This window comes from Variovorax sp. FW305-3-2-15-B-LB1 (assembly GCF_058787635.1).
Window position 1 is genome coordinate 1 of the sequence record NZ_JBYSZY010000054.1, and the last position, 42,723, is coordinate 42,723.

A 42,723-nucleotide genomic window follows, 5' to 3' on the forward strand; every position below is an offset into this window, starting at 1 on the left:
CGGGTAGGGCGTGCCGGCCTTGGCGTTCTCGTAGGGCGAGAAGGTCTGGATGAACTCCCACTCGTCGGGCAGTTCCGGGTCGCCGTACTCCGCGATCCACGAGGCGCCGGCCGACAGCTGCGTGTAGCGCTTCATGTCGAGCAGCGCCACCTCGCTCACGATGGCGCCGTACAGCTGCGGGTACAGCGTGAGCATGTTGCCCATGAGCAGGCCGCCGTTGCTGCCGCCCATGGCGCCCAGGTGCGCGGGCGAGGTGATGCCGCGCGCGAACAGGTCCTGCGACACGGCCGCGAAGTCTTCGCAGGTGCGCAGCCGGTTCTCCTGCAGCGCGGCCTGGTGCCAGCGCGGGCCGTACTCGCCGCCGCCGCGGATGTTCGCCACCACGTACACGCCGCCGCGTTCGAGCCAGGCACGGCCGATGCCGCCGCTGTAGCTCGGCTCCAGCGAGATCTCGAAGCCGCCGTAGGCGTACTGCAGCGTGGGGTTCGTGCCGTCGGCCACCAGGTCTTTCGCAGCGATCTCGAAGTAGGGCACGCGCGTGCCGTCCGCCGAGGTCGCGAAATGCTGGCTCACGCGAAAGCGCGAGGCGTCGAAGAAGCCGGGGCTGTGCTTCAGCGGCTGCGGCTCGCCCTGGCCGAGGGTGCCGATGTACAGCGTGGTCGGCTGCAGGAAGCCGCTCACGGTCAGGAAGTAGTCGTCGCTCTCGGTCTCGTCGATGCCGCCGGCCGCCACGCACGAGAGCGCGGGCGCGCCGCCCAGGCTGTCGCGCGCCCAGTCGCCCAGGCCGTCCGCGGGCGGCGTGAGCACCTCCAGCCGGTTCACCACGTCGTGCATCACGTTGAGGATGAGGTGGTGGCGCGTCCACGAGTAGTCGTCGAGCGCGGTGGTGTCGTCGGGCTCGAACAGCAGCGTGAGCTCGCGCGCGCCGGCCATGTAGTCGTCGAAGCGCGCCGCCAGCAGCGAGCCGGCGGTGTAGGTGCGGCCGGCCACGCTCCAGTCTTCGCGCGGCTCGATCAGCAGCCACTCGCGCGTGACGCCGGTGTTGGCGTCGTCGGGCACGTCGATCTTGGCGAGCGTGCCGTCGGGCGCGCGCAGCCAGGTCTCGCTGTCGTAGAAGTCGATCTGGCGCGAGACGAAGTCGCGCTCGAAGCCGGGCGTGTGGTCGCTCCAGGCGCTCACCGACATGTCTTCGTGCGCGCCTTCGTACACGGTGACGGCCTCGGCCAGCGGCGTGCCGCGTTGCCACTCTTTCACCAGGCGCGGGTAGCTCGAGCTGGTCATGGAGCCGGGGCCGAAATCGGTGCCCACGTACAGGTGGTCGATGTCTTTCCAGGTGACGTGGTTCTTCGCCTCGGGCAGCGCGAAGCCGCCTTCGACGAACGACATGCTCACGAGGTCGAACTCGCGCACCACGTCGGCATCGGCGCCGCCGCGCGACAGCGAGATGAGGCAGCGCTCGTACGCGGGCTCGAGGCAGTCGGCGCCGTGCCAGACCCAGTTCTCGCCGTCCTGCGCGGCCAGAGCGTCGAGGTCGAGCACGGTCTCCCACGCGGGCTCGGGCGTGCGGTATTCATCGAGCGTGGTGCGGCGCCACAGGCCCTTGGGGTGCGCCTTGTCGCGCCAGAAGTTGTAGTACAGCGTACCGATCTTGCTGACCATCGGAATGCGTGCGTCCGAGTCGAGCACCTCGAGCAGGCCCTGCTCGATCGCCTCGAAGGCCGGCGACTGCGCATAGGTGTGAACGGCGCGTGCATTCTGCTGGCGAGCCCAGTCCAGAGCGGCTTCGCCGTCGATGTCTTCGAGCCAGAGATGGGGGTCGTCGTTGTGCGCAGAGGTCATGCGGCACAGTGTACGAAGCCCCCGTGAATGCGGCGGCCTGTGAGCAGTTGTTGCTGCATTCGAGGCGCGTCGATTTTTTCATTACATGTGGATGCGCGCCCCGGCCATCCTTGGGGCAAACCCCTGTCCCGGGCGTGCCTTCCCCCGGTGGAAACACTGAAGAAGCGAAGGCCCACGAACGCGATGCCCACGGTATCCTGCCGGACGGCGCATGCCCCAACGAGGAGAACCACACATGAAACACCTGAGCGGTCTTGATGCCACCTTCCTGCACCTGGAAACCCCCGAGATGCCGATGCACGTGGGTTCGCTCAACGTGCTGGACCTGCCCAAGGGCTACAAGGGCGACTTCTACGAAGACGCCAAGGCCTTCATGGCCAGCCGCATCCACCTGGCCGACGTGTTCACGCGCAAGCTCGCGCTGATGCCCTTCGACATGACCAATCCGGTGTGGGTCGAGGACGACGACATCGACCTCGACTACCACGTGCGCCACATCACGCTGCCCAAGCCCGGCACCAACCGCCAGCTGCAGCAGTACGTGGCACGGCTGCATTCCACGCTGATGGACCGCAGCCGGCCGATGTGGGAGTTCTTCATCATCGACGGCCTCAAGAGCGGCCAGGTGGCGCTGTACACCAAGGTGCACCACGCGGGCATCGACGGGCAGGCCGGCGTCGAGCTGGGCAAGGCCATCTTCGACCTCGAGGCCACGGGCCGCGTGATCAAGCCGCCGCGTGCGCGCCCGCGCAGCAACGGCTACCAGCTGGGCATGGCCGAGCTCGCCACGGCGGCGCTGCGCAACACGGCGCAGCAGTACGTGAAGCTCTTCAAGATGGCACCGGCCATCGCGCGTGCCATCGGCGGCCTGGCCCAGCCCGACGGGAAGGCGGCCGACAAGGCGGCCGCCACCGCGCCGAAGAAGTTCAATCTCTTCGCGCCGCGCACCTCGCTGAACGTGTCGATCACCAACCAGCGCACCTTCGCCGGGCGCACCATCTCGCTGGCCGAGACCAAGTACATCGCCAAGCACTTCGGCGTGTCGCTCAACGACGTGGTGCTGGCCACCGTGGCCGGCGCGCTGCGCCACTACCTGGCCGACAACAACGAGCTGCCGGCCAAGCCGCTGGTGGCCGGCGTGCCCGTGAGCCTGCGCGAGGCGGGCGACCAGACGGCCAACAACCAGGCCAGCATGATCCTCGTGAGCCTGGCCACCGACATCACCGATCCGCTGCAGCGGCTGAAGGCGATCAACGCCTCGTCGAATTCCTCGAAGTCGACGATGAACCGCTTCAAGGCCGTGATCCTGGACGACTTCCCGACCTTCGCCGCGCCCTGGCTGGTGTCGGGCATCGCGTCGATGGTGGGGCGCTCGGGCATCGTCAACCTGCTGCCGCCGGCGGCCAACGTGGCGGTCTCGAACGTGGCGGGCGCACCGTTCCCGATGTACTTCGCGGGGGCGCTGGTCACCTGCTACTACCCGGTGTCGATCGCCAGCCACGGCACCGCGCTCAACGTCACCGTGCAAAGCTACAACGGCCGCATGGACTACGGCCTGATCGCCTGCCGCCGCGCCGTGCCCGACATCACCGAGATCGGCGATTACCTGCTGGCCGAGCACAAGCTGCTGATGGAGCTGACGCAGAAGCACCCGGCCGTCTCCGGCGCGCCGGCCACACCGCCCAAGCCCGTGGCCGCCCCCGCGCCGGAAGCCGACGAAGAGGCCCGGGCCGCTGCGCCGGCCCGCAAGCCGGCCGCGCGCAAGAAGGCGCCGGTGAAGGCCGTCGCCGCCAAGAAGACGGCGCAGAAGGCCCCGGCCAAGGCCACGCCGGTCAAGGCGGCAGCGAAGAAAGCCCCTGCGAAGAAGGTTGCGGCGAAGAAGGCCGCACCCCGGCCCGCGGCCCGCAAGGCCGCCGCATCGCCCCGCGCCGCTGCGGCATGATCGACAGGGCCGGCCCGGCCTGGACAAAAAATTGGGGCAGTTGGACTAGTTTTCCAACCGTTCTAGTTTTCCAGGCCTAGGCCCTGCGGAAGATGATTGGCCCATCGCGATTCCCCGCGAGCCAATCAACTTCAAGGAAATCTCACATGTCCACGCAAACCAACATCGCTTCCGCCGCCATCCACGTCGTCGGCCAGTACAACGACGCCGGCAAGACCCTGGTCGGTGCCTACCGCACCGGCGTGCAACGCCTGCTGGGCGGTGCCGCTTCGCGCTACAGCGAGTTCCTGGGCAACCGCCAGATCCCGCTGGTGAGCGAGCAGATCAAGGCCAACCTGATCGGCGCGCAAGAGAAGGTGCATGGCTTCCTGGCCAACCGCCTGGACATCGACACCAGCCGCATCGTGAACGTGATGGACCGCGTCGCTGCCGGCACCACCAGCGGCATCGAAACCGTCGCCAACCGCGTCGCCCAGATCGAATCGCCCGCCGCCACTACCGTGCTGAACGCCCTGTCGGCCGTGAACCAGCCCTTCGCCACCGTGTCGGTGCAGATCGCCGACCGCATCGTCGCCGGCACCAAGCAGATCGAAGCCCGTGTGAGCGGCACCGAAGAAGCCGCCCCCGTGCGCACCGTGAAGGCCAAGGTCGCTGCGGCCAAGAAGCCGGTTCGCCGCGCTGCCCGCAAGGCGGCCTGATCCCGGGGCGCTGACCGCGCCCTTTTCATTCCTTACGCCCCTGGAGCACCCACCGCATGGCGACCCGTCCCGATGACACTGCAAAGTTGAAGAAGAGGGCGGCGCCTGCGAAGAAGGCTCCGGCGGTCAAGAAGAAAGCCGCGCCCCGCAAGGCGGCGCCGGCTGCGAAAGCACCGCCCGCAGACACTGCTGCGGCCGGCACCAACAAGGCCGAAGCGCTGCTGCGCGCCGGCCTCAAGGCGCTGGACAACGTGCGCAACGACGTCGCCAAGCGCCAGGCCAACGTGATCGAAGGCCTGCTCGGCATCGGGCACGGCAAGGCCGACGCGGCCGGTGCCAAGGCGGCGCTGACGCGCGGCTTCCCCAGCCTGGACACCTTCGGCATCCGCAAGTTCGAGGACGTGTTCGACCAGCGTGTCGCCACCGCCCTGCAACGCCTGGGCATGCCCAGCGCCGACGAGGTGCAGGCCCTGCGCGACGAGGTGGCGCAGTTGCGCGAACGCCTCGCGACACTCGAGAAACCGTCCGGCCCACGCGCCAGTTCAGGCGGCTCCGGCGGCAAGCGCTGAGCGGCACACAACGCACGCAACACGCCGCTTGTGGCCAGCTCCAACACCACGCGCGATCGCATCCTGCAGACCAGCCTTGCGCTGTTCAACGCGGAAGGTCTTCCGGCCGTGTCCACGCACAAGATCGCGGCCGAGCTCGGCATGAGCCCGGGCAACCTGCACTACCACTTCAAGGCCAAGCAGCTGATCGTCGAATGGCTGTTCCGGCGCTTCGAGCAGCGGCTCGAGGTGCTCAACGGCTCGTCGGCGTCCATTGCCGCCATCGACGACCTGTGGCTGGCGCTGCACCTGCGCTTCGAGGCCATCGACGAGTACCGCTTCATCTACCGCGACATGGCCTTCCTGGCCAGCGAGTACCCGGCCCTGGGGCAACGCGCTCAGGCCATGACCGCGCAGAACCTGCTGGCGGCCCAGACGCTGTGCGAAGGGCTGGTGGCCTCGGGCGTGATCGAGACCAGCGCCGAGCAGGCGCGCATCCTCGCGCTGCAGATGGTCTTCACCACCACCTGCTGGCTCTCGTTCGAACGGCTGGTGCCGGGGCGTGACGCGCTGGCGCAGGCCGACCCCGGTTTGGCGGCTTTCTACACACTCACGCTGGTTTCTCCGTATGTTTCCAGCGAATCGAGGGCTTATCTTGATTACCTGAGGGGCAAATACCTCGGATAAATGAAGTCGTCGTCCGACGGGGCATGCAACTTCGCACCCCCATCGTCGTCCTACAGAAGAAAGAACAGAAAGGAAGCCGCCATCATGACCACCGCCACCCACGAACCCATCGCTCCGCCGTCGCGCCTGCTCTTGCTGGCCGAAGCGCGCGCCCTCTGGGAAACCGGCGCCGGCCTCGCCATGTGGCCGCTGCTGCAGCTCGCGCCGCGCGGCGACGGGCACCCCGTGCTCGTGCTGCCGGGCCTGGTGGCCAGCGACATGTCCACGCTGCTGCTGCGCCGCTACCTGTGCAGCCGCGGCTACGACGCGCACGGCTGGGGCCAGGGCCGCAACCTGGGCCCGCGCGCCGGCGTCGAGGACGGCATGGTCGACCTGCTCAAGACCCTGGCCGACAAGAGCGGCCAGAAGGTCAGCGTGATCGGCTGGAGCCTGGGCGGCGTCTATGCGCGGCTCTTGGCCTCGGCGCAGAAGGACCTCATCCGCAACGTCATCACGCTCGGCAGCCCGTTCTCGGGCAGCCCGCGCGCCACCAATGCCTGGCGCGTGTACGAAGGCGTGAGCGGCCAGAGCTCGCACGACCCGCGCCGCATGAAGTTCGTCGAACCCACGCCGCCCGTGCCCACGACCTCGATCTTCAGCCGCACCGACGGTGTCGTGGCATGGCGCTGCAGCCTCGAGAAGACCGGCCCGCAGTCCGAGAACATCGAGGTGGTGGCGAGCCACCTGGGGCTCGGCGCGCACCCGGCCGTGCTCTATGCGGTGGCCGACCGGCTGGCGCAGCCCGAGGGCGAGTGGAAGCCGTTCAACCGCGGCATGCTCGGGCCGCTGGTGTACCCGGACCCGGACCGCAACGTCTGACCTGAGGCGAACGCTCCCCAATAAAAAAGACCGGCGAATGCCGGTCTTCTTCTTTGGGGCTCCAGATTTGGTTCTTCAGGCCCCGGCCCACACGTCGAGCACATAGCGCTGCTCGGCAATCATCTTGTCCATCCACGCTGCGCTGTCCTGTCCGTGCTCGCGCGCGAGGTCGCTGAGCGTGCGCCGCACGTCGGGCTCCATGCGCGAGCCGTCGCCGCACACGTACACCACGGCGCCCGCTTCGAGCAGCTTCCACACGGTCGCGCCCTGTTCGCGGATCAGGTCCTGCACGTAGACCTTGCGGTCGCCGGCGCGCGAGAAGGCCGTGTGCAGTTTCATCAGGCCGCGGTGCGACCAGGCCTGCAGCTCTTCGGCGTAGATGAAGTCCTGCTCGGGGTGGCGGCAGCCGAAGAACAGCATCGCCTCGCCCAGCGCGTCGCCGCGTTCGACCTGCGCCGCGCGCGCCTGCAGGAAGCCGCGAAACGGCGCCAGGCCGGTGCCCGGGCCGATCATGATGAGCGGCCGGTTTGCGTCCTCCGGCAGGCGGAAGCCCTCGGCCGTGGTCTCGCGGATCACGCCGTGCACCGTGTCACCGGCCTCGGCGCGCGCCAGGAAGTTGGAGCACACGCCCTCGAAGGTGCCGTTGCCCGACATCGCGGGCGCGCTCACCACGCCCACCGTCACGCTGCAGCGCCCCGGCGTCATCGTCGGCGACGAGGAGATCGAGTAGTAGCGCGGCGACAGCGGCGACAGCATTTCCAGGAACACCGAGAACGGCACCTGGCAGGCGCGGTGCTCTTCGAGCAGTTCGAGCAGCGACTTGCGCTTGTGCAGCACCTCGGCCTTGTACGCGGCCTGCGAGGCCTCGTCGCTGCCCGACAGCGCCTGCAGCTTCGGCTTGGTGAAGGGGCACTCGGTGTGCGCCGCCAGCGTGGCGATCTGCTTGCGCGTGGCCACGTCCTGCAGCTCGACGTAGTCGCCCAGCAGCCGATCGACCGCGATGACCTGGTCGACCGGCAGCGCCGCCTTGCGCCCCGGCACCGCCGACAGCCGCACATGCGCCGAGCGGTCGAAGCCGAAGCGCGCCATCGCGCGCTCGACCTGCGCGGGGCTGTTGCGCGGCACCACGCTCAGGTGGTCGCCGGGCACGTAGTTCACGCCTTCGGGCAGCATCAATTCGACGTGGCGCGTCGAGCGTCCGGCCTCGCCGTTGGCGCCGGCGCTTTGCAGTTCGCGGTTCTCGATCACGCGCAGCGGCACGGCGCCCAGCGCATCGACCAGCGCGTTCTTCTGCGGCGGCGGCAGCTCTTCGAGCGTGTACAGCGGCTCGGCTTCGGCCGGCGTGTCGGCGCCGTTCTTGATGTCGAAGGTCTTCACCAGCGCGGGCCACAGCGCGTCGCTCCAGTCCTGGAAGGCGCCGTCCATGTCTTCGCGCGCATCGCCTTCGCCGCGCTCGTGCACGCGGTCGGCGCCCAAGGCTTCGAGCCGCTCGTCGATGCGGCGCGGCACCGCCTGGTAGGTGGCGGCCCAGTCGGTGTTGCCGCAGCCGAAGACGCTGAAGCGCACGCCGTTGAGCGAATCGTCGGCCTTGTCGAGCCAGCGGTGGAACTCGGCCGCGTTGTCGGGCGCCACGCCGTTGTACGAGGCGCAGACGATCGCCACCGCGCCGCTGGCCGGCAGCCGCTCGGCGTAGTCGTCGAGCGAGGCCAGCTGGGTCGAGAAGCCGCGCAGCTCGCCGGCCTCGGCCAGCTGGCGCGCCAGGTCTTCGGCCGTGCCGAGGTTGGAGCCCTGCAGCACCAGCAGCGAGGTGCCGTGGCGCGCCGCCTGCGGCTTGCGCGCGGCGGGCTTCGTCGGCGTGGCGGGCGCGGCCGCCGCCTCTGCGTTGCCGCGCGGGCGCGAGGCCGGGTCGCGCAGCAGCGCCTTGATCTTGAAGTTCTCAGGCTTGATCGTCAGCGCTTCCTTGATCTTGAGCTTGTAGCCCGTGTGATCGACGAGGTTGAAGCGCTGCAGGATCATGCCCAGCGTGAGCACCGCCTCCTGCAGGGCGAACTGCCGCCCGATGCAGGCGCGCTGGCCGTTGCCGAAGGGCTTGAAGGCGTTCACGGGCCGCTCGCGCTCGGCCTCGCGGCTGAAGTGGTCGGGGTTGAACTGGTCGGCGTCCTCGCCCCAGATGCCCTTGTCACGGTGCAGCGCGAGCGCATGCATGATGACCATGTTGTTCTTCTTGATCGTGTACTGGCCGCCGATCTTCGTGTCTTCCTTGGCGCGCATCGAGATCGCGGGCGCGGTCGGGTACAGGCGCAGCGATTCCTTCAGCACCTGCATCACGTACTGCAGCCGGTTGACCTGCGCGTAGGTGGGCTTTTGCGTGGTGTCGCCGCCGAACACGCTGTCGACCTCGGCCTGCGCCTTGGCCATCGCCTCGGGGTTGTTCAGCAGGAAGTAGATGGCGAACGACAGCAGGCCGCTGGTGGTCTCGTGGCCCGCGATGAGGAATTCGATGCACTCGTCGCGGATCATCTTGTCGGTGAGCTTCTCGCCGCTCTTCTTGTCCACGCCCGCGATCATGTAGCTCAGCAGGTCGGGCTTGGTGGCGATGTCGGCACCGCTGGCGCGCCGCTCCTCGATGATGTCTTCCACCATCTTGTGCATGTAGCGGATGTCCTTGCGCTGCTGTGCCAGCTCCTTCTTGAGCATCAGCTCCTCGAGCGGAATGCCGCGCCGGTTCTGCACTGTCTCCAGCGTGCGCACCATCGCATCGACGAAAGGATGGAAGCCCTCGCGGTAGAACGAGTTGAAGCGGTAGCCGAAGCCGCACAGGCCGATGGTGTCGAGCGTGAGCGCGGTCATGTCGCGCACCACGTCCACCTCTTCATCGAAATTGAGGCGCTCCCACTTGGTGACCAGTTGCCCCGCGATGTCCAGCATCATCGGGTGGTAGGCCTGCATCGCGCGCTGGCTGAAGTTGGCCAGCAGGATGTTGTGCGGCTTGGACCACGTCTCCTCGTGCGTGTCGGAGGTGAACAGGCCGTGCGACGCGGCGCGCAACCGGCGCAGCGCGCCGCGCGTGCTCTTGTCGAAGCGCGGCTCTTCGCACAGCTCGTCGACCAGCGCGGGCGACGACACCACGATCACCGGCATGCCCGGCATGTCGAGCCAGTAGATGCCGCCGAGGTCCTGCGCGATCTTCCACATGTCGAGCACCGGCGAGTCGGAGCCGATGGACAGCAGATTGCCGACGAAGGGTTTCTTCGCCGGATGGGGGATCGGATGGAGCGAGTTCTTTCCTGCCATGGTGTACCTTGTTGTGCCTTCGGTATGGACCCGCTTCGGATGTCCGGGATGCGAATCCGGAGTATCCCGATGGCACAGGGGGTGGGCAGGACGGGGTTTCCCTTAGGAGGCGCGGGGGCCTTTCACAGAGTCAGTTCAGGGCGCAATCACGCCGATGGGGCACCTTGCTCCGCGAATGTCCTCCGCCCTTCGGGCTCCCCCTTGATTTCGCTGCGCAAGGCACCCCATCAGCGTGATCGTCATTCACAGTGCGCGTTGATCGGTGAGCACCAGCCGCGTGTCCTCGTGCACAGGGCACTGGGTGCTCCCCGCAGCGAAATCAAGGAGGAGGGGCGAAGCCCCGGGGGACATTCGCGGAGGGGAGTACCCGGTGTCCTGGGTACGTACCCCGAAAGCACTCAGGGCCGGACCATCTTGCAGTCGGTGCCCTGCGCCAGCTCGTTCCCGGTATAGACCGCATCGGTGCGGAAGCCGTAGTTGGTGCCTTCCCAGCCCGTCTTCACCGCCTTGCCGTCCACCGGCGCGATGGTGTTCACCACCTGCGGCAGCAGCAGCTGGTGGTCTTCGCCGCGCATGCGCACCGGGCCCACCACCGAGTCGAAGCTCAGGTCTTCGAGGGCGCGCGCCACCTTCACCGTGTCGGCGCTGCCGGCCTTGGCGATGGCGGCGGCCAGCAGGCGCGGCGTCAGGTCGATGCGCGGCGCGAGGAAGTCCTTGCCGGTCTTGGCCTTGTAGGCCTTGGCCAGTGCGTCGACCTTCGGCGTGTCGGCCTGGCCCGGGTGCCATTCGGCCACCCAGGTGAGCTGCCCCGTCTTCGCCTGCGACACGGCCGTGACGGTGCCCGGCACCGAGCCTGCGCTGTGGTTGAAGTAGCGCAGGTTGTAGCCCGCGTCGCCCGCGGCCTTCTGCAGCAGCGTCATGTCCTGGCCCCAGTTGCCGGTGATGACCGAGTCGGCGCCGCTTTGCTTGATGTTGGCGATGTAGGGCGCGAAGTCCTTCACGCGGCCGATCGGGTGCAACGTCTCGCCGACGAACTGGATGTCGGGGCGCGCCAGGCCCACCAGCTGGCGGCCGTAGCTGGCCCACTGCTTGCCGTGGGCATAGTCCTGGTTCAGCAGGTAGACCTTCTTCACGTCCGGCGTCTTCTTGATGTAGTTGGCCAGCGCCTTCATCTTCATCGCCGTGTTGGCCTCGGTCTGGAAGTGCCAGAAGCTGCAGCCCTTGCCGGTCATCTCGGGGTCGATCGAGGAGTGGTTCAGCACGATCAGCTCCTTGCCCGGGTTGCGCTGGTTCCAGCGCGCCACGGCCAGCACCAGCGCCGTCACCACCGACGAGCCCGAGCCGCCCGTGACGATCGCCTTGGCGCCCTGGTCGATGGCCGCCTGCAGCGCGCTCTGGCTTTCCTGCGCCGAGAGCTTGCTGTCGAACTGCAGCAGCTGCAGCTTCATGCCGCCGAGCACGCCGCCCTTGGCGTTGATGTCCTCGATGGCGTACTGCGTGTGCATCAGCATCAGTTCGCCCACGTTGGCGAACGGCCCCGACAGCGGATCGATGTAGGCGATCTTGTAGGTCGGCTGCTGGGCCTGCGCTGCCGTGCCGGCGATGGCAAACAAAGAGGCAAGGGCGATCCGCGCCAAAGGCGCATGCGTGAGCTTCATGAAGTGTCTCCGGAGGGTGTGTGAAAGACGGAATCAGTGCTTCGCGCGCAGCCCGATCACGCGGCTGGCCAGTTTCGTGAGCTGTGCCACCACCTCGTCGGGCGAGAGGCGCCCGTTGGGGCGGTACCAGCTGTAGAGAAAGCCCGGCAGGCTGCAGGCTGCGAGCGCGGTGATCTTGGTCTCGTCGAAGTCGAGGTCGCCGTCGCGCCGGGCTTCTTCGAGCAGCGGGCACAGCAGGTCGTAGAAGTGGTGCGCGAGCTTCTTCTGCGCTTCGAGGTATTCGGGGCGGTACACCTGCGGCTCGCGGTACGCGAAGAAGGCCACCGGGTGGTGCGCGATGGTGGCGCGGATCAGCCCCTCGATGCCTTCCATCACCTTCTCGCTCGCGCGGCGCGGGTCGGCGGCGGCGAAGTCGAGCGCGGTGAAGCAGTCGACCGCGGGGCGCCACGACAGCGTCTCGAAGATCTCCTGCTTGTCGCGGAAGTAGTAGTACACGAAGGGCTTGGTCACGCCCAGCTCGCGCACGATCTGCGCCATGGTCGTGTTGGCGTAGCCCTGCGCGGCAAACAGCTGCGCCGCCGCCTGCAGGATGCGCTCGCGCTGCAGGTCGGTGCCCTGCGTGGCCGCGCGCTGGCGGCCCGTGCCCTGCGGCAGGTGCGGCTGCGCGGCCAGCGCCGTGTGCGTGGCAGAGGGTTTGTTCGGTGTCGCGGAAGTTATACCCATGGGTAGGATTGTTCGTGCACCATGCCGCATTGGCAAGCGCCGGCCATGCGCAGGCGGCTATCGATAACCCTGAGAAAGTGACGCCATGGAGACAACGCCCGCCACCCCCACACCTGCCGCTGAACGCTTGAAGGAACTGCCGCCGCGCGTGCAGCAGCCCCTGCACGCCTACCTGCGCGACCACGCACGCACGCGCGGCGACGCCACCGCCTGCCTCTGGTACGGCCAGGCCCTGAGCTGGGCCGAGCTCGACCGCGCGAGCGACGCCTTCGCCGCACGCCTGCAGGCCCTGGGCGTGGCCAAGGGCGAACCCGTGGTGCTGTTCCTCAACAACTGTCCGCAGTACCTGGTGGCGCACTTCGGCATCCAGAAGATCGGCGCCATCGTCTGCCCGAGCGGCCCGCTCAACAAGGAGCACGAGCTGGCCTACCAGGTCAACGACCTGAAGGCGCGCGTGATCGTCGCGGCCGCGCCGCTCGTGCCGGTGGTGCGCAAGGTGCAGGCCGAGAGCGCGCTCGCGCATGTGTTCGTGGTGCACTACGCCGACCTGCTGCCCGCCGAGCCCACGCTCGACCTGCCGGCCGAACTGGCCGCCGAGCGCACCGCCGAACGCAGCGTGCCCGAAGGCTGCGAAGACTTCCTCGCCGTGATGCGCAGCGGCGCCACGCCGCAGCCCGTCGCCATCGACATGGACGACATCGCGCTCATGACCTACACCTCGGGCACCACCGGCCTGCCCAAGGGCGCGATGCTCAGCTACGGCAACGCGCTCTTCAAGACGCGCGCCGCGGCCGACTGCAACGGCGTGGGGCCGGACGACGTGCTGCTTTCGATCGCGCCGCTGTATCACATCGCCGGCATGCTCATGGGCGTCAACGTGCCCGTGCTCAGCGGCGCGGCCTCGGTGCTGATGCACCGCTTCGACCCGCGCGCCGTGCTGCAGGCCATTGCCGCCTACAAGGTGAGCTGGTGGTACAGCATCGCGCCGATGAACGTGGCCTGCATGCAGGTGCCCGACATCGCCCGCTTCGACCTGTCGAGCCTGAAGATGAACCCGGTCACCAGCTTCGGCATCGCCTTCACCGAACCGCTGGCCGCGCAGTGGCGCTCGCACGCCAACAACTGCAGCTCGTTCGAGGCCGCCTACGGCCTGAGCGAAACCCACACCTGCGACACCTACACGCCGCACGTGGCGCCGCGCTGGGGCACGCAGGGCGTGCCGGTGCCGGGCGTGACCATCCGCATCATCGACACCGAGACCCAGGCCGACATGCCCACGGGCGAGGTCGGCGAGATCGTGCTCACCAGCGCCGGCTCGTTCAAGGGCTACTGGAACAAGCCCGAGGCCACGGCCGCCACCTTGCGCAACGGCTGGGTGCACACGGGCGACATGGGCAAGCTCGACGCCGACGGCTACCTCACCTTCATCGGCCGCTTCAAGGAAATGATCAAGGTCTCGGGCTACAGCGTGTTCCCCGAAGAGGTCGAGACCATCCTCATCAAGCACCCGGCGGTGGCGCAGGCGGCGGTCATCGCGCAGCCCGACCCCGAGAAGGGCGAGGTCGTGAAGGCCTTCATCGTGCGCAAGCCCGGCGCCGCGCTCGAGGCCGACGCGCTCGTGGCCTGGGCGCGCGAGAACATGGCGAGCTACAAGGCGCCGCGCGCCGTGAGCTTCATCGATGCATTGCCGACCACCGGCGCGGGCAAGGTGCTGCGCCGCCTGCTCAAAGACAAGACCTGAAAGGCTTCTTCGCGTGTTTTCCAAAGTTCTGATTGCCAACCGCGGCGAGATCGCCGTGCGCCTGGTGCGCGCGCTGCGCGACCTGGGCATTGCCAGCGTGGCGGTGCATGCGCGCGACGATGCCGCCGCGCTGCATGTGCAGCTGGCCGACGTGGCGGTGGCGCTCGACGCGACCGGCCCTTCGGCCTACCTCGACGTGGCCGCGTTGATCGCGGTGGCGAAGGCGCAAGGCTGCGATGCGGTGCATCCCGGCTACGGCTTCCTCAGCGAGCGTGCCGACTTCGCACAGGCCTGCGCCGACGCGGGCCTGGTCTTCATCGGCCCCACGCCGGAGCAGCTGGGCCTGTTCGGCGACAAGGCCCGTGCGCGCGAACTGGCCGCGCAGTGCGACGTGCCCGTGATGCCCGGCAGCGCGGGCGCGGTGACGCTCGCGCAGGCGCAGGCCTTCTTCGCCGAGCAGCATGCGCAGGGCGCGGGCGTGATGGTCAAGGCCATCGGCGGCGGCGGCGGACGCGGCATGCGCGCCGTGCTCACGGCCGACGAGCTGCCCGAGGCGCATGCGCGCTGCATGTCCGAGGCCAAGGCGGCGTTCGGCATCGAGGGCGTGTACGTCGAGCGCCTGATGCGCAACGCGCGGCACATCGAGGTGCAGGTGCTCGGCGACGGCAGCGCAGTGGCCAGCCTCGGCGAGCGCGAGTGCACGCTGCAGCGCCGCTTCCAGAAGCTGGTCGAAATCGCGCCCAGCCCCTCGCTGCCCGAGCCGCTGCGCGCGCAGGTCACGCAGGCCGCGCTGCGCATGGCCAAGGCCGTGGGCTATCGCGGTCTCGGCACCTTCGAATTCCTGGTCGATGCCGCGTCGACCACCTTGCCTTTCGTCTTCATCGAAGCGAACCCGCGCCTGCAGGTCGAGCACACGGTGACCGAAGCCGTGACGGGGCTGGACCTCGTGCAGCTGCAGATCGCCGTCGCTTCGGGCGACACGCTGGACGCGCTCGGCGTGGAGGTCGGCCGCACGGCGCCGCAGCGCGGCTTCGCGGTGCAGTGGCGCATCAACGCCGAGACGCTCGACGCGCAGGGCAACGCGCGCCCCGCGGGCGGCACGCTCGCGCGCTTCGACCTGCCCGCCGGTCCCGGCGTGCGCGTCGACACGCACGGCTACACGGGCCTCGCGCCCTCGCCGCACTACGACACGCTCTTGGCCAAGCTCATCGTGCATTCGCCGTCGCCGCGTTTCGCGGACGCGCTGCGCCGCTCGCTGCGCGCGCTCGACGAATGCCATATCGACGGCATCGCCACCAACCTGCCGCTGCTGTGCGCCATTGCCGCGCGGCCCGAGTTCGCGACGCAGGCAGTGCACACGCGCTTCGTGGAAGCGCACCTGGGCGATCTGCTCGCCGACGCGAAGGCGTTCGAGAAGCACACGAAGAAGGTCACCGCGCCCGCCGCCGCGAGCGCGCCGGCGCAGGACGAGGAAGACGACGACGGCCTCACCGTCAAGGCGCCGATGCCCGCGAAGCTGGTGCAGTTCGAGGTCGCGGTGGGCGACGTGCTGCCCGCCGGCGCGCAACTCGGCGTGCTCGAGGCCATGAAGATGGAGCACCTGTTGCACGCGCCCGTGGCCGGCCGCGTGCTGGCGCTGCTGGCCGCGCCCGGCGACTACCTCGTCGAAGGCCAGTCGCTGGTGCGGCTGGAGGCCGTCGATGCGCAGGGTGTGCAGGCGCAGGCGCGCGTCGCGCACGACCTCGACGCGATCCGTCCCGACCTGCAGAAGGTCATCGACCGCCATGCGCCCACGCTCGACGCGAACCGCAAGACGGCGGTCGACAAGCGGCATGCGCAGGGCGGTCGCACCGCGCGCGAGAACATCGCCGACCTGTGCGAGATGGCCGGCGACCCCGGCAACTTCATCGAGTACGGCGCGCTCGCCATCGCTGCGCAGACGCGCCGCCGCACGCTCGAAGACCTCATCGCCAACACGCCGGCCGACGGCATGGTGACGGGGCTGGGCAGCGTCAACGCGAAGCAGTTCGGCCCCGAGAAATCGCGCTGCGCTGTGCTGGCCTACGACTACACCGTGCTGGCCGGCACGCAGGGCATGCGCAACCACCACAAGACCGACCGGCTGCTCGCGGTGGCGCACCAGCTCAAGCTGCCGGTGGTGCTGTTCGCCGAGGGCGGGGGCGGGCGACCGGGCGACACCGACATGCCGATCGTCGCGGGCCTGAACAACCACACCTTCAGCCAGTTCGCGGCGCTGTCGGGCAAGGTGCCGGTGGTCGGCATCGTGCACGGGCGCTGCTTCGCGGGCAACGCGGCGCTGCTGGGCTGCGCCGACGTGATCATTGCCACCAAGGGCAGCAACATCGGCATGAGCGGCCCCGCGATGATCGAAGGCGGCGGCCTGGGCACCTTCGCGCCCGAGCAGATCGGGCCGAGCAGCGTGCAGTCGCGCAACGGCGTGATCGACATCCTGGTGGAAGACGAAGCTGCGGCCGTGGCGGCTGCGAAGCAGTACCTGTCGTACTTCCAGGGCCCGGTGAGCGACTGGCAGTGCGCCGATCCGCGCACGCTGCGCCACGTGGTGCCCGAGAACCGCCTGCGCGTGTACGACGTGCGCGCCGCCATGCGCGGCGTGGTCGACACCGGCTCGCTGCTCGAATTGCGCGCGGGTTTCGGCGCGGGCATCGTCACGGCGCTGGCGCGCATCGAGGGCAAGCCGGTCGGCCTGATGGCGAACAACCCGCACCACCTGGGCGGCGCGATCGACGTGGAGGCGGCCGACAAATCCGCACGCTTCATGCAACTGTGCAATGCCCACGGGTTACCGATCGTGTCGTTGTGCGACACGCCCGGCTTCATGGTCGGGCCCGAGGTCGAGGCGCAGGCGCAGGTGCGCCACGTGTGCCGCATGTTCATGGTGGCCTCGCATCTGCGCGTGCCTTTCTTCGCGGTGGTGCTGCGCAAGGGCTACGGCCTGGGTGCGCAGGCCATGACCGCCGGCGGCTTCGATGCGCCCGTGTTCACCGTGGCCTGGCCCACCGGCGAGTTCGGTGCGATGGGCCTCGAAGGCGCGGTGCGACTGGGCTTTCGCAAGGAACTCGCGGCCGTGCCCGAGGGCGCCGAGCGCGACGCACTGTTCAAGCAGCTGGTGGCGCAGCAGTACGCGAACGGCGAAGCGATCCACATGGCGCAGACGCTGGAGATCGACGCGGTGATCGACCCGGCCGACACGCGCACCTGGCTGGTGCGCGGCCTGGCGTCGGCGACGCGGCCGGCCGAGGCGGTCTCGGCGTACGTCGACACTTGGTAACGCAGGCTTAGACCTCGTCACCTGCGCGGGCAAGGCGGCTCCGTACACTGGGCCGCTTTTGCACGCATGAAGCTTCCTGCCCGCTGGCGCGTCCGTCTGCGCGACGTCGCCTTTTCCCCTGCACACTGGATGGCCGTTCTCGGCCTTGCGGTGTTGCTCGTGGGCGTGCAGGCGGTGTGGGCGGAGAAGGTCGAGCAGGCGGCACGCCAGCCGGCCGAAGCGCGCTGGGTGGCGAGCTGGGCCGTGGCGGTGCTCGACTTCGCCGAACTGGATGCGAACCCCGCCACGGCCGCCATCGGCGGGCCGGGCGACCATGTGTTCCGCGGCCAGACCTTGCGCCAGATGATGCGCCCGACGATCGACGGCGAGCGCATCCGCGTGCGGGTGTCGAACCGCTTCGGCAAGACGCCGCTGCGCATCGCCGCCGCCACCGTGGCACTGGGCACGGGCGGCGACGCCATCTCGCCGGCCTCGTTGCGCACGCTGCGTTTCGGCGGCCGCGCCACCGTCACCGTGGCGCCGGGCGCGGAAGCATGGAGCGACGGCGTGGCGCTGAACGTTGCGGCGGGCCAGGCCGTGGCCGTGAGTCTTTTTCTCGACCGCGCGACCCCCTTCGCCACGATGTACCTGCTGTCCAGCGACACGGGCTGGCTGGCGCAAGGCAACGCCGTCTCGGCGCCCCGGCTGTCGAAGGCGGTGGCGCTGCCGATGAGCCACATCGTGACCGGGCTCGACGTGCTCACCACCCGACCCGTGCGCACCGTCGTCGCGTTCGGCGATTCGATCACCGCGGGCGGTGGCGAGTCGGGCGACGGTTCGTACCCTGACATGCTCGCCACGCGGTTGCGTGACAGCCCGCAGGCCGCGCACGCGGTGTCGGTGATCAACGCCGGCATCGGCGGCAACCGGCTGCTGGTGAACGGCATCGGCCCTGACGGCCTGTCGCGCTTTGCGCGCGACGCGCTGGGCCAGAGCGGCGTGACGCACGTCATCGTGCTGCTGGGCACCAACGACATCGGCCGCGCCATCTTCGCGGGCATCCCCGGCCTCAAGGTGCCGCCGCACGACGTGCCCACGGCCGAGCGCGTCACCGAGGGCCTGGGGCAACTCGTCAAGCAGGCGCGCGCCAAGGGCGTGAAGGTGCTGCTGGGCACCGTGCCGCCCTTCGGCAACACGATCTACGGCACCGACGCCAACGAGGCCATGCGCGAGGCCGTGAACCGCTGGGTGCGCAGCCGCCAGGACGTGGACGGCGTGATCGACTTCGATGCGGTGCTGCGCGACCCAGCCGCGCCGCGTCAGCTGAATCCGACATTCGACAGCGGCGATCACCTGCATCCCAACCGCGCCGGCCACGCGGCCATGGCCGCGGCCATCGACCTGCGCGAATTGCAGGAATAAAGCGCGTCTGCGGCAGCGAAACAGCTCTACACAAGATTTCGCGCAGCGCTTACAGGCGCTTCACACGGTCCCGGCAGCATGAAGGCTCCTCCAACAACCATGGGGCTTTCTCATGAAAACACTCGCAGTCGCTCTTTCCATCGGTGCCGCTTCGCTGCTGTCGGTGGGCGCCCTGGCCGTTCCCACGGCCGCGCAGGCGCAGGCGGTGATCACCATCCAGGGGCCGCCGCCCCCGCCGCGCTACGAGCGCATGCCGCCGCCGCGTCGCGGCTATGTGTGGTCGCCGGGCCACTATGAGTGGCGTGGCGGTCGCCATGTGTGGGTGCGGGGCATGTACGTGCGTGCCCGCCCGGGCTATGCCTACCGTGCGCCGGAATGGCGCGAGAACAATGGCCGTTGGGAATACAACCGCGGCCGCTGGGACCGCGACGGCGACGGCGTGCCGAACCGCCAGGACCGGCGCCCGGACAACCCGTACCGCAATTGATCGATAGAGCGCGCGCGGCGCGCGCCCGGGGCTAGCGGATGCTCACCAGCTCGAGCACTTCGCTGACCTGGAACGCGCCGCCGCTCGCACCGCCGCGCGTCTGCACTTCGAAGCGGACGACGCGGCCCAGCTCCGGCGAGAACCACACGCTGGCGCGGTAGGTCCCGTACTGGTTGCCACTCCAGGCGCCCGCGTTCGCGAAGCGCTGGGTGTGGCCGCGGTAGTCGATCTTCACTACCTTCATCTCGCGGCCGTTGACCGGCAGCATGGCGGCGTCGTCCACCACGTGGGCGCGCAGGTCCATCTTGATGCGCGTGCCGCCCATGGTGGCGTCGTATTCCGTGGCCCAGGCGGCGTCCTGTTCCAGGGTCGGGCGGGCCCAGCCGCCCGGCGGCATGACGCTGTCGAACTCGCCGCCCACGGCCGTCGTGACGCCGATCACTTCGCCGCCCGGCTTCTCGATCCAGCCCCCGTTGTTGAAGCTGAGGCGGTCGTCACTGGTGGTGGCCGTGTCCGCGCGGTAGATCACCTTGCGGTAGGTGTTGGTGAGGCGGTCGTGCAGCTGGTACTCCACGAGGCTCGGGCGCTGCAGCGACACGCTGGCCGGCGCGGGCTGCGAGGCCAGGCGCTCGATGGCCCGCTGGCCGCGCGTCGGCAGCTCCGCGATCCACGCGGCTGGCATGGCGAGGGTCGCCGGCGCCGATCCGGCGACGAGGCCCACGAGGCGGCCTTGCGCATCGAACAGGCCGGCACCGGCCAGGCCCGCCTCGGTCGGCGTGGCCAGCTGCAGCGACTCGAGCGCGCCCGCGGCGTTGCGGCGCACGCCGCCGAGCATGGAGATGCCGAGCGTGAGTTCGCGCCCGCGCGGCGACCCGATGACGTACAGCGGCATCCCGACCTGCAACGCCCCCGCGGGCACGACGCCCAGCGTCGGCGACACGAGGTTCGCGATGCGCAACTGGCACAGGTCGCGTTCGACGTCCGGGTGCTCCAGCGCGGCGCCGTAGCTCACGTTGTCGCGGCGCAGCACCACGGCGCTGGCCTTGGCCAGCAGCTTGCAACTGGTGACGGCCGTGCCCGGGCCGGTGGCCACTGCGCTGCCGGTGGCCAGGACCTTGCCCTGGGCGTCGCTGGCCTGCACCACCCAGACGCTGGGCGAGATGCGCGCGAACAGCGCGTCGGGCGCCAGCGGGGCGCTGCCGGCGCGGGCGTCCTGGGCGAAGGTGGCGGGCGCTGCCAGAGCGGCAGCAAGGGCGAAAAGCGGAAGCTGCAGGCGCATCTGGGAGCGGCGGTGGGGTGGGTTAGCGGAACACGACCGTGCGGTGGCCGTTCAGCAGCACGCGGTGCTCGCTGTGCCACTTCACGGCGCGGGCCAGCACCTGGCTTTCGGTGTCGCGGCCGCGGGCCGTGAGGTCTTCGACCGTGTCGGTGTGGTCGGCACGGGCCACGTCCTGCTCGATGATCGGGCCTTCGTCGAGGTCGGCCGTCACGTAGTGGGCTGTGGCGCCGATCAGCTTCACGCCGCGGTCATGTGCCTGGTAGTAGGGCTTGGCGCCCTTGAAGCTGGGCAGGAACGAGTGGTGGATGTTGATCGCGCGGCCGGCCAGGCTCTTGCACAGGTCGTTGCTCAGGATCTGCATGTAGCGCGCGAGCACCACGAGTTCGGCGCCCTCGGCCTCGATGATCTCGAGCTGCTTGGCCTCGGCCTGCGCCTTGGTCGCGGCCGTCACCGGGATGTGGTGGAAGGGCACGTTGTAGCTGGCGGCCAGCTGGTAGAAGTCGCGGTGGTTCGAGATGATGGCGCGCACGTCAATCGACAGCAGGCCGCTCTTCCAGCGGAACAGCAGGTCGTTCAGGCAGTGGCCTTCCTTGCTGACCAGGATCACGGTCTTCATCGGGTCGGCGGCGGCGTGCAGCTGCAGGCTCATGCCGAAACCGGTGGCGAAGGCCTTCAGCTCCTCGCGCAGCACGGCTTCGCTGTGGTCGCCGCAGGCGAAGCGCACGCGCATGAAGAACAGGCCGGTGCCGTGGTCGTTGTATTGGGCGGCCTCTTCGATGTTGGCGCCGCGCTCGAGCAGGAAGCCCGACACGGCGTGCACGATGCCCGTCCGGTCGGGACAGGAGAGGTTCAGGATGTAGGCAGGCGTAGTGGTCGTCATCAGGGGCAGGATTGTGGCAGGGGTGCCAGAATCGCGATTTTCCCTCCCCACATAACCGCAGGAGCGAGACATGGCCTTCCAGGACTTCAACATGGACAACCAGTGGTTGCCCTTCACGCCCAACCGCCATTTCAAGAAGGACCCGCGGGTGTTCGTGGCGGCCGACGGCATGACGTTCACCACGCACGACGGCAAGAAGGTGGTCGACGGCATCTCCTCGCTGTGGTGCGTGGGCGCGGGCCACAACCGCAAGCCGATCAACGAGGCGATCAAGAAGCAGCTGGACACGCTGGACTACGCCACCGCCTTCCAGGTCAGCAACGACAAGGCTTTCAAGGCGGCCGAGATGATCGCCGCGCTGGCCCCCGGCGACCTGAACAAGGTGCTGTTCTGCAACTCGGGCTCCGAGGCCGCCGACACCTCGATGAAGGTGGCGCTGGCCTACCACCGCGCGCGCGGCGAGGGCCACCGCAACGTGTTCATCGGTCGCGAGAAGGGCTACCACGGCGTGGGCTTCGGCGGCATGTCGGTGGGCGGCATCCCGGGCAACCGCAAGGTGTTCGGCTCGGCCTTCCTGCCGCGCGTGGACCACATGCGCTTCATCCACGACCCGGTGAACCATGCCTACATCCACAACCAGGAGCCGGTGTGGGCCGAAGACCCGCTGGTCGAACTCGAAACCCGCATCCTGCCGCTGCACGACCCGAGCAACGTGGCCGCGATCATCGTGGAGCCGGTGGCCGGTTCGGCCGGCTGGTACCTGCCGCCGCAGGGCTACCTGAAGCGCCTGCGCGAGATCTGCGACAAGCACGGCATCCTCTTGATCTTCGACGAGGTCATCACCGGCTTCGGGCGCATGGGCACCAACTTCGCGTCGGACTATTTCGGCGTGGTGCCCGACATGCTGAACTTCGCCAAGTGCGTGACCAACGGCGTGATTCCGCTGGGCGGCGTGATCTGCCGCGACAAGCTCTACGACGCGATGATGAAGACCGACGCGCCCGAGCACGTGGTCGAGTTCTTCCACGGCTACACCTACTCGGGCCACCCGGTGGCCTGCGCCGCTGCCATTGCCACGCTCGACCTGTTCAAGGAAGAAAACCTGTTCGCCCGCGCCGGCGAGATGGGCAAGGTGCTGGGCGATGCCTTCCACAGCACCTTCAAGGGGCTGCCGAACGTGGTGGGCATCCGCAGCCTGGGCCTGGCGGCGGCCGTGGAGCTCGCGCCCATCGCCGGGTCGCCGGGCAAGCGCGCCTACGAGGTGTTTCTCGACTGCTTCCACAAGGGCGCGCTGGTGCGGCCCGCGGGCGACGTGCTGGTGATCGCGCCGCCCTACATCGTCGAGAAGCAGCACATCGACACGCTGGTCAACACGCTGGCGGATTCGATCAGGAAGTTCGCCTGAGCACGCCCGCGCAGTAGTCCACCGGCGGCAGCGCCGGCGTGCGCCAGGTGGCGTCGTAGGCGTCGGTGTCGTCCTCGGCCGGGCCGCCGGCCTGCAGGTGGACCGTCTTCACCGACACGTCGGTCGGCAGGTGCTGCGGCACGCCCAGCACCTTGGTGACGTGGCCCGCGCCGGCAATCAACACCACCGTCTTGCCCGGCTGCCGGGCCTTCACCAGCGCCTGCGCCATGGCGCGGTCGCGCCCGACCTGGATGCGGGTCATGGGGCCGATCTGCGATTCGGGCAGCAGCTTGCAGTGGCCCTCGCGCACGGCCTCCTGCTGCGCGGCGTAGGCCTCGCCGTTGAGCTGCACGTCGAGCGAGACGTCGGCCATCGCGTCCTTCATGCGCGCACGCGGCAGGTTGGCGCCGACCACCGGCACGCCGGCGCGCACGGCCGTCATCACCGTGGGGCCGTAGCGCGTCCAGGGCCAGGCCTTGTCGTTCCAGCCGAGGGCGGTCTGCACCTGCGCATCGGTCGCGGTGGCGGGCAGGCGGGCGCTGCTGCGGCCTTCCTCGGCCATCTCGAGCGCCAGCGCGGCGAGCTGGCCGCGTTCGGCCAGGGCCTGCACGGTCTCGCGTTCGAGGACGTGGTGTTCGGGGGCGTCGTGCTGCTCGCCGAGCAGCAGGGCGTCGGCCGGCAGCAGGGCCGCCACGCGGCGCGCGACGGGCGCTTCGGCGGACAGCGCGGCGCAGCCGGCGAGCAGGGCGGCGGCGACCAGGGGCGCGAGGAACCGGGAAGCACGGGAAGGGCGAGAAGGCATCCCGCCATACTATGCCCGGCGCCCTGCACCGGGCTGTCGTCCTTTTCCGCTGCTTTCTCTGCCCGTGTCCTTTCGTTTTCCCCTTCGCGTGCTGGCCACGCTGCTGCTGGCGCTGGCGGCCGCACTCGCCTGTGTCGCCCTGCACACCCCGCTGCCCTGGATGATCGGCCCGCTGTTCGCGGTGTCGCTGGCCTCGATCGCCGGCCAGCCGACCGCCAGCCACACGCCGCTGCGCAACCTGGGGCAGTGGGTCATCGGCACCGCGCTGGGCCTGTATTTCACGCCGCAGGTGGTGACGCTGGTGGCCGGCGTGTGGTGGGCGATCCTGCTGGCCATCGGCTGGGCGCTGCTGCTGGGCTGGGGGTTCGGCCGCTGGCTGCACCGCGTGCATGCGGCGCGCATGCCGCATGTGCCGGCGAAATCCATGAGAGCCACGACTTACTTCGCAGGCGCCATCGGTGGGGCTTCGGAGATGACGCTGCTGGCCGAATCGGCCGGCGCGCGCACCGACCTGGTGGCCGCCGCGCACAGCCTGCGACTGATGGTGGTGACCGTGACGATCCCGTTCGCGATGCAGTGGAGCGGGCTGCACGGCCTGGAGATCAACCCGCCCGGCGTGCGCGAGGTGAACCCGGCCGGGCTGGCCCTGCTGGCGCTGGCCACCGGCGCGGGCGGGCTCGCGATGCGGGCGCTGGGCCGCACCAACCCGTGGTTCATGGGGCCGCTGCTGGTGGCGATGGGCTTCACGGTCGCGGGGCAGTCGCTGTCGGCGGTGCCGACCTGGCTGTCGAACACCGCGCAGCTGGTGATTGCCGTGAGCCTGGGCGTGCGCTTCAGCCGCGAGTTCCTGCACACGGCGCCGCGCTGGCTCGGCTCGGTGGCGCTGGGCACGGTCGGCATGCTGGTGCTGTGCGCCGGCGCGGCCTGGCTGCTGGCCGGGGCGACCGGGCTGCACCCGGCCACGATGATTCTGGGCACCTCGCCCGGCGGCATCGCCGAGATGTCGATCACGGCCAAGGTGCTGCAGCTGGGCGTGCCGGTGGTCACGGCCTTCCAGGTGTGCCGGCTGGTGGCGGTGCTGCTGATCGTGGGGCCGATGTACCGCTGGACCGAGCGCCGAGGGGTCTAGGCAAAGAAAAAGCGCCCCGCGGGGCGCTTGTTTCATTCGGTGGGGCAGGACGCTCAGTGCACCAGCACCGGCGTGTGCGCCAGCTCGGCGTAGCCTTCGAGCGTGTCCTCGACCTCTTCCTGCGTGGGCGTGTTGAGCTGCCAGGCGGCGATCTGCTGCTGGAACAGTTCGGCCCAGGAGCCGTCGAGGTACACCTCCTTGCCCGATCGCTTGTCCACGATCTCGAAGCCGTGGCGTTCCAGCACGGGGCCGTTGGGCTTCGTGCTGGGCTCGTCGCCGTCGTTCGGCTGCACGTGCACGACGACGAAGGACTCGGAGTCGTAAAGCATGTTCATGGCGGGCCCTGTGAGGATGTCGATGGCGTTCATGAGGGTTAGATAGCAATCAACGCGCCAGTTTCAAGAACAGTTGTCGTCGCGCCGTTGATATGTGAGTCTTTTTGCCTCAATTGGCAGGCGCTTCGGGTAGGGGTTTGCGCAATTGGGCGTCAGCAAAGTCGCCGTTTGCCTCGGTCTGGCGGATGCGCACGGGCAGATAGCCGTAGCGCGGGGCCAGCCAGAGCTCCAGTTTCCGGTCGAAATCCTTGCGCGGCGTGCGGGTGAGCTTGCGCGTGGTGAAGTCGCCGGCCGGCAGGCTCAGCTGCTCCTCGTCGCCGACCTCGAAAACCCACACGTCGCCGTCGCGCACGCCCACGGTCTGCACCGAGATCCGGGTGCCGGGCGGGTAGCGCCCCGGGCTGGCCGCCAGCAGGCCGCCCAGCTGCATCATCACGCTCATGCGGTCCTGCGCGCCGGGCTGCAGGGGCACGGGGGGGGCGTTGTTGCTGAAGATGATCTGCCCCTGGTCGCGCGCGAAATGCGAGGCCACCTCGGCCTTGCGGCTCTCCGAATAGCGCTCGGGCTCCAGGCCCGAGGGGCCGATCTTGCCGGTGCTGTGCCAGTTCAGCAGGGTGAAGAACACCGCCTTGAGCGTGAGCCGCCCGTCGTAGCGGGTGCCGTCCTGCAGCCAGACCAGCTCGCCGAACACGCCGCGCTGCGGGGAGGCGCCTTTCTGGCCCGTGGCTTCGAAATCGAGCGTGACCGAGCCCGGAATCCGCAGCGCCTGGGTGCCGGCGATGGTGCCCGAGGCGCCGCTGCCGGCCGTGGTCGTGCCGCCCTGCGTGCCACCAGCCGTGGTGCCCGTGGCGGCGGCCGGGGCGCTGGCCGGTGCTTCGGGGGCGGTTGCTCCTGAATCTGTAGCGGCTTGCGCGGTCTGGTCGGGCGTTTCGGGAGGAGGTGTCTGTGCCGGCGCGTCCGGCACGGGGGCCGGGGCCGGCTTGGGCTTGGGCACCGACGCCTCGCGCGGACGCCGGGGCTTGGCCGGTGGCGGCGGCTTGGCCGCGACCGGCGCGGCGGCCGGTGCCGCGGGGGCTTCCGCCGCGGGCGGCGCGATCACGATCGTGCGCGTGATGAACTTGCTGGCCAGCGGCGAGGGCTCCGGCCCGATGGCCATCGGCGCCAGCCCGAGCAGCAGCAGGTGCGCCAGCGCCACCGCCAGCGTCAGCCCCGCGAGCGCGCGCCAGGACGGGCGCCCGGGCAGGCCCAGGGACAGCGGTGGGGGCGCGACGTGCGTCGACATGGGTGTGTGGAGTGGGTTGCGGCGCCGAGGTTCACGAAGTCCACTCGGTACACTGCCGCCCGTTCAACCAGTTTAGTGGGCGCGGCGCCGCGCCCTTTTTCTTGCTCACGCCCGCACCATGAAACTCGCCACCCTGAAGGACGGCTCGCGCGACGGCCAGTTGGTCGTCGTCTCGCGCGACCTCACGCTCGCCCACTACGCCACCGGCATCGCGAGCCGGCTGCAGCAGGTGCTGGACGACTGGGGCTTCATGAGCCCGCAGTTGCAGGACCTGTACGACGCCCTCAACCACGGCCGCGCGCGCCACGCCTTTCCCTTCGACCCCGCCCAGTGCATGGCGCCGCTGCCGCGCGCCTACCAGTGGGCCGACGGCTCGGCCTACCTGAACCACGTCGAGCTGGTGCGCCAGGCGCGCAACGCCGAGGTGCCCGAGAGCTTCTACACCGACCCCCTCATGTACCAGGGCGGCAGCGACGACTTCCTGGGCCCGGTCGACGACGTGATCGTGCCCAGCGAGGCCATGGGCATCGACTTCGAGGCCGAGATCGCCGTCGTCACCGGCGACGTGAAGATGGGGTCCACGCCCGAGCAGGCGCTGGACGGCATCCGCCTCGTGATGCTGGCCAACGACGTGAGCCTGCGCAACCTCATCCCGGCCGAGCTGGCCAAGGGCTTCGGCTTCTTCCAGAGCAAGCCCGCCACCGCCTTCAGCCCCGTGGCCGTCACGCTGGACGAACTCGGCGAGGCCTGGCAGGACGGGCGCGTGCACCTGGCGCTGCAAAGCAGCTGGAACGGCCGCAAGGTCGGCCTGTGCGACGCCGGCCCCGAGATGACCTTCCACTTCGGCCAGCTCATCGCCCACATCGCCAAGACCCGCAACGTGCGCGCCGGCAGCATCGTGGGCAGCGGCACCGTGAGCAACAAGGGCGTCGAGAAGAACGGCCGCATGGAATGGCCCAAGGGCTACTCGTGCATCGCCGAGAAGCGCTGCATCGAGACCATCCAGGACGGCGCGCCCGCCACCGACTTCATGAAGTTCGGCGACACCATCCGCATCGAGATGAAGGGGCTGGACGGGCGCTCGCTGTTCGGCGCGATCGACCAGGAGATCGTGTCGACGGCGGGGCGGCCGGTGGAGGCGCCGGTGTCGCTCACCAAGCCGCAGGCCGGAATCGACGCCGGCACCGCGCCGGAACCCGCCGCCGAAGGCTGACGCGGGCCCTGTCGGGGTTTCTCCCCGTTCGGCTGGCCGGAAGCCCCCATTCCGCAAAGCCCAACCCTGCGCGGCGGGCGCTGCCTAGGATGCAGCGATCCGTTCACTGCAAGGAGACAGGTCCATGGGCATGCCGAAGCTGGCGGGGCGCGCGCTGTGCGCATGGGTGGGGATGGGCATGGCGCTGGCCGGGCAGGCCGCCGCCCAGAAGCTCAGCGACGACAAGGTGCGCGTGGGCGTGCTGTCGGACATGTCGGGCCTGTATGCCGACACCGCGGGGCGCGGCTCGGTGGAGGCCGCGCGCATGGCCATCGAGGACTTCGGCGGCAAGGTGCTCGGACGGCCCATCGAACTGGTCTGGGGCGACCACCAGAACAAGGCCGACATCGGCGCCTCGCTGGCACGCACCTGGTACGACCGCGACGGCGTCGACGCCATCTTCGACATGAACAACTCGGCCGTCGCGCTGTCGGTGGTCAACCTGGCGCGCGAGCGGCAGAAGCTGTCGATCAACACCGGCGGCGCCTCGGTGGCGCTCACCAACGAAGCCTGCGCGCCGACCTCGGTCCACTACACCTACGACACCTACGCGCTGGCCAACGGCGCCGCGCAGGGCGTGAGCCGCCAGGGCGGCAAGACCTGGTTCCTGCTCGGGGTGGACTACGCCTTCGGCAAGGCCATGGCCGCCAACATGACCGAGTTCGTCGGCGAGCTGCAGGGCAAGGTGATCGGCAGCGTGTTCCACCCGCTCAACGCCAGCGACTTCTCGTCGTACGTGCTGCAGGCGCAGGCCTCGGGGGCCGACACCATCGCGCTGGCCAACGCCACCAGCGACACGGTCAATGCCGTCAAGGCGGCGCGGCAGTTCGGCGTGTCGCCCAAGCAGCGCGTGGTGCCGATGCTGATGTTCATCAACGACGTGCATGCGCTGGGCCTGGCGCAGGCGCAGGGCATGACCTTCGCCACCGGCTTCTACTGGGACCGCACGCCCGAGTCGCGCGCCTGGGCGCGGCGTTACTTCGAGCGCATGAAGAAGATGCCCTCGATGATCCAGGCCGGTGCCTACTCGGCGGTCACGCACTACCTGAAGGCGGTGCAGGCCGCGGGCACCGACGACGGCGCCACGGTGGCCGCGAAGATGAAGGCGATGCCGGTGAACGACTTCTTCGCGCAGGGCGGCACGATCCGCGCCGACGGCCGCATGGTGCACGACATGTACCTGGTGAGCGTGAAGAAGCCCGCCGAGTCGAAGTACCCGTGGGACTACTACACGGTGCTGTCCACGATCCCCGGCGACAAGGCCTTCCAGCCCTTGTCCAAGAGCAAGTGCCCGCTGGTTGCCGCAGCGAAGTCCTGATCGCCTGACCGAACCCAAGGAGTCCCCATGAAAGTCCGTGCCGCCGTCCTGCAGCGCCTCGGCGCCCCCGCGCCCTATGCCCAGAGCCGACCGCTCGAGATCGAGGAGGTCGAGCTGGCGCTGCCCGGCCCCGGCGAGGTGCTGGTGCGCATCGCGGCCGCGGGGCTGTGCCACTCGGACCTGTCGATCCTCAACGGCGACCGGCCGCGCCGCACGCCGATCGTGCTGGGCCACGAGGCGGCCGGCGTGGTCGAGGCGCTGGGCGAGGGCGTGACCGACCTGGCGCCGGGCGACCATGTGATCCTGGTCTTCGTGCCGAGCTGCGGCCATTGCGCGCCCTGCGCCGAGGGCCGCCCCGCGCTGTGCGAGCCGGGCGGTGCGGCCAACGTGGCGGGCACGCTGCTGGGCGGTGCGCGGCGGCTGTCGTACCGCGGCGAGCCGATGGACCACTTCGTGGGCGTGTCGGCCTTTGCCGAGTACGCGACGGTGTCGCGCCGCTCGCTGCACAAGATCGACCGCGAGCTGCCGCTGGAAATTGCGGCCATGTTCGGCTGCGCGGTGGTGACGGGCGTCGGGGCCGTGGTCAACACCTCGCAGGTGCGGCCGGGCCAGACCGTGGCCGTGGTGGGGCTCGGCGGCGTGGGGCTGGCCGCGCTCATGGGCGCGCTGGCGGCGGGCGCCGCGCGCGTGATCGCGGTCGACCTGGCGCAGGACAAGCTCGACTTCGCCCTGGCGCTGGGCGCCACCGACAGCGTGAACGCCAGCGACCCCGATGCGGCCAAGCGGCTGCGCGACATGACCGAGGGCGGCGTCGACCATGCGCTCGAGATGGTGGGTTCGGCCAAGGCGCTGGAGTTCGCCTACAAGGTCACGCGCCGCGGCGGCACCACCGTGACCGTGGGCCTGCCCGCCGCCATCCAGACGCTGAACACGCCGGTCTGGCACCTCGTGGCCGAGGAGCGCACGCTCAAGGGCAGCTACCTCGGCAGCTGCGTGCCGCGGCGCGACCTGGGGCGCTTCATCGCGCTGTACCGCCAGGGCAAGCTGCCCGTGGACCGGCTGCTCACCGGGCGCCTGAAGCTCGAGGAGATCAACGAGGGCTTCGACCGCCTGCAGCGCGGCGAGGCCATCCGGCAGATCGTCACGATGCCGTGACGGCCGCAGGCATCGCACCCCGCAGCAACTCCTTCTGCGTCCGAATCCCCAACCGCCGGAACGCCCGGTACTGATGCGTGCGCACCGTGCTGAGCTCCACGCCCAGCACGCGCGCCGTTTCCTTCGCCGTGCGGCCCGCCATCAGGTGGCCGATCACCTCGCGCTCGCGCAGGCTCAGCGTCAACAGCCGCGAGGCGAGGGTGGGCGCGGCCGCCTCGTGCACGGCCGCTGCGCTGCGGCTGTGGGCGCTGGCGGCGTCGGCCAGCAGGGTGGCGTGGGCGGCGATGACGCCGAAGTCGGTCTCGCCGAACTCGGGCTGCGCCAGGCTGCGATAGAAGCTCACGGCCACGCGCTGGCCGCTCGGGCGCAGCAACAGCACCGAGCTGCGCTCGCGGATGCCCACGTCGCCGTAGCAGGCGGCGCGGTAGGCGGGGTCGGCCACCTCGTCGCCGTGCTGGTGGCCCATCCACAGCTGCGCGCGCTTGGGCAGCTTGCGCGCGGCCAGCCAGGCCATGTGGGGGTCGAGCCGGTCGAAGCGCTGCGCCACGTAGCGCTCGGCGGTGCGCTCGGCCGTGTGGCCGTAGCTGCTGGCAGCCGACACGGTCTCGATGCGGCCGGTGGCGTCGACGCCGAACACGGTGCAGAAGGTGACGGGCATCACGCGGTGCATCGCCGCCAGGCAACTGGCCGCCAGGTGTGGCGTGCCGATGCCCGTCAGCACGTCGCCGACGACGGCGGCTGACAGCTGGGCGTCGGCGGCAGGGTGGAGGCGCCAGCGTTTCATGGGGTTTCGAAGGAGGACTAGGGTAAATGCCTCCTACGAAGTTATGACATTGGCGCGAGCAGTGCATCGGGACAATCCCGTTCCATGACCACCACCCGTACCGCCGACGCCGCCACCGGCCCCGTGCCGCCGCCGTCCTCCGCGACCGCGCTGCCGCCTTCGGTCGGCGCCTTCCACTACACGCGCTTCGCGCCCCGGCTGCCGTCGCTCGGCGCCGACGGCATGGAGCCCGGCCGCCACCCCGTCGTGATCGCGGGCGGCGGCCCGGTGGGCATGGCGTTGGCGCTGGGGCTCGCCAACCACGGCGCGCGCTGCGTGGTGCTGGAGGCCGACGACACGGTCTGCGTGGGCAGCCGCGCGGCCTGCATCTCGCGCCGCAGCCTGGAGATCGTCGAGCGCCTGGGCGCGCTCCCGGCGTTCATGGGCAAGGGCCTGCCGTGGAGCGTGGGGCGCAGCTTCTACAAGACGGCCGAGGTGTTCCGCTTCGAGATGCCGCAGGCCGCGCAGCAGAAGCTGCCGCCGATGATCAACCTGGAGCAGTACTACATCGAGCAGTACCTGCTGGACGAGATCGAGCGCCGCAATGCCGCGACGCCGGGGCTCATCGACATCCGCTGGGGCACCGAGCTCACCGCGCTTGCGCAGGACGAGGACGGCGAGGGCGTGACGCTCGACGTGCGCAACGCCGAGGGCGCCTACCGCCTGCGCGGCCAGTGGCTCGCGGCCTGCGATGGCGGCCAGAGCTTCGTGCGCAAGTCGCTCGGGCTGGCGCTGGAGGGCACGGGCTACGAAGGCCGCTACGTGATCATCGACATCGAACTGCACAGCGACCACCCGACCGAGCGCCGCGCCTGGTTCGACCCGCCGTGGAACCCCGGCTCGACCGTGCTGATGCACCGCCAGCCCGACGACATCTGGCGCATCGACTACCAGCTGCGCGCCGGCCAGAGCACCGAAGACGCGCTGCAGCCCGCGGCGGTGGCCGAGTTCGTGCAGCGCCACCTCGACGCCATCGGCGAAGGCCACCTGCCGTGGAAGACGGTGTGGACCTCGGTCTACCGCGCCGGCGCGATGACGCTCGACAGCTACCGCCACGGCCGCGTCGTGTTCGCGGGCAACGCGGCGCACGCGATGCCGATCTTCGGCGTGCGCGGGCTCAATTCGGGATTCGACGACGCCGACAACCTGGCCTGGAAACTGGCCTTCGTGGCCCAGGGCCTGTCGGGCCCGGCGCTGCTGGATTCGTACTCGCAGGAGCGCATCGCGGCCTTCCACATCAACGCCGAGAGCGCGATGCGCAGCACCGAGTTCATGTCGCCGCCCTCGCGCGGCTTCGACCTGCTGCGCGAGGCGGCGCTGTCGCTGTCGGAGGCGCACCGTGGCATCGCGCAGCTCATCAACCCGCGCCAGACGCAGGCCGTGCGCTACGAGGGTTCGGCGCTGTCGAGCACGGGCGATGCGCTGCCCGCCGGGCCGTTGCCGGGCGAGGCGATGCCCGAGCAGCCGCTCGCGCAGGGCCATCTCACCGACTGGATCGGCCCGGTGTTCACGCTGCTGGTGCTGCAGCCGGACCTGGCGCCGCTGCCCGACGCCGACATCGCGCAGGCCCGGCAGGGCGCTTTGCCTTTCGCGGTGCGCACCATTGGCAGCTTGGGCAGCAGCAGCGCCGATGCGCAGGCGTCCCCCGCCGTCTTCGCAGCGCTCGGCGCGCAAGATGGCGCCGTCTATCTGCTGCGCCCCGACGGCCACGTGGCCGCGCGCTGGCACCGCCTGCCGGCCGGCGCGCTGCCCGCCGCGCTGGCGCGCGCGGCCGTCGCCCCTTCACAGGACATTCCCGCATGACGACCTCCGCCCCCTCGCTCCATCCCGACGCCCGCGACCGCCTGTACGCCGAGTGCGCGCGCGCCATCACCGAGGCCGGCGCCGAGCGCGAATCGCTGTTCCTCGCGCGGCTCGCGCTGCTGCTGTTCGAGCAGGTCGGCGACGAGGCGCGCTGCCGCGCCGCGCTGGCCGACGCGTTGCGCGCGCTGCCCGTACCATCGCTGTCCGCTTCCGAACAACAACATGGAGATTGATCTCATGGATCGCCGCACCCTTCTCGCCACGCTCGCCTCCGGCGCCGCCGTGGCCGCAGCCCCCTTCGCCCACGCACAGGACTACCCCGCGCAGCTCATCAAGTGGGTCGTGCCGTACCCCGCGGGCGGCGGCACCGACGTAATCGCGCGCGTGCTGGCCGAGGCCATGCGCCAGACGCTGGGCCAGCAGATCGTGGTCGACAACCGCCCCGGCGCGTCGACCAACATCGGCGCCGACCTGGTCGCCAAGAGCAAGCCCGACGGCTACACGGTGCTGTCGGCCGACAACGCCGTGCTGGCCTTCAACGAGCACCTGTTCAGCAAGCTGCCGTTCAGCCCCGAGAAAGACTTCACCTACATCGGCGCCATCGGCAAGTTCCCGCTCGCGCTGGTCGTGCACCCGGACTTCCCGGCCAAGACCTTCAAGGAGTTCCTGGCCTACGTGAAGGCCAACCCCGGCAAGGTCAACTACGCCTCGCCGGGCAACGGCTCGCCGCACCATCTGGCGATGGAAATGTTCAAGGCGCGCACCGGCACCTTCATCACCCACATCCCGTACCGCGGCGCGGCGCCGGCCATGGCCGACGTGATGGGCGGCCAGGTGCCGTGCATGTTCCTGGACCTGGCCTCGGGCCTGCCGATCATGCAGGGCAACAAGGTGCGCGTGCTGGCCATCGGCTCGGGCGCGCGCAGCAAGCGCCTGCCCGACGTGCCGACGCTGGCCGAAGTGGGCGTGCCCAACACCGAGGTGTTCGCGTTCCAGGGCATCCTCGGCCCGGCGGGCCTGCCCGCCGCCGTGGTGAACAAGCTCAACAGCGACCTGAACAAGGCCTTCAGCACGCCGGCTGTGCAAAAGCGCTTCGACGACTTCGGCATGGAAGCGATGCCCGGCACGCCGGCGCAGTTCGCGGCGCTGTCGCGCGCGGAGTCGAAGCGCTGGGGCCCGATCATCAAGCAGGCGGGCATCAAGCTGGACTGATGCCGCCCAGAGGCGTTCGTCCTAGCGGGCGAACGCTTTTCGCGAGCCGTCTTCGAAGACTTCGTCGTCGCGCTGCAGCTCGCCGTTCTCGTCCCAGCTGCGTTCGCGCGTCACGCGGCCCTTGTCGTCGAAGCTCGACTCGGCCAGCAGCTCGCCTTTTTCATTGAAGCGCTGGTGCGTGCCTACGGGCACCTGCCGGCCGCGCCCCGGCGCGAGGTAGCGGCCCTGCGCGGCGCGCTGGCCGCTGTCGTAGAACTCGGTCACGTCGACCGTGCGCTCGCTGCCGGCGCCGCTGTAGACGGCCTTGCTGCGCGGCTGGCCGTTGAGGTGGTAGCTGTCGTCGCTCAGGGGCTCGCCCGCGGCGTTCCAGCGCTGGTCGCGCACCAGCGAGCCGCGGTCGGAAAACTCCTGCTCGCGCTGGCGGATCGACGAGCGCCCGACCAGCAGCCACACGGTTTCGCGCCGCTTCACGCCTTCTGACGAAAAACTGCGCTCCACGCGCCGGTTGCCGGTGGTCTCGTCGACCACCGAGGGCTTGCCGTTGTCGTAGAACTCCTGCGTGCGCACGCGCTTGCCCGCCTGGTACGACAGCCGCGAGCGCAGCGTGCCGCGCGCGTCGAACAGGTCGACGTTCGACGGCCCGCCCGTGAAGCCGCACAGCCTGGCATCGTCGGCCACCGGCGCCAGCACCGGCGCCTCGGCGCAGCGCAGCATCGACATCTGGCCGCGCTCGGTGAACTCGACCATGGCGCGCTCGGTGCCGCGGTCGGGGTAGAAGGTGGCGCGCCGCAGCTGGCCGCCGGGGTAGAAGCTGCGCACCAGGCCGCGCTCCTGGCCGTCGTCGTACATGGCGTCGCGCAGCACCTGGCCACCGGGCGCGAACTCGCGCGCGCGGCCGTGCATGTTGCCCTTGGCGTTGATGGTGTGCTCGCGCGCGAGCTTGCCCTTTTCGTAGAAGCGCACCAGGCCCATGAAGACGCCGTTCTGCACCTGCTGCTCGCGCTGGAGCTCGCCGGTGCCACGGTCCTTGCAGCGCATCAGGCCGGTCTTGCCGGCGGTGCTGTTGCCGTCGGCCGGGCTCACGCGCTGGCCGTTGAGCTCGCACTCCTGCTGCGCGTGGACCCTCGGGGTACCCAGCAGCGCGGCCAATGCGATCGCGGCCAGGCCGAGGAGGGACGCGGCCGCCCGGGGCGCCCGAAGATCGGAAGCGGGCGGGCGCAGGGTCACTTGTCGTAGAGCGTGTCGAGCGAACGGAAACCCTTGACCTCGATCGGGTTGCCGAAGGGGTCGCAGAAGAACATCGTCCACTGCTCGCCCGGCTGGCCTTCGAAGCGCACCTGCGGCTTCAGCACGAACTCGGTGCCGGCGGCTTCGAGGCGCCCGGCCAGCGCCTGCCAGTCGGGCAGCGCGAGCACGATGCCGAAGTGCGGCATGGGCACCATCGCGTCGCCGACGCGGCCGGTGCGGGTGGTGGCGAAGGGCTCGCCCAGGTGCAGCGAGATCTGGTGGCCGAAGAAGTCGAAGTCGACCCAGGTGTCGGTGCTGCGGCCTTCGGCGCAGCCGAGCACGTCGCCGTAGAAGCGGCGGGCGCCGTCCAGGTCGCGCACGTGGAAGGCAAGGTGAAAGATGCTTTGCATGGTTTTGGATTATGGGCAGCGGTGCTGTGAGAATGCCGGACTTTCTTTCAATCATGGAGCTCGCCTTGCGGATACTCCGAGCCCTCGTCGCACCGCTGCGCCTGCTGTCGCGCGGCACCGACCGGCCGGCGCCCCAGCGCCTTCTTGCACGTCTGACCCGCCAGGCCTTCGCGGCAGTCGGTGGTTGTTTCATCGCGGTGGCCGCACATGCCGCTGCCTGCCCGCCCTCGGCCATCGCCAGCCTGGAGAAGCCCGGCATCGGCCTGCGCAATGGCATCGACCGCGGCCTGCTGTGGCGCATCGAGCGCGACGGCCGCACCTCGTGGCTCTACGGCACCCTGCACCTGGGGCGCGGCGAATGGGTGCGTCCCGGCCCCACCGTGCAGAAGGCGCTGGCGCAGAGCGACACGCTCGCGCTGGAGCTCGACTCGCGCGACGACGCCACGGTGCGCGCCCTGAGCCAGCCGGCCGACCCGGCCGCGGTGGCGCGCGTGCTCAGCGGCGAACGCGCCCGCCGGCTCGAGCGCCAGAACGCCGAGGCCTGCGTGCCGCCGGGCTCGACCGCCCGGCTGTCGCCCATCCTGCAGGTGACGGCGCTGACCGCGCTGGCGGCGCGCGCCGACGGGCTGTATGCGGAGTTCGGCGTCGACGAGACGCTGGCCGTCTCGGCGCGCAACAGCAACAAGCCGATCGTCGCGCTCGAGAACGCGGCCGACCAGCTGCGCTGGCTCACCGGCGGCTCCGAAGCCGAGGAGGCCGAGCAGATCGACGCCATGCTCGACGAGCTCGAATCGGGCCGGCTGCGCGGCCAGCTCAAGACGCTGGCCGATGTCTGGGCGCGCAGCGACGCGGCCCGGCTGGCACGCTACGCCGAGTGGTGCGAGTGCCTGAACACGCCGGCCGAGCAGCGCCTCATGAAGCGCCTGCTCGACGACCGCAACCCCGGGCTGGCCGACGGCATCGAGCGCCTGCATGCGGGCGGGCGCAGCGCGTTCGCCGCGGTCGGCGCGCTGCACATGGTCGGCGCGCAGGGCCTGCCCACGCTGATGGCGGCGCGCGGCTTTCGCGTCACGCCGGTGCTCACCGAGGCGCAGGCGCAGCAGGCGCTGCCGATGCCGGCGCTCGCCGCGCCCGAGCCGCCGGCCCGCAAGGCGGTGCGCGGTGGCAAGAACGTCAAGGGGCAGAAGGCCGTCAAGGGCGCTGGCCAGAAGGCGACCGCGAAGGGCGGGGCCAAGCCGACCGCCAAAGCCGCTGCCGCGCCGAAAGGCAAGGCCGCACCCCGTGCCGCCCCCAAGGCCACCAACAGCAAAGTGCGCCGATAATCTCGACCGCCATGCACACGTTGCTCCCCCACCCCCGCCTGATCGGCCGCCTCGGCCGGTGGGTGCTGCTGTGGTTCGTGCTGTCGCTGGGCGTGGCGGTGGCGTCGCCGGTGGTGCATCCGCAGGCGATGGAGCTGGTGTGTTCTGGCGCCGGCACCATCAAGGTGGTGGTGCACACCGAAGACGGCGTGCAGGACATGGGCGCCACGCACATGGACTGCCCGCTGTGCGTGCTAACCGGCGCGCCGCCCCCGCCGCCCGTGGCCGCCGCGTTCGATGCGCCCCTGCCGCTGGGGCGCGTGCTTCAACCCATTCCCGCCGCGCGCCATGCCGCGGCCACGGCCGCGCCGCTTCCGGCCCGTGGGCCCCCGCGTTCCGCCTGAGCGATCAGCAACAGCGCTGTCTGTCGGTGCACCCCAGGTGCGCGCAGGCAGTCCCTTTGGCTTGAAGTTCGTGGAGCCGGTTCCCCATGAAGCAGCACTCCCGCGCCCTGGCGATCGCCATGGCATTTCCTTTCAGCGCGCCGGTGTGGGCGCAGCAGCAAACGCCGCCGGACATTGATCCGCCGGAGGCCGGCGCTGCGGCCGCCCCGGGCCGCACGCTGGGTACCGTCACCATCAGCGGTGGCCGGCCGACCTCGCTGCCGACGCAGATCCCCACCACCATCGAAGGCGTGACCGCCGAGCAGATCGCCGAGACGGTCAACGCGACCGACGCCGAAGACGCGCTCAAGTACCTGCCGAGCCTGCTGGTGCGCAAGCGCTACATCGGCGACTTCAACCACGCGGTGCTGGCCACGCGCGCCTCGGGCACGGGCAACAGCGCGCGTGCGATGGTCTACGCCGACGGCATCATGCTGTCGAACCCGCTGGGCAACGGCGCCACCTTCGCGCCGCGCTGGGGCATGGTGTCGCCCGACGAGATCGAGCGCGTCGACGTGCTCTACGGCCCGTTCTCGGCCGCCTACCCGGGCAACTCGGTGGGCGCCGTGGTCGACTACGTGACGCGCATGCCCACGCAGCTCGAGGCGCACGTCAAGCTCAGCGGCTTCACCTCGAACTTCGACCTGTACAACAGCCATTCGTCGCCGGGCGGCCAGCAGCTCGACCTGTCGCTGGGCAGCCGCAGCGGCGACTGGTCGTGGTGGCTCGGCGCCTCGCGCACCCACAGCAAGGGGCAGTCGCTGTCGTTTGCCAACCGGCTCGTGAGCGCCGGCACGGTGGGCAGCGCGGGCACGCCCGTCACCGGCGCGGTGCTCGGGCTGAACCCGTCGAACCAGCCGTGGTGGCTGCTGGGCGGCATCACCGCCTACGACACCACCCAGGAGCAGGCCAAGCTCAAGCTGGCCTACGACTTCTCGCCCACGGTGCGCGCCACCTACACGCTGGGCGCCTGGCACAACACCACGCACGGCAGCACCGACACCTACCTGCGCGATGCGCTCGGCCAGCCGGTGTACGGCGGGCGCGTGAACCTCGGCGGACGCACCTACAACCTCGACGCACCGGCGGCGGCCTTCGCGCCGACCGAGACGGCGCTCACGCACTACATGCACGGCCTCTCGGTGAAGAGCCACACCGGCGGCGTGTTCGACTGGGAGGTGGCGGCGAGCCTGTTCGACTACGCGAAAGACACCTCGCGCACGCCGACCACGGCGCTGCCCGGCGCCTTCTACGGCGGCCCCGGCCGCACCACCGACATGGGCGGCACCGGCTGGCACACCTTCAAGGCCGCGGGCACCTGGCGGCCCACCGGCTCGGCCGAAGGCGTGGGCGCGCACGTGGTCGACTTCGGCGTCCAGCAGGACACTGCGCGGCTGCGCAGCGCCATCGGCAACACGCGCGACTGGATCGGCGGGCCGGCCGTGTCGCCGTTCTCCGCCTTCAACGGCAACACGCGGCTGCGCTCGCTCTACGTGCAGGACACCTGGCGCTTCGCGAAAGACTGGAAGACCACGCTGGGCCTGCGCCACGAGCGCTGGGAGGCCTACGGCGGCCAGCTGGGCAACGCGGCGCGGCTGCTCGACTTCGCGCCGCGCAAGAACAGCTTCGTCTCGCCCAAGGCCGCGCTCGCCTGGCAGGCCACGCCCGACTGGCACTTCAAGGCCTCGGTCGGCCGCGCCGTGCGCATGCCCACCGTGAGCGAGCTCTACCAGGGCTCGATCGAGGGCAACCGCATCGTCAACACCAACCCCGAGCTGCGCCCCGAGCGCTCGTGGACCGCCGAGCTGAGCGCCGAGCGCGACCTCAAGCGCTGGGGCGTCGACGGCGTGCTGCGCACCACGCTGTTCTTCGAGCACACGAAGGACGCGCTGTACACCCAGGCGCTCACCAACCTCGTGAGCACCGTGCAGAACGTCGACGCCATCCGCACGCGCGGGCTGGAGGTGGCGATCAACACGGTCGACGCGGGCATCCAGGGGCTGGACCTGGGCGGCAGCCTCACGCTGACCGATTCGAAGATCACCGCCAACCGCGGCTTCCCGGCCAGCGTGGGGCGCGACCAACCGCGCGTGCCCAAGGTGCGCGCCTCGCTGCTCGCCACCTACCGGCCCGACGCCAAGTGGAGCTATACCGTCGGCGCGCGCTACAGCGGGCGCCAGTACGGCACGCTCGACAACAGCGATCCGAACGGCATGGCCTTCATGGGCTTCTCGAAGTTCTTCGTGGTCGATGCGCGCATCCGCTACCGCATCGACCGCCAGTGGAGCGCCGCCGTCGGCATCGACAACCTGAACAACCGCACCTACTGGGCCTTCCACCCGTACCCGCAACGCACCTTCGTGGCCGAACTGAAGTTCGACCTCTGACCCTCACTTTTTCCTCCCCAAGGACACACGCCATGACGAAGCTTTCGACCCCCACTTTCCACATCCTCGCCGCCTGCGCCCTGCTGGCCGGTGCCGGCGCCGCCGGCGCCCACGTGAGCCTGCCCCCGGGCGGCGCCACCGTCGGCAGCGAGTACAACGCCGCCTTCCGCGTAGGCCACGCCTGCGAAGGCGCCAAGGCCACGACCGGCCTCGCGGTGCGCCTGCCCAAGGGCTTCGTGCTCACCGACGCGCAGGCGCGCAAGGGCTGGAAGCTCGACGCGCCCAAGGCGGGCAGCGCCGAAGGCGAAGTGCGCTGGACGGCAGAGACGCCGCAGAACGCGCTGCCCGGCAGCGAGCGCGGCGAGTTCGTGCTGCGCGGCAAGGTGCCCGCCACGCCGGGCCCGCTGTGGTTCAAGGTGCGCCAGGACTGCGACGTCGGCAGCGTCGACTGGGCCGAAGTGCCCGCCGCGGGAAGCACCACGGCCGGCCTGAAGAAGCCCGCGGCCAAGCTCGACGTGGTGGCGCAGGGCGTGGCCACGGTCGACGTGCGCGACGCCTGGGTGCGCCAGTCGGTGCCGGGCCAGAGCGGCACCGGCGCCTTCATGAAGCTCACCGCGCCCACGGGCACGAAGCTGGTCGGCATCTCGACGCCTGCCGCCGGCGTGGCCGAGGTGCACGAGATGAAGATGGAAGGCGACACCATGCGCATGCGCGAACTCGCGGGCGGCCTCGAGCTGCCGGCCGGCAAGACCGTCGAGCTCAAGCCCGGTGGCTACCACGTGATGCTGATGGACCTGAAGGGCGCGATGACCAAGGGCGCGACCGTGCCCATGACCCTGAAGTTCGAGGACGCCAAGGGCGCGAAGACGACGCTGGAGCTGAAGCTGCCGGTCGGTGCGCCCGAAGGCGCCGCCGCTGCCGCTGCGCCCGCGGCGGGCGGTGCGCACCAGCACAAGCACTGACCCCGGCGGGGTCTGGCCGGACCGTCAGAGCAACTGGTCCGGCGCCAGCGGCCCGAACAGTCGCAGCAGGAAGCGCAGCGTGGCGCTCGCGTCGGGCTCGGTGTCCGTGTCCTGCAGGCCGCTGCCTTCGGGCGCGTGCCACACCAGCGTGCCTTTTGCGAGCTCGACATGCCAGGCGCGCTCGCGCATGCCGCGCTCGATCTGCTCGGCCGCCATGCGCGAGAGTTCGCCGCTGCGGATCAGCAGCGCGATCTCGGTGTTCTGCAGCTGCGAGCGCAGGTCGAGGTTCATCGAGCCGACCACCAGCAACCGGCCGTCCATCACCAGCACCTTGGAGTGCAGCATCGCGCGCGATTCGCCGCTGACGCTGCCCGCGCCGCTGCCGCCCGAGGAGCCGAACACATTGCCGAAGTCGGCCTGCTCGCTGCGCAGCTCGTAGAGCTCCACGCCGGCGGCGAGCAGCGCCTTGCGGTGGCGCGCATAGCCGACGTGGGCGATGGGCGCGTCGTTCGAGGCCAGTGAATTCGTCAGCACCCGGATGCGCACGCCCCGCGCGCGCGCCGCGGCAAAGGCCTGCTGCATGTCGGGGCCGGGCACGAAGTAGGGCGAGATGATCAGCAGGTCGGTGCGCGCCTGGCCGATCAGGTGCAGCAGGCCTTCGACCACCGTGTCGCCGCTGGAGGCCAGGTCGGCCAGCGCGGTGGCGCTGCGCGAGGGCAGCTCGGGCCGACTGACCACGAGGTCGGGGTTGCGCACCGCGCCGGGGCCGCTGTCGGCCGGGATCTTGCCGGGCGCGTCGGCCAGCATCAGGGCCGGGGCCCAGACGAAGGCGGCGCTGCGTAGATCCAGCGGCTTCTCGTCCCAGGCGCGGGCGCGCTGCTCGGCCGTGGGGCCGGCGCCGGGGCGCGGCTCGCCGTCCGGGGGCTTGGGCTGGTTGCGTGCTTCGGCCGCTTCGTCGCTGAGTTCCTGGTCGACCCGGCGCGCGCGGTCGCGGATGCGCTGGAACTCCTCGCGCGAGACCAGCGACTGCACGGGGTAGGCGCGCTCGTTGTTCCAGTAGCTGTCGAAGCTGCGCGAGAGGTCCTGCACGATCGGGCCGGCCGCCAGCACGTCGACGTCGACGAAGTTGCCGGTGATGGCATTGCCGAAGTAGGCGTCGCCCAGGTTGCGCCCGCCCGTCACCCCCATCACGTTGTCGGCCAGGAACAGCTTGTTGTGCATGCGCTGCTGGATGCGCGAGACCTCGCCGATGGCGTTGAGCATGCGGTTGAAGCCGGTGCCGCGCGAACCCGCGAGCGGGTTGAACAGCCGCATCTCGATGTTCGGGATGAAGGCCAGGCCGAGCACCAGCGCGTCGCGGCCGATGGTGTGGAAGTCGTCCAGCAGGATGCGCACCCGCACGCCGCGCTCGGCCGCCGCGCGCAGCCCGCGCACCAGCCGGCCGGTGCTGGCGTCGGCGTGGATGGCGTAGTACTGCAGGTCCAGCGTCTTCTGTGCGTTCTCGATCAGCGCCAGCCGGCTGCCGTAGGCGGCCTGCGGGCCGCCCAGCAGCAGGAAGCCGGAATCGAAGCGCGCCTTGTCGGCGTTGCGGCGCTCCCGCAGCAGCGTGGCCAGCGCCGTGCCGTCGGGCGAGGCGAGCGCGGTCGAGACGGGGCGGTCCACGTCCTTCGGAAGCTGCGCGCAGGCGCCGAGCACCATGAGGGCCAGCAGCGCGACGCTGCGGCGGACCAACGCGTGGAAGGAAGAAGAAGGCATGCGGCGGGGTCTTTCCGGGGGCTTGGGAAGGCGGTGCCGCATGTATAGCCGAGTTGGCGCCCGTCGTGGGTGGGACGGGCGGCCAACCGGTGAGGGAAGAGGGCGCTCAGCGCCCGGCGCCGAGTTCTTCCTGGCGCTCCAGCGCGGCGAGCAGCTCGTCGTCGATTTTCGCGTGGCGCTCGCTCAGCTCGACCGCGCGCGAGGCGTCGCTTGCATAGATGGCGCCGCCGTCGAGTTCGAGCATTTCGCTGATGCGCTTCTGCTCGGTTTCGAGGGCTTCGATCTGCGCGGGCAGGGCTTCGAGTTCGCGCTGCTCCTTGTAAGAGAGCTTCTTGCGGGGACCGCCGGTGGGGGCTGCAGCGGGTGCAGCCGCGGGG

35 protein-coding genes are annotated in these 42,723 nt (G+C 70.2%); 21 read left to right on the forward strand and 14 right to left on the reverse strand.

What is annotated here, in order from left to right; translation table 11 throughout:
• Positions 1 to 1,839: prolyl oligopeptidase family serine peptidase (locus tag AC3WQR_RS25310; RefSeq protein ID WP_492744438.1), on the reverse strand; the 1,839-nt coding region annotated here is incomplete at its 3' end.
• Between the two features lie 235 nt (positions 1,840 to 2,074).
• Here AC3WQR_RS25310 and AC3WQR_RS25315 point away from each other — a divergent pair.
• The 5 genes from AC3WQR_RS25315 (at position 2,075) to AC3WQR_RS25335 (ending at position 6,572) form a co-directional block, all read left to right on the forward strand.
• Positions 2,075 to 3,781 carry a WS/DGAT/MGAT family O-acyltransferase gene (locus AC3WQR_RS25315; RefSeq protein WP_492744440.1) on the forward strand — a complete coding sequence of 569 codons (1,707 nt, stop codon included), beginning with the start codon at positions 2,075 to 2,077 and terminating at the stop codon, positions 3,779 to 3,781.
• A gap of 146 nt (positions 3,782 to 3,927) precedes the next feature.
• Positions 3,928 to 4,479, forward strand: a complete 552-nt coding sequence (locus AC3WQR_RS25320) for a hypothetical protein (protein WP_095950081.1) — start codon at positions 3,928 to 3,930, stop codon at positions 4,477 to 4,479.
• 86 nt (positions 4,480 to 4,565) lie between these two features.
• Positions 4,566 to 5,048 (forward strand): phasin family protein, encoded by a 483-nt coding sequence (locus AC3WQR_RS25325; protein WP_492744442.1) that lies wholly within the window; start codon positions 4,566 to 4,568, stop codon positions 5,046 to 5,048.
• A gap of 30 nt (positions 5,049 to 5,078) precedes the next feature.
• A complete protein-coding gene (locus tag AC3WQR_RS25330) occupies positions 5,079 to 5,714 on the forward strand; it encodes a TetR/AcrR family transcriptional regulator (RefSeq protein ID WP_070063831.1) in 636 nt (211 codons plus the stop codon).
• Between the two features lie 84 nt (positions 5,715 to 5,798).
• Positions 5,799 to 6,572 carry an esterase/lipase family protein gene (locus tag AC3WQR_RS25335; RefSeq protein WP_095746971.1) on the forward strand — a complete coding sequence of 258 codons (774 nt, stop codon included), beginning with the start codon at positions 5,799 to 5,801 and terminating at the stop codon, positions 6,570 to 6,572.
• 75 nt (positions 6,573 to 6,647) lie between these two features.
• On the opposite strand, the gene AC3WQR_RS25340 is transcribed toward AC3WQR_RS25335, so the two are convergent.
• From AC3WQR_RS25340 to AC3WQR_RS25350, 3 genes are all read right to left on the reverse strand, one after another.
• Entirely contained in the window at positions 6,648 to 9,866 is a 3,219-nt protein-coding gene (locus AC3WQR_RS25340; protein WP_492744444.1) for a bifunctional cytochrome P450/NADPH--P450 reductase, read from the reverse strand.
• Positions 9,867 to 10,264: 398 nt separating this feature from the next.
• A complete protein-coding gene (locus AC3WQR_RS25345; protein ID WP_159274664.1) occupies positions 10,265 to 11,524 on the reverse strand; it encodes a branched-chain amino acid ABC transporter substrate-binding protein in 1,260 nt (419 codons plus the stop codon).
• A gap of 33 nt (positions 11,525 to 11,557) precedes the next feature.
• A complete protein-coding gene (locus tag AC3WQR_RS25350) occupies positions 11,558 to 12,247 on the reverse strand; it encodes a TetR/AcrR family transcriptional regulator (protein WP_492699568.1) in 690 nt (229 codons plus the stop codon).
• A 127-nt stretch (positions 12,248 to 12,374) separates the two neighbouring features.
• Here AC3WQR_RS25350 and AC3WQR_RS25355 point away from each other — a divergent pair, with 127 nt between their 5' ends.
• From AC3WQR_RS25355 to AC3WQR_RS25370, 4 genes are all read left to right on the forward strand, one after another.
• Positions 12,375 to 13,988 carry an AMP-binding protein gene (locus tag AC3WQR_RS25355; protein ID WP_492744485.1) on the forward strand — a complete coding sequence of 538 codons (1,614 nt, stop codon included), beginning with the start codon at positions 12,375 to 12,377 and terminating at the stop codon, positions 13,986 to 13,988.
• Positions 13,989 to 14,001: 13 nt separating this feature from the next.
• Positions 14,002 to 17,298, forward strand: a complete 3,297-nt coding sequence (locus AC3WQR_RS25360) for a carboxyl transferase domain-containing protein (protein ID WP_492744446.1) — start codon at positions 14,002 to 14,004, stop codon at positions 17,296 to 17,298.
• Between the two features lie 66 nt (positions 17,299 to 17,364).
• The gene (locus tag AC3WQR_RS25365) at positions 17,365 to 18,699 is read left to right on the forward strand and encodes a GDSL-type esterase/lipase family protein (protein WP_492744448.1); all 1,335 of its coding nucleotides are present in this window, start codon (positions 17,365 to 17,367) and stop codon (positions 18,697 to 18,699) included.
• Positions 18,700 to 18,811: 112 nt separating this feature from the next.
• Positions 18,812 to 19,186 (forward strand): YXWGXW repeat-containing protein, encoded by a 375-nt coding sequence (locus AC3WQR_RS25370; RefSeq protein ID WP_159279682.1) that lies wholly within the window; start codon positions 18,812 to 18,814, stop codon positions 19,184 to 19,186.
• 31 nt (positions 19,187 to 19,217) lie between these two features.
• On the opposite strand, the gene AC3WQR_RS25375 is transcribed toward AC3WQR_RS25370, so the two are convergent.
• Together AC3WQR_RS25375 and purU are read right to left on the reverse strand one after the other, a co-directional pair.
• Positions 19,218 to 20,465, reverse strand: a complete 1,248-nt coding sequence (locus tag AC3WQR_RS25375; protein WP_492744450.1) for a S1 family peptidase — start codon at positions 20,463 to 20,465, stop codon at positions 19,218 to 19,220.
• Between the two features lie 22 nt (positions 20,466 to 20,487).
• Positions 20,488 to 21,345, reverse strand: a complete 858-nt coding sequence (purU, locus tag AC3WQR_RS25380; protein WP_062478396.1) for a formyltetrahydrofolate deformylase — start codon at positions 21,343 to 21,345, stop codon at positions 20,488 to 20,490.
• Positions 21,346 to 21,415: 70 nt separating this feature from the next.
• Between purU and aptA the strand changes: the two genes are divergently transcribed.
• Positions 21,416 to 22,750, forward strand: coding sequence for an omega-aminotransferase AptA (gene aptA / locus AC3WQR_RS25385; RefSeq protein WP_492744452.1), 1,335 nt, complete (start codon positions 21,416 to 21,418; stop codon positions 22,748 to 22,750).
• Here the strand turns inward: aptA and AC3WQR_RS25390 are convergent.
• A complete protein-coding gene (locus AC3WQR_RS25390; protein ID WP_492744453.1) occupies positions 22,734 to 23,552 on the reverse strand; it encodes a ChaN family lipoprotein in 819 nt (272 codons plus the stop codon). The two genes, aptA and AC3WQR_RS25390, sit on opposite strands and share 17 nt — an antisense overlap.
• Positions 23,553 to 23,616: 64 nt before the next feature.
• Here AC3WQR_RS25390 and AC3WQR_RS25395 point away from each other — a divergent pair, with 64 nt between their 5' ends.
• Positions 23,617 to 24,681: an AbrB family transcriptional regulator gene (locus tag AC3WQR_RS25395; protein ID WP_492744455.1), complete on the forward strand. Its 1,065-nt coding sequence runs from the start codon at positions 23,617 to 23,619 to the stop codon at positions 24,679 to 24,681.
• A 53-nt stretch (positions 24,682 to 24,734) separates the two neighbouring features.
• Here AC3WQR_RS25395 and AC3WQR_RS25400 read toward each other — a convergent pair whose 3' ends face one another.
• Both AC3WQR_RS25400 and AC3WQR_RS25405 read right to left on the reverse strand, forming a co-directional pair.
• The gene (locus tag AC3WQR_RS25400; RefSeq protein ID WP_056577200.1) at positions 24,735 to 25,016 is read right to left on the reverse strand and encodes a BTH_I0359 family protein; all 282 of its coding nucleotides are present in this window, start codon (positions 25,014 to 25,016) and stop codon (positions 24,735 to 24,737) included.
• Between the two features lie 109 nt (positions 25,017 to 25,125).
• A complete protein-coding gene (locus AC3WQR_RS25405) occupies positions 25,126 to 26,298 on the reverse strand; it encodes a DUF3108 domain-containing protein (RefSeq protein ID WP_492744457.1) in 1,173 nt (390 codons plus the stop codon).
• Positions 26,299 to 26,416: 118 nt separating this feature from the next.
• Between AC3WQR_RS25405 and AC3WQR_RS25410 the strand changes: the two genes are divergently transcribed.
• From AC3WQR_RS25410 to AC3WQR_RS25420, 3 genes are all read left to right on the forward strand, one after another.
• Positions 26,417 to 27,511 carry a fumarylacetoacetate hydrolase family protein gene (locus tag AC3WQR_RS25410; protein WP_487847358.1) on the forward strand — a complete coding sequence of 365 codons (1,095 nt, stop codon included), beginning with the start codon at positions 26,417 to 26,419 and terminating at the stop codon, positions 27,509 to 27,511.
• 172 nt (positions 27,512 to 27,683) lie between these two features.
• The gene (locus tag AC3WQR_RS25415; RefSeq protein WP_487847753.1) at positions 27,684 to 28,868 is read left to right on the forward strand and encodes an ABC transporter substrate-binding protein; all 1,185 of its coding nucleotides are present in this window, start codon (positions 27,684 to 27,686) and stop codon (positions 28,866 to 28,868) included.
• Positions 28,869 to 28,895: 27 nt separating this feature from the next.
• Positions 28,896 to 30,023 (forward strand): zinc-dependent alcohol dehydrogenase family protein, encoded by a 1,128-nt coding sequence (locus AC3WQR_RS25420; protein ID WP_492744460.1) that lies wholly within the window; start codon positions 28,896 to 28,898, stop codon positions 30,021 to 30,023.
• Here AC3WQR_RS25420 and AC3WQR_RS25425 read toward each other — a convergent pair.
• Positions 30,010 to 30,807 (reverse strand): helix-turn-helix transcriptional regulator, encoded by a 798-nt coding sequence (locus tag AC3WQR_RS25425; RefSeq protein WP_492744463.1) that lies wholly within the window; start codon positions 30,805 to 30,807, stop codon positions 30,010 to 30,012. The two genes, AC3WQR_RS25420 and AC3WQR_RS25425, sit on opposite strands and share 14 nt — an antisense overlap.
• Before the next feature lie 84 nt (positions 30,808 to 30,891).
• Between AC3WQR_RS25425 and AC3WQR_RS25430 the strand changes: the two genes are divergently transcribed.
• The 3 genes from AC3WQR_RS25430 to AC3WQR_RS25440 are packed head-to-tail and all read left to right on the forward strand — an operon-like array spanning position 30,892 to position 33,861.
• Positions 30,892 to 32,649 carry an FAD-dependent monooxygenase gene (locus AC3WQR_RS25430; protein ID WP_492744466.1) on the forward strand — a complete coding sequence of 586 codons (1,758 nt, stop codon included), beginning with the start codon at positions 30,892 to 30,894 and terminating at the stop codon, positions 32,647 to 32,649.
• Positions 32,646 to 32,882, forward strand: coding sequence for a hypothetical protein (locus AC3WQR_RS25435; protein WP_492744468.1), 237 nt, complete (start codon positions 32,646 to 32,648; stop codon positions 32,880 to 32,882). Before AC3WQR_RS25430 ends, AC3WQR_RS25435 begins: the two co-directional genes overlap by 4 nt.
• A gap of 4 nt (positions 32,883 to 32,886) precedes the next feature.
• The gene (locus AC3WQR_RS25440; RefSeq protein ID WP_492744470.1) at positions 32,887 to 33,861 is read left to right on the forward strand and encodes a Bug family tripartite tricarboxylate transporter substrate binding protein; all 975 of its coding nucleotides are present in this window, start codon (positions 32,887 to 32,889) and stop codon (positions 33,859 to 33,861) included.
• A 21-nt stretch (positions 33,862 to 33,882) separates the two neighbouring features.
• Here AC3WQR_RS25440 and AC3WQR_RS25445 read toward each other — a convergent pair whose 3' ends face one another.
• A complete protein-coding gene (locus AC3WQR_RS25445; RefSeq protein WP_492744488.1) occupies positions 33,883 to 35,082 on the reverse strand; it encodes a toxin-antitoxin system YwqK family antitoxin in 1,200 nt (399 codons plus the stop codon).
• A gap of 2 nt (positions 35,083 to 35,084) precedes the next feature.
• On the reverse strand, positions 35,085 to 35,498 hold the full coding sequence (locus AC3WQR_RS25450) for a VOC family protein (RefSeq protein WP_062482861.1): 414 nt from the start codon (positions 35,496 to 35,498) through the stop codon (positions 35,085 to 35,087).
• 65 nt (positions 35,499 to 35,563) lie between these two features.
• Between AC3WQR_RS25450 and AC3WQR_RS25455 the strand changes: the two genes are divergently transcribed.
• The 4 genes from AC3WQR_RS25455 (at position 35,564) to AC3WQR_RS25470 (ending at position 40,591) form a co-directional block, all read left to right on the forward strand.
• Entirely contained in the window at positions 35,564 to 36,820 is a 1,257-nt protein-coding gene (locus AC3WQR_RS25455) for a TraB/GumN family protein (protein WP_492744473.1), read from the forward strand.
• An 11-nt stretch (positions 36,821 to 36,831) separates the two neighbouring features.
• On the forward strand, positions 36,832 to 37,203 hold the full coding sequence (locus AC3WQR_RS25460; RefSeq protein ID WP_492744475.1) for a DUF2946 family protein: 372 nt from the start codon (positions 36,832 to 36,834) through the stop codon (positions 37,201 to 37,203).
• An 86-nt stretch (positions 37,204 to 37,289) separates the two neighbouring features.
• On the forward strand, positions 37,290 to 39,629 hold the full coding sequence (locus tag AC3WQR_RS25465; RefSeq protein WP_492744478.1) for a TonB-dependent receptor: 2,340 nt from the start codon (positions 37,290 to 37,292) through the stop codon (positions 39,627 to 39,629).
• Positions 39,630 to 39,661: 32 nt separating this feature from the next.
• Positions 39,662 to 40,591 (forward strand): copper chaperone PCu(A)C domain-containing protein, encoded by a 930-nt coding sequence (locus AC3WQR_RS25470; protein WP_159274650.1) that lies wholly within the window; start codon positions 39,662 to 39,664, stop codon positions 40,589 to 40,591.
• A gap of 24 nt (positions 40,592 to 40,615) precedes the next feature.
• On the opposite strand, the gene AC3WQR_RS25475 is transcribed toward AC3WQR_RS25470, so the two are convergent.
• Positions 40,616 to 42,346, reverse strand: a complete 1,731-nt coding sequence (locus AC3WQR_RS25475; protein ID WP_492744481.1) for a phospholipase D family protein — start codon at positions 42,344 to 42,346, stop codon at positions 40,616 to 40,618.
• A 106-nt stretch (positions 42,347 to 42,452) separates the two neighbouring features.
• Positions 42,453 to 42,723: ABC transporter C-terminal domain-containing protein (locus tag AC3WQR_RS25480; protein WP_492744483.1), on the reverse strand; the 271-nt coding region annotated here is incomplete at its 5' end.

Excerpts from the sequence above, each read along its gene's own strand:
- AC3WQR_RS25315 (WP_492744440.1), top strand. The coding sequence starts at position 2,075 with ATGAAACACCTGAGCGGTCTTGATGCCACCTTCCTGCACCTGGAAACC.
- AC3WQR_RS25320 (WP_095950081.1), top strand. The coding sequence starts at position 3,928 with ATGTCCACGCAAACCAACATCGCTTCCGCCGCCATCCACGTCGTCGGC.
- AC3WQR_RS25335 (WP_095746971.1), top strand. The coding sequence starts at position 5,799 with ATGACCACCGCCACCCACGAACCCATCGCTCCGCCGTCGCGCCTGCTC.
- AC3WQR_RS25340 (WP_492744444.1), bottom strand. The coding sequence starts at position 9,866 with ATGGCAGGAAAGAACTCGCTCCATCCGATCCCCCATCCGGCGAAGAAA.
- AC3WQR_RS25345 (WP_159274664.1), bottom strand. The coding sequence starts at position 11,524 with ATGAAGCTCACGCATGCGCCTTTGGCGCGGATCGCCCTTGCCTCTTTG.
- AC3WQR_RS25350 (WP_492699568.1), bottom strand. The coding sequence starts at position 12,247 with ATGGGTATAACTTCCGCGACACCGAACAAACCCTCTGCCACGCACACG.
- AC3WQR_RS25365 (WP_492744448.1), top strand. The coding sequence starts at position 17,365 with ATGAAGCTTCCTGCCCGCTGGCGCGTCCGTCTGCGCGACGTCGCCTTT.
- AC3WQR_RS25370 (WP_159279682.1), top strand. The coding sequence starts at position 18,812 with ATGAAAACACTCGCAGTCGCTCTTTCCATCGGTGCCGCTTCGCTGCTG.
- AC3WQR_RS25375 (WP_492744450.1), bottom strand. The coding sequence starts at position 20,465 with ATGCGCCTGCAGCTTCCGCTTTTCGCCCTTGCTGCCGCTCTGGCAGCG.
- purU (WP_062478396.1), bottom strand. The coding sequence starts at position 21,345 with ATGACGACCACTACGCCTGCCTACATCCTGAACCTCTCCTGTCCCGAC.
- aptA (WP_492744452.1), top strand. The coding sequence starts at position 21,416 with ATGGCCTTCCAGGACTTCAACATGGACAACCAGTGGTTGCCCTTCACG.
- AC3WQR_RS25390 (WP_492744453.1), bottom strand. The coding sequence starts at position 23,552 with ATGCCTTCTCGCCCTTCCCGTGCTTCCCGGTTCCTCGCGCCCCTGGTC.
- AC3WQR_RS25400 (WP_056577200.1), bottom strand. The coding sequence starts at position 25,016 with ATGAACATGCTTTACGACTCCGAGTCCTTCGTCGTCGTGCACGTGCAG.
- AC3WQR_RS25405 (WP_492744457.1), bottom strand. The coding sequence starts at position 26,298 with ATGTCGACGCACGTCGCGCCCCCACCGCTGTCCCTGGGCCTGCCCGGG.
- AC3WQR_RS25410 (WP_487847358.1), top strand. The coding sequence starts at position 26,417 with ATGAAACTCGCCACCCTGAAGGACGGCTCGCGCGACGGCCAGTTGGTC.
- AC3WQR_RS25415 (WP_487847753.1), top strand. The coding sequence starts at position 27,684 with ATGGGCATGGCGCTGGCCGGGCAGGCCGCCGCCCAGAAGCTCAGCGAC.
- AC3WQR_RS25420 (WP_492744460.1), top strand. The coding sequence starts at position 28,896 with ATGAAAGTCCGTGCCGCCGTCCTGCAGCGCCTCGGCGCCCCCGCGCCC.
- AC3WQR_RS25425 (WP_492744463.1), bottom strand. The coding sequence starts at position 30,807 with ATGAAACGCTGGCGCCTCCACCCTGCCGCCGACGCCCAGCTGTCAGCC.
- AC3WQR_RS25430 (WP_492744466.1), top strand. The coding sequence starts at position 30,892 with ATGACCACCACCCGTACCGCCGACGCCGCCACCGGCCCCGTGCCGCCG.
- AC3WQR_RS25435 (WP_492744468.1), top strand. The coding sequence starts at position 32,646 with ATGACGACCTCCGCCCCCTCGCTCCATCCCGACGCCCGCGACCGCCTG.
- AC3WQR_RS25440 (WP_492744470.1), top strand. The coding sequence starts at position 32,887 with ATGGATCGCCGCACCCTTCTCGCCACGCTCGCCTCCGGCGCCGCCGTG.
- AC3WQR_RS25450 (WP_062482861.1), bottom strand. The coding sequence starts at position 35,498 with ATGCAAAGCATCTTTCACCTTGCCTTCCACGTGCGCGACCTGGACGGC.
- AC3WQR_RS25460 (WP_492744475.1), top strand. The coding sequence starts at position 36,832 with ATGCACACGTTGCTCCCCCACCCCCGCCTGATCGGCCGCCTCGGCCGG.
- AC3WQR_RS25465 (WP_492744478.1), top strand. The coding sequence starts at position 37,290 with ATGAAGCAGCACTCCCGCGCCCTGGCGATCGCCATGGCATTTCCTTTC.
- AC3WQR_RS25470 (WP_159274650.1), top strand. The coding sequence starts at position 39,662 with ATGACGAAGCTTTCGACCCCCACTTTCCACATCCTCGCCGCCTGCGCC.
- AC3WQR_RS25475 (WP_492744481.1), bottom strand. The coding sequence starts at position 42,346 with ATGCCTTCTTCTTCCTTCCACGCGTTGGTCCGCCGCAGCGTCGCGCTG.